Source organism: Aquiflexum gelatinilyticum, from assembly GCF_024813435.1.
Taxonomy (GTDB): domain Bacteria; phylum Bacteroidota; class Bacteroidia; order Cytophagales; family Cyclobacteriaceae; genus Cognataquiflexum; species Cognataquiflexum gelatinilyticum.
On sequence record NZ_JANAEZ010000010.1, the window covers coordinates 1 to 57,671 of the forward strand.

General features: G+C 40.8%; 47 protein-coding genes, 1 tRNA gene and 1 rRNA gene (1 of these 49 running past the window's edge). 27 read left to right on the forward strand and 22 right to left on the reverse strand.

Translation table 11 applies throughout. The annotated features are described in order from the left end of the window. The 4 genes from rrf to NK987_RS18240 all read left to right on the forward strand — a co-directional run. Positions 1-94: ribosomal RNA gene (gene rrf / locus NK987_RS18225) — 5S ribosomal RNA — on the forward strand; the annotation flags it as partial. Between the two features lie 196 nt (positions 95-290). Further along, the gene (locus tag NK987_RS18230) at positions 291-1,949 is read left to right on the forward strand and encodes an ABC transporter substrate-binding protein (protein ID WP_259265030.1); all 1,659 of its coding nucleotides are present in this window, start codon (positions 291-293) and stop codon (positions 1,947-1,949) included. 11 nt (positions 1,950-1,960) lie between these two features. Then, positions 1,961-3,250, forward strand: a complete 1,290-nt coding sequence (gene hemL / locus NK987_RS18235) for a glutamate-1-semialdehyde 2,1-aminomutase (protein ID WP_259265031.1) — start codon at positions 1,961-1,963, stop codon at positions 3,248-3,250. A 31-nt stretch (positions 3,251-3,281) separates the two neighbouring features. Further along, on the forward strand, positions 3,282-3,632 hold the full coding sequence (locus NK987_RS18240; RefSeq protein WP_259265032.1) for a Spx/MgsR family RNA polymerase-binding regulatory protein: 351 nt from the start codon (positions 3,282-3,284) through the stop codon (positions 3,630-3,632). Positions 3,633-3,647: 15 nt separating this feature from the next. Here the strand turns inward: NK987_RS18240 and NK987_RS18245 are convergent, their stop codons facing one another. The 4 genes from NK987_RS18245 to NK987_RS18260 all read right to left on the reverse strand — a co-directional run bounded on the left by NK987_RS18245 (position 3,648) and on the right by NK987_RS18260 (position 10,794). After that, positions 3,648-5,045, reverse strand: a complete 1,398-nt coding sequence (locus NK987_RS18245) for a c-type cytochrome domain-containing protein (protein WP_259265033.1) — start codon at positions 5,043-5,045, stop codon at positions 3,648-3,650. A gap of 9 nt (positions 5,046-5,054) precedes the next feature. Further along, positions 5,055-6,563 carry a DUF1501 domain-containing protein gene (locus NK987_RS18250; RefSeq protein ID WP_259265034.1) on the reverse strand — a complete coding sequence of 503 codons (1,509 nt, stop codon included), beginning with the start codon at positions 6,561-6,563 and terminating at the stop codon, positions 5,055-5,057. A gap of 1 nt (position 6,564) precedes the next feature. Continuing rightward, positions 6,565-9,303: a DUF1553 domain-containing protein gene (locus NK987_RS18255; protein ID WP_259265035.1), complete on the reverse strand. Its 2,739-nt coding sequence runs from the start codon at positions 9,301-9,303 to the stop codon at positions 6,565-6,567. Positions 9,304-9,846: 543 nt separating this feature from the next. Further along, positions 9,847-10,794, reverse strand: a complete 948-nt coding sequence (locus tag NK987_RS18260; RefSeq protein WP_258425041.1) for an NAD-dependent epimerase/dehydratase family protein — start codon at positions 10,792-10,794, stop codon at positions 9,847-9,849. A gap of 154 nt (positions 10,795-10,948) precedes the next feature. Here NK987_RS18260 and kbl point away from each other — a divergent pair, with 154 nt between their 5' ends. Beyond that, positions 10,949-12,145 (forward strand): glycine C-acetyltransferase, encoded by a 1,197-nt coding sequence (gene kbl, locus NK987_RS18265; RefSeq protein WP_258425042.1) that lies wholly within the window; start codon positions 10,949-10,951, stop codon positions 12,143-12,145. 100 nt (positions 12,146-12,245) lie between these two features. Here kbl and NK987_RS18270 read toward each other — a convergent pair whose 3' ends face one another. Both NK987_RS18270 and gndA read right to left on the reverse strand, forming a co-directional pair. Next, positions 12,246-13,619, reverse strand: coding sequence for an amidohydrolase family protein (locus NK987_RS18270; protein WP_258425043.1), 1,374 nt, complete (start codon positions 13,617-13,619; stop codon positions 12,246-12,248). 382 nt (positions 13,620-14,001) lie between these two features. Then, positions 14,002-15,936 carry an NADP-dependent phosphogluconate dehydrogenase gene (gndA, locus tag NK987_RS18275; RefSeq protein ID WP_259265036.1) on the reverse strand — a complete coding sequence of 645 codons (1,935 nt, stop codon included), beginning with the start codon at positions 15,934-15,936 and terminating at the stop codon, positions 14,002-14,004. 51 nt (positions 15,937-15,987) lie between these two features. Between gndA and NK987_RS18280 the strand changes: the two genes are divergently transcribed. The 6 genes from NK987_RS18280 (at position 15,988) to NK987_RS18305 (ending at position 24,407) form a co-directional block, all read left to right on the forward strand. Further along, entirely contained in the window at positions 15,988-17,445 is a 1,458-nt protein-coding gene (locus NK987_RS18280; protein ID WP_259265037.1) for a DUF294 nucleotidyltransferase-like domain-containing protein, read from the forward strand. Between the two features lie 266 nt (positions 17,446-17,711). Further along, complete coding sequence (locus NK987_RS18285) at positions 17,712-20,042, forward strand: glucosamine-6-phosphate isomerase (protein WP_259265038.1); 2,331 nt, start codon at positions 17,712-17,714, stop codon at positions 20,040-20,042. 84 nt (positions 20,043-20,126) lie between these two features. Then, positions 20,127-21,011, forward strand: coding sequence for an ROK family protein (locus tag NK987_RS18290; RefSeq protein ID WP_259265039.1), 885 nt, complete (start codon positions 20,127-20,129; stop codon positions 21,009-21,011). 99 nt (positions 21,012-21,110) lie between these two features. Beyond that, the gene (locus NK987_RS18295) at positions 21,111-22,478 is read left to right on the forward strand and encodes a cystathionine beta-synthase (protein WP_259265040.1); all 1,368 of its coding nucleotides are present in this window, start codon (positions 21,111-21,113) and stop codon (positions 22,476-22,478) included. A gap of 144 nt (positions 22,479-22,622) precedes the next feature. Continuing rightward, the gene (locus NK987_RS18300) at positions 22,623-23,252 is read left to right on the forward strand and encodes a DUF2189 domain-containing protein (RefSeq protein WP_259265041.1); all 630 of its coding nucleotides are present in this window, start codon (positions 22,623-22,625) and stop codon (positions 23,250-23,252) included. Between the two features lie 78 nt (positions 23,253-23,330). Further along, on the forward strand, positions 23,331-24,407 hold the full coding sequence (locus tag NK987_RS18305; RefSeq protein ID WP_259265042.1) for an alkane 1-monooxygenase: 1,077 nt from the start codon (positions 23,331-23,333) through the stop codon (positions 24,405-24,407). A 9-nt stretch (positions 24,408-24,416) separates the two neighbouring features. Here the strand turns inward: NK987_RS18305 and NK987_RS18310 are convergent, their stop codons facing one another. Genes NK987_RS18310 through NK987_RS18320 form a run of 3 tightly spaced genes read right to left on the reverse strand, consistent with a single transcriptional unit; the run spans position 24,417 to position 27,220 of the window. Further along, a complete protein-coding gene (locus NK987_RS18310; RefSeq protein ID WP_259265043.1) occupies positions 24,417-25,463 on the reverse strand; it encodes a vWA domain-containing protein in 1,047 nt (348 codons plus the stop codon). Then, positions 25,450-26,349, reverse strand: a complete 900-nt coding sequence (locus NK987_RS18315; RefSeq protein ID WP_259265044.1) for a hypothetical protein — start codon at positions 26,347-26,349, stop codon at positions 25,450-25,452. The genes NK987_RS18310 and NK987_RS18315 overlap by 14 nt, the downstream gene beginning before the upstream one ends. Then, complete coding sequence (locus NK987_RS18320; RefSeq protein WP_259265045.1) at positions 26,342-27,220, reverse strand: DUF58 domain-containing protein; 879 nt, start codon at positions 27,218-27,220, stop codon at positions 26,342-26,344. Before NK987_RS18320 ends, NK987_RS18315 begins: the two co-directional genes overlap by 8 nt. A gap of 145 nt (positions 27,221-27,365) precedes the next feature. On the opposite strand from NK987_RS18320, the gene NK987_RS18325 reads away from it, so the two are divergent. Together NK987_RS18325 and NK987_RS18330 are read left to right on the forward strand one after the other, a co-directional pair. Further along, entirely contained in the window at positions 27,366-27,695 is a 330-nt protein-coding gene (locus tag NK987_RS18325) for a DUF4296 domain-containing protein (protein ID WP_275982572.1), read from the forward strand. Continuing rightward, entirely contained in the window at positions 27,692-30,079 is a 2,388-nt protein-coding gene (locus NK987_RS18330) for an endonuclease MutS2 (protein ID WP_259265047.1), read from the forward strand. The genes NK987_RS18325 and NK987_RS18330 overlap by 4 nt, the downstream gene beginning before the upstream one ends. A 55-nt stretch (positions 30,080-30,134) precedes the next feature. On the opposite strand, the gene NK987_RS18335 is transcribed toward NK987_RS18330, so the two are convergent. From NK987_RS18335 to NK987_RS18360, 6 genes are read right to left on the reverse strand one after another with little or no spacing between them, the layout of a single operon-like run. Continuing rightward, positions 30,135-30,623, reverse strand: coding sequence for a hypothetical protein (locus tag NK987_RS18335; protein ID WP_258425056.1), 489 nt, complete (start codon positions 30,621-30,623; stop codon positions 30,135-30,137). Between the two features lie 49 nt (positions 30,624-30,672). Beyond that, positions 30,673-31,305, reverse strand: coding sequence for an ABC transporter ATP-binding protein (locus tag NK987_RS18340; RefSeq protein ID WP_258425057.1), 633 nt, complete (start codon positions 31,303-31,305; stop codon positions 30,673-30,675). Positions 31,306-31,311: 6 nt separating this feature from the next. After that, on the reverse strand, positions 31,312-32,091 hold the full coding sequence (lpxA, locus tag NK987_RS18345) for an acyl-ACP--UDP-N-acetylglucosamine O-acyltransferase (protein ID WP_258425058.1): 780 nt from the start codon (positions 32,089-32,091) through the stop codon (positions 31,312-31,314). After that, positions 32,088-33,482 carry a bifunctional UDP-3-O-[3-hydroxymyristoyl] N-acetylglucosamine deacetylase/3-hydroxyacyl-ACP dehydratase gene (locus tag NK987_RS18350; RefSeq protein WP_258425059.1) on the reverse strand — a complete coding sequence of 465 codons (1,395 nt, stop codon included), beginning with the start codon at positions 33,480-33,482 and terminating at the stop codon, positions 32,088-32,090. Before NK987_RS18350 ends, lpxA begins: the two co-directional genes overlap by 4 nt. 39 nt (positions 33,483-33,521) lie before the next feature. Next, complete coding sequence (gene lpxD / locus NK987_RS18355; RefSeq protein ID WP_259265048.1) at positions 33,522-34,544, reverse strand: UDP-3-O-(3-hydroxymyristoyl)glucosamine N-acyltransferase; 1,023 nt, start codon at positions 34,542-34,544, stop codon at positions 33,522-33,524. A gap of 16 nt (positions 34,545-34,560) precedes the next feature. Then, the gene (locus NK987_RS18360; RefSeq protein WP_259265049.1) at positions 34,561-35,799 is read right to left on the reverse strand and encodes an HD domain-containing protein; all 1,239 of its coding nucleotides are present in this window, start codon (positions 35,797-35,799) and stop codon (positions 34,561-34,563) included. A 51-nt stretch (positions 35,800-35,850) separates the two neighbouring features. On the opposite strand from NK987_RS18360, the gene porX reads away from it, so the two are divergent. Genes porX through NK987_RS18375 form a run of 3 tightly spaced genes read left to right on the forward strand, consistent with a single transcriptional unit; the run spans position 35,851 to position 39,055 of the window. Continuing rightward, positions 35,851-37,410, forward strand: coding sequence for a T9SS response regulator signal transducer PorX (gene porX / locus NK987_RS18365; protein ID WP_259265050.1), 1,560 nt, complete (start codon positions 35,851-35,853; stop codon positions 37,408-37,410). Positions 37,411-37,416: 6 nt separating this feature from the next. Further along, on the forward strand, positions 37,417-37,860 hold the full coding sequence (gene tsaE / locus NK987_RS18370) for a tRNA (adenosine(37)-N6)-threonylcarbamoyltransferase complex ATPase subunit type 1 TsaE (RefSeq protein WP_259265051.1): 444 nt from the start codon (positions 37,417-37,419) through the stop codon (positions 37,858-37,860). Next, positions 37,853-39,055, forward strand: a complete 1,203-nt coding sequence (locus NK987_RS18375) for an alanine dehydrogenase (RefSeq protein WP_259265052.1) — start codon at positions 37,853-37,855, stop codon at positions 39,053-39,055. Before tsaE ends, NK987_RS18375 begins: the two co-directional genes overlap by 8 nt. Positions 39,056-39,059: 4 nt before the next feature. Here NK987_RS18375 and NK987_RS18380 read toward each other — a convergent pair whose 3' ends face one another. Continuing rightward, on the reverse strand, positions 39,060-39,524 hold the full coding sequence (locus NK987_RS18380; protein ID WP_258425065.1) for a response regulator: 465 nt from the start codon (positions 39,522-39,524) through the stop codon (positions 39,060-39,062). 426 nt (positions 39,525-39,950) lie between these two features. On the opposite strand from NK987_RS18380, the gene NK987_RS18385 reads away from it, so the two are divergent. The 5 genes from NK987_RS18385 to NK987_RS18405 all read left to right on the forward strand — a co-directional run bounded on the left by NK987_RS18385 (position 39,951) and on the right by NK987_RS18405 (position 45,096). Next, a complete protein-coding gene (locus tag NK987_RS18385) occupies positions 39,951-40,139 on the forward strand; it encodes a hypothetical protein (protein WP_259265053.1) in 189 nt (62 codons plus the stop codon). Beyond that, the gene (locus NK987_RS18390) at positions 40,136-42,250 is read left to right on the forward strand and encodes a sensor histidine kinase (protein ID WP_259265054.1); all 2,115 of its coding nucleotides are present in this window, start codon (positions 40,136-40,138) and stop codon (positions 42,248-42,250) included. Before NK987_RS18385 ends, NK987_RS18390 begins: the two co-directional genes overlap by 4 nt. Continuing rightward, positions 42,243-43,340 carry a hybrid sensor histidine kinase/response regulator gene (locus NK987_RS18395; protein ID WP_259265055.1) on the forward strand — a complete coding sequence of 366 codons (1,098 nt, stop codon included), beginning with the start codon at positions 42,243-42,245 and terminating at the stop codon, positions 43,338-43,340. The genes NK987_RS18390 and NK987_RS18395 overlap by 8 nt, the downstream gene beginning before the upstream one ends. A gap of 127 nt (positions 43,341-43,467) precedes the next feature. After that, a complete protein-coding gene (locus NK987_RS18400; RefSeq protein WP_258425068.1) occupies positions 43,468-44,007 on the forward strand; it encodes an inorganic diphosphatase in 540 nt (179 codons plus the stop codon). 45 nt (positions 44,008-44,052) lie between these two features. Further along, positions 44,053-45,096: a porin gene (locus NK987_RS18405; protein WP_259265056.1), complete on the forward strand. Its 1,044-nt coding sequence runs from the start codon at positions 44,053-44,055 to the stop codon at positions 45,094-45,096. Here the strand turns inward: NK987_RS18405 and NK987_RS18410 are convergent. After that, positions 45,086-45,553 (reverse strand): hypothetical protein, encoded by a 468-nt coding sequence (locus NK987_RS18410; protein ID WP_258425070.1) that lies wholly within the window; start codon positions 45,551-45,553, stop codon positions 45,086-45,088. The two genes, NK987_RS18405 and NK987_RS18410, sit on opposite strands and share 11 nt — an antisense overlap. Then, positions 45,550-46,143, reverse strand: coding sequence for an acyl carrier protein phosphodiesterase (locus tag NK987_RS18415; protein WP_259265057.1), 594 nt, complete (start codon positions 46,141-46,143; stop codon positions 45,550-45,552). Before NK987_RS18415 ends, NK987_RS18410 begins: the two co-directional genes overlap by 4 nt. Before the next feature lie 72 nt (positions 46,144-46,215). Here NK987_RS18415 and NK987_RS18420 point away from each other — a divergent pair, with 72 nt between their 5' ends. Beyond that, complete coding sequence (locus NK987_RS18420) at positions 46,216-48,138, forward strand: AAA domain-containing protein (RefSeq protein WP_258425072.1); 1,923 nt, start codon at positions 46,216-46,218, stop codon at positions 48,136-48,138. A 1-nt stretch (position 48,139) separates the two neighbouring features. On the opposite strand, the gene NK987_RS18425 is transcribed toward NK987_RS18420, so the two are convergent. Continuing rightward, positions 48,140-48,685, reverse strand: a complete 546-nt coding sequence (locus NK987_RS18425) for a DUF4924 family protein (protein WP_259265058.1) — start codon at positions 48,683-48,685, stop codon at positions 48,140-48,142. 347 nt (positions 48,686-49,032) lie between these two features. On the opposite strand from NK987_RS18425, the gene lepA reads away from it, so the two are divergent. The 5 genes from lepA (at position 49,033) to NK987_RS18450 (ending at position 53,801) form a co-directional block, all read left to right on the forward strand. Beyond that, positions 49,033-50,826 (forward strand): translation elongation factor 4, encoded by a 1,794-nt coding sequence (gene lepA / locus NK987_RS18430; RefSeq protein WP_259265059.1) that lies wholly within the window; start codon positions 49,033-49,035, stop codon positions 50,824-50,826. A 103-nt stretch (positions 50,827-50,929) separates the two neighbouring features. Beyond that, a complete protein-coding gene (locus tag NK987_RS18435; RefSeq protein ID WP_259265060.1) occupies positions 50,930-51,814 on the forward strand; it encodes a bifunctional 5,10-methylenetetrahydrofolate dehydrogenase/5,10-methenyltetrahydrofolate cyclohydrolase in 885 nt (294 codons plus the stop codon). A gap of 112 nt (positions 51,815-51,926) precedes the next feature. Next, positions 51,927-52,010, forward strand: a tRNA-Leu gene (locus NK987_RS18440). Between the two features lie 111 nt (positions 52,011-52,121). Then, positions 52,122-53,078, forward strand: a complete 957-nt coding sequence (locus NK987_RS18445; RefSeq protein ID WP_259265061.1) for a DUF1295 domain-containing protein — start codon at positions 52,122-52,124, stop codon at positions 53,076-53,078. Between the two features lie 177 nt (positions 53,079-53,255). Beyond that, on the forward strand, positions 53,256-53,801 hold the full coding sequence (locus NK987_RS18450) for a DsrE family protein (protein WP_259265062.1): 546 nt from the start codon (positions 53,256-53,258) through the stop codon (positions 53,799-53,801). Here NK987_RS18450 and NK987_RS18455 read toward each other — a convergent pair. The 3 genes from NK987_RS18455 to NK987_RS18465 form a co-directional block, all read right to left on the reverse strand. Continuing rightward, on the reverse strand, positions 53,798-54,397 hold the full coding sequence (locus tag NK987_RS18455; RefSeq protein ID WP_259265063.1) for a ribonuclease HII: 600 nt from the start codon (positions 54,395-54,397) through the stop codon (positions 53,798-53,800). The two genes, NK987_RS18450 and NK987_RS18455, sit on opposite strands and share 4 nt — an antisense overlap. Beyond that, positions 54,372-57,044 (reverse strand): MGH1-like glycoside hydrolase domain-containing protein, encoded by a 2,673-nt coding sequence (locus NK987_RS18460; RefSeq protein ID WP_259265064.1) that lies wholly within the window; start codon positions 57,042-57,044, stop codon positions 54,372-54,374. Before NK987_RS18460 ends, NK987_RS18455 begins: the two co-directional genes overlap by 26 nt. 211 nt (positions 57,045-57,255) lie before the next feature. Beyond that, a protein-coding gene (locus NK987_RS18465; RefSeq protein WP_259265065.1) for a glycosyltransferase family protein crosses the window boundary here: on the reverse strand, positions 57,256-57,671 show its final stretch. The gene runs 739 nt beyond the window's last position; the window shows 416 of its 1,155 coding nt (coding positions 740-1,155); the start codon falls outside the window, past its right edge; it ends in the stop codon at positions 57,256-57,258.

The following is a 57,671-nucleotide window of genomic DNA, read 5'->3' on the forward strand; positions in this document are numbered from 1 at the left end:
GGGTCCCACCTCTTCCCATCCCGAACAGAGAAGTTAAGCCCTGCAGCGCCGATGGTACTGGGGTTACACCCGGGAGAGTAGGCCGCCGCCACATTATCACAAGCCTTTGGAGTAATCCAAAGGCTTTTTGCGTTTAATGAATAATGCTGAATTTTTGATTCAAATGAAATTAGGATATGCCATAATCAATTAGATTGTTAGCCATATTTTACTTTTCTTTTGCTGGGAAATGGGTTAACTTTAGAGCCTATTTGAGAATAATATTTATCTCCGAATCAAGATTGTCCCTTATGAGAACATACTTCTTTTTATTGGTTTTAATATTTACTTTTTCATTACAAGGATTCGCTCAGGATAATTTAGCTGCCTACAAAAAAGCAAAAACTTTAATCGGTTATGGAAATTATGCCGATGCAATGGAACTTATGAGGCCTTATATGGAGCAATCCAAATATGGTAATCTTGCACTATATGCACAGTATCATTTTGGATTTGCAGCTTTTCAAAATAAACAATTGGAATTGGCGAAATCTGTAATCGAGCCATTGGCAGTTAATAAATCCTGGGAAAAACAATATGATGCTAGGTATTTACTCGCATTGATCTATTTTGGAGAAAACAAAAATCTTGAGGCTTTGGAGGAAATTTCACTTATCAAAAACCCTGAAATCTTTGCTCTTGGCGAACGTGCAAGTTTGAATCAACTCAAGAATTCATCCGTGAGCTTTTTGATTGCCAATTTGAGTAAATTCCAAAGCAATAAGGGTTACTTAATCGCCTTGAGAAATCAGCTTGAAAAGCAATCCATCATGTCTACCGATGAAAAAGCTGTTTTACAGCAATTGAGTAGTTTGGATAAATCAATAAATACACCAAAATCGAGTACCAAAAATCTCCAAATTCTTGATATTGCAATACTTTTACCTTTCAATTATTCAGGCGGAACCGATGTAAAAACTATTTCACAAGGGAATTTTATTTTGGAACTATACCAAGGCATCGATTTTGGAATCAAGGAATTGATTTCATATGGGTATAAAATAAATGTTAAAACTTTTGATACCCAAAGAGATAATTCCCGACTTCAAAAAATCCTTTTGGATGATTTTTTATTGAAAGCAGATGTCATTATAGGGCCGATCTATCCGGAAGAAACGGAAGTAGTTTTGCAGTTTTCGGAGAAAAATAATATTCCGTTTATCAATCCCCTTTCAAATCTTGATGATAGGATCCAAGGTTATGACTTTGCTTATTTGTTTCGGCCTGCAATATCCTCATTAAGCAACGGTTTATTGACTTATTTAAGAAACAACGTCGAAGGAAAAAGATTAGCATTGGCATATTCCAGCACATCAAGAGATGAGCAACTTGCAAATAAACTCGGGGAAGACAGTAAAAGTCAGGGCTATCCCATTGTGTTAAAAACATTGATTTCTCCCAAAAACATCAATCAATTTTTTGATTCCATTCAACTTGGAACAGATTCACTTTCAAAAGTAGACGCAGTAATAATTCTTTCTGATGATCCGAATATTGCCCAAGCAACTTTCGGGTTTATGGAATCCAAAAACCTGAAAACTCCGGTTATTGTGATGGACAGTTGGTTGTATTTCAATTTTGCCAGTTATGAAATGTTAGAAAATCAAAATTTTGTCTTTTTAGGGAACAATTCCATCGACTTTAACAATCCGAATTTGGAAGTTTTTAGAAATGGGTTCAATGAAGAATATGGAAAATATCCCTCCCTGAATATGCATTTGGGCTATGAACTTGCTTATTGGATAGCTGAGACCATCAATCCTACAGATGGATTTGATTTCAGAACTAATCTAAACAAAGACGGTTTCAATCAAGGTAAAATAACATATGGATTCGATTTTAGAGATTCCAATAACAACCGTTACGTTCCTGTGTTAAGATTGTATAACGGAAAATTAGAAGTTAATTAAAGAAAAAATTCATGCAGATTACCCATAGTAAGGCCTTGTTTGAAAAGGCGAAAAGATATATACCGGGAGGAGTCAATTCTCCCGTTCGTGCGTTCAGGGCGGTAGGTGGAGATCCGATTTTTATCAAAAGAGCTGATGGTGCATTTATCTATGACGAAGATGATAATGCCTACATCGAGCTCATCAATAGCTGGGGTCCGATGATTCTTGGTCATAACCATCCTATGATCAAAGAAGCCATAGTCCGGGCCCTAGAATTTGGTACATCTTATGGGGCGCCTACAGCAAAAGAGGTTGAAATTGCAGAGTTGATTGCCAGCATGGTTCCTTCTGTCGAAAAAGTCAGGATGGTGAATTCCGGTACGGAAGCAACTATGTCTGCCATCAGGGTTGCAAGGGGGTTTACAGGTAGGGATAAGTTTATCAAAATGGAAGGGCACTACCATGGTCATGGTGATTCTTTTTTGATTTCTGCAGGATCAGGGGCGATTACCATGGGCAATCCCGATTCACCTGGAGTCACAAAAGGAACAGCAAAAGACACTCTCCTAGCTCCGTACAATGACCTCGAAGCCATCGAAAAGCTTGTTGCGGCCAATAAAGGGGAAATTGCTGCTTTGATTTTGGAGCCTGTTCCAGGCAATATGGGACTGGTTTTGCCAAAAGAAGGATACTTGCAGGGATTGAGAAATATCTGTACACGAGAAGGAATTGTTCTAATTTTTGATGAAGTCATGACCGGATTCAGGCTTGCAAAAGGCGGTGCCCAAGAACTGTTTGGAGTAATTCCTGATATGACTACCCTCGGAAAGATCATCGGGGGCGGTCTTCCTGTCGGGGCTTATGGTGGGAAGAAGGAAATTATGGAGTTTGTCTCTCCGGCGGGTCCTGTCTATCAGGCTGGGACACTTTCCGGTAATCCAATTGCCATGGCTGCGGGTCTGACGATGCTCAAACACCTTAACCAAAATCCTGAGGTTTATACCACGATAAACAATATCGGGGATAAATTGGTAAATGGATTCCGATCTTCTTTGGATAAGCTTGGATTGAATTATACGATCAACCATTTAGGCAGTATGTACAGTCTGTTTTTTACCGATCAGGAAGTCTTCGATTTTGAATCTGCCAAAAAATCTGACACTGTCCGCTTTGGAAAATACTTTCAAGGGATGCTCAAAAGAGGTATCTACCTCGCTCCATCCCAATATGAAAGTTTATTCCTTTCCACTGCGTTGAGCGATGAATTGATCGAAAAGGTCATCAAAGCCAATGAGGAATCCCTCAAGGAAAGCCTCTAAGGATAAATTTTCTATTGCAAAATCTACCAAAATGACCTTAAAAATATACGGGATCAAAAACTGCGACACCATGAAAAAGACCTTCAATTTTTTGGAGGAAAAAGGAATTGGTTACGAGTTCATTGATTACAAAAAACAGGCACCTGACCAAGCTTTGCTAGGAAAGTTTGCCAATAAAGTAGGCATTGAATCCCTGGTCAACAAAAAAGGGACTACCTATAAAAAGCTATCTGAAGAAGAAAAAGCCACTTTGGAAAAGAAGGACTCCGCTTTTGAAATGCTAAAAGTAAAAAGCAGCATGATCAAAAGACCGATAGTTGAGTTTCCCAACGGAGATTTGATTTTGGGTTTTGAACCGGAAGCGATCTTGAAAAAAATCTAGAATTTGTCTTTCCTGCTAATATTTCACTTGATCTGTTGGCAGGGAAGGCAATTCAAAATTTCCCAACTCCACCTTAAATCTCAATTCCTTGTATTTTTCAACGTTGATTTCTTTGGCCAAAGGGGTTTCATAAGCAAAAACTTTTTGAAGGCTAGGATGGGAATCCAGCTTTCCTAAATTGTCCCCATTGACTATTGATTTGGTCAAATGCAACTGAATCAAGTGGGTATTTCCCTTCAGCATTTCAAAACTTTGACCTTCAATTTTTGTCTCATTAAGTTTGAGAATTGTGAGGTTTTCCATTTTTCCTACAAGAGGAATAACATCATCGGTAACATTCGAAAGACTTAAATCAAGGATGGTGATATAGGCAAGAATAGGTTCCAAAGATTCCAAATCCTGATTATCGGCCTCAGGGAAATTGATGGTACTGACTTTGAGTAATGGAGATGTTATGCTCAGCTTTTCGATAAAAAAACCTTGGCTTTTCAATTCCTTCAAAACATCCTCTTCCAATGGCTCGAGTTGGACTTCAGGATAAATTGAGATTTCATTTTTCACAAAAAAAGAAGAAACCAAATCTACTGAAATTCCCGATTGGCCGAGTGTCTCTTCAAAAGATGCACCGTTATGTAGCCAAGCTTTTATCAATTCCACCTCGGCTTCTACGGGCTGCCTTTTCTCCTTTGGGGGCATATGGTCTTCATGATCTAATGGGAGAAGCATTCGCTTAATCAGTTCGCTTTCCATGGGAGTTTTATGGAAGATCACTTCTCCATTTTTCCCGCCTTCCAACAAACTTTCTTTGGAAGTCAGGATCAAATCCCCCTTGCTGTTCTTCTCATTATGGCAACTGCGACAGTTTTGATTCAAAATTAGTTGGACTACATCTTCATAGAACAAAGCTTCCTCCCATGCTTCCCCATCAAGGGAAAGTGGCTCAAACTGCTCCTCTATTTTCCATCCGAAAGTTTCCTGAATCCCTTCCGGCAAAACCTCCGTCAGGTAAGTTTCTCCGTGTGTCAGATTGCCTCCGAGATGCCCGGTAATTGTCAGACAAAGAAAAAGTATGGCTGAACCAACATGGATTTTCGGATCCGATAGGGTTTGATGTTTTTTGACAAGAAGAAAAAGGGATAAGCAAGTCAGTGCGGTGAGAATGCCCAAAATCAAATGGTTTTGAACCGTGTCAAAAGCATAACCTTCCTGATTGTAGAGAATAATTCCGGTGATACACGCAAAAAATGACATCAAGGTGCTTAAAAGCAAGGCAAACTGCACAGTGGGCAAAAGCAGGTTTTTGTCCTTTCTGGGATAATACATCAAGACCAGGGCAAACAAAATAAACCCAATCGGCAAATGGACTATCAAGGGGTGAAATCTTCCGATCAGTGGGAGAATGAATAGCGGCATTGGTTTCGTTTAGGCTAAAATGTCTCTGATGATTTCACCTTCCACATCTGTCAGTCGAAAAGGCCTTCCCTGAAAATCGTATGTGAATTTTTCGTGGTCAAATCCCAAAACCTGCAATATCGTGGCGTGGACATCATGAACGGAAACTTTTCCTTCTACACCCGAAAACCCAAAATCATCCGTTTGGCCATAACTTGATCCGTTTTTGATCCCTGCACCGGCCATCCACATGGTAAAAGCATCTACGTGGTGGTCTCTTCCTTTGAAACCCATTGTCTTTCCCTCTCTGTTTTCCTGCATGGGCGTCCTCCCGAATTCACCTCCCCACACCACCAAAGTATCTTCCAACAATCCCCTTTGCTTGAGGTCGAGCAAAAGGGCGGCAATCGGTCTATCTATTTCATTGCATTTGTTTCTTAATCCCAAATCAATTGCCGTGTCATGGTCTGTGCCGTGGCTGTCCCATCCCCAATCATACAACTGAACAAAGCGAACCCCTTTCTCTACCAATTTTCTGGCGAGAAGGCAGTTATTGGCAAAGGACTCTTCTCCAGGTTTTGTACCATATAGTTGATGGATATATTCAGGTTCGTCGTTGATGTTCATCACATTGGGAACCTCAATCTGCATCCTGTAGGCCATCTCGTATTGGTTGATCCGTGCCAAAGTTTCGGGGTCACCAAATGCTTCAAATTCGGCTTTGTTCACTTCGTTGATGGAGGAGATCAATGTCTTTTTGAGGTCACGGTTGATTCCTTTTGGGTCTTCAAGGTAGAGTACCGGATCACCTTTTGAACGACATTGGACTCCTTGGTAAACTGAGGGTAAAAACCCGCTGCCCCAAACGCTTTTCCCTGCATCAGGGGTTTTTCCTCCGGAAGTCAAGACGACAAAACCCGGTAAATTCTGATTTTCTGTTCCGAGGCCATAGGTAACCCAACTCCCTAAACTCGGTCTTCCCAATCTCGGACTTCCTGTTTGCATAAAGAGTTGGGCAGGACCATGGTTAAATTGGTCGGTATGAACAGCCTTGAGGAAGGCGACTTCATCTACCACTTTTGAAAAATGTGGTAAGTAATCAGAAACCCAAGCGCCGGATTCGCCATGTTGGGCAAAGTTGGATTGGGGACCAAGGAGATTGGGCACACCACGGATAAATGCGAATTTCCTTCCTTCCAAAAGAGATTCAGGACAAGGTTGGTTGTTGTATTTGACAAGTTCAGGTTTGAAATCAAAAAGCTCCAACTGCGATGGTGAACCCGCCATATGCAGGTAAATTACCGATTTTGCCTTTGCAAAATAAGGAGGAGGCAAGGGAGAAAGGGGATTCAAATCCCTGTCTGAAAGTTGAAGTCCCTGAACTTTGGGCACGCCCGGATTTGTCTCGCAGCCAAATAGCAAGGGTGCCAAGGCCAAACCGCCCATTTTGCTGACGCAGTCCAACAGGAAGTGACGCCTTGTTTGTTTTTCAAGTTGCGTGCGGTGAAGCTCGGTCAATAGGTTTTCCAGCCTTTTCATTTCAGGATTTGGTTAGAAATTCGTCCAAGTTCAACATGGCATTGGCTACCAAAGTATAAGCTGCCAATTCCGGATTCCCTTCGACATTTTTGTCTTGTAAAAATTCTTTCAGTTCCTCAGGTTTGGATCTGTAATTGGTCAATGCTTCTTGATACAGGTTCAACAGGCTTTTCTTCTTGGATTCAGAAATTGTCACCAACATCATTTTTTCATAGGTTTCTGCAATGACAGTCCCGGGATCTTTGCTGGTTTCTTGGGACATTTTTTCCCCAAGTTTCAAAGCGGCCTCGATATACACCGGATCATTCAAAGTCGCCAATGCCTGAAGCGGAGTATTGGTCACATTCCGCTTGCTGATGCATACTTCCCTGCTGCCGGCGTCAAAACTGATAAAGGAAGGATAAGGACTGGTTCTTTTCAAAAAGGTATAAACGGACCTTCTGTATTGGTCTTCACCCTCACTTGTTTTCCAAGATTCTCCGTTATATACGGTTTGCCATATTCCGTCAGGTTGATGTGGCATGACGCCTATGCCATACATTTTATCACTGATCAAACCGGAAACCGCCAAGGCTTGGTCACGGACTTGCTCGGCGCTCAGCCTGAATCTCGGACCTCTTGCATACCACCTGTTTTCAGGATCTTTTTCATGCAGTTGGGGACTGATCTTGGAGCTTTGTCTGTAGGTATGGGAGCTGAGAATTTCCTTGATCAGGGATTTGATGCTCCAATTATATTCGTGCATCAGCTTCCAAGCCAAATGATCCAATAACTCAGGGTGGGAAGGCAGATCCGATTGGGTTCCCATATCCTCCAAGGTATTGACCAATCCACGTCCGAATATTTGTGCCCATACCTTGTTGACCAAGGTCCTTGCTGTCAGCGGATTTTCTTTGTCTACCATCCAATAAGCTAGTCCCAACCTGTTTTTAGGCCATTCAGGATTCCAGTTGTTCAATGCTTCTGGTGTTTTTGGGGAGACTTCTTCCCCGAGCAACATCCAATTCCCCCTTTCAAAAACATTGGTTTTTCGCTTCATGAAATCAGGATTTTCGATCATGATAGGTAGCGTCACAGGTTTGGTAGCTAACAAGTCCTTCCACTGCTGTTCGATGCTGAGGTATTCCGGTTGGTCCTTTCCGGGAAGTGATTTTATAAACGCAAACCACACTATCGCCGAAGTAGACTGTTGTGGTTTTGCTTTTGGGTTGGAAGCAGTTATAAATAAGTCCGTCTTACCTTTTATTTCTGCAAATGGAATAGCCCTAGTAATCCGGCCTTCCGTTTTATCAATGGTAAATTCGCTCAGGATTTCACCTTCAGGCCCGCCTTTTCGGATTTCCATTTTGGTGCCGTCTATATCTGCCCAATAATTAAGCAGGAGCTGATCGGAGTTTTGAGTATCTACATTGCGGAGGTAGGTCGTCCCGTTGTGCCACATGCCAAGCCATTTGGTATCGATCAGTTCGGCATTGATAAAATCCTCGCAAAGATGGGCGTGGTACTTGGGTTCAAGGTAGGTTAGGAAATTGGCCTTGGCCAAAGCTTCCTCGCTGTTGCTGTTTTTGGCGACCCATGTTTTGATTTTTTGAACTTGGGCTTTTTCTTCCTCGGAGTAAAGTCTCAGTTTTGGTTCCTCGTCGTGGGTGTCCTCATCCCGCGAATTATTGAAAAATGCTTTGATCTGAAAATATTCCTCATGCTTGAAAGGGTCATAAGGATGGCTGTGACATTGCACACAGGCCATGGTGGTACTTTGCCAAACCTCAAAAGTGGTATTGACCCGATCCAATACTGCCGCAACCCGAAACTCTTCATCCTCCGTACCGCCCTCGTCATTGTTCATGGTGTTGCGGTGAAAAGCCGTAGCGATCAACTGATCTTCAGTTGGATTGGGCAAAAGATCCCCGGCGAGTTGTTCCACCGTAAACCGGTCAAATGGCATGTCGTCATTGAGTGACTTGATGACCCAATCCCGATAGGGCCACATGGTGCGGGAGACATCCCGTTCATAGCCCTTAGTATCTGCATACCGGGCCATGTCGAGCCACCAAGTCGCCCATTTTTCGCCATAGGTAGGCAAGGAGAGGAGTTGATCCACTGCTTGGTCGAAGGTCATTTTGCCAGCATTCCAATCCTTAACCAATTTTTCTGATGGGGGCAGTCCCGTGATATCCAAAGCCAACCTTCTCAAAAGCCGCAAGGATTCTTCCTCCGCAGATGGAGATAGTCCATTTTCAATCTGTTTTTGGAATACAAAATGGTCAATGGTTGAAATTGGGGATTTTCCAAGAATTGAGGCAAATGAGCGAAGTGAAGGGGAAGGTATTTCAGGCTTTTCTACAGGGACATAAGCCCAATGTTTTCCCCAAGAGGCGCCTTGATGGATCCAATTTTTGAGGGTTTCGATTTCTTCCGGTGACAATGCGGGTCTGTGATACGGCATCCGCATTTCGGGATCAGATTCATAAAGTCTCCTGATGATTTCACTTTGGCCGGGTTGGCCGGGAATGATGGCAGGTTGCCCTGATTCGGTAACCGCAAATGCTTCCTCCTCAAAAAGTACGCTAAAGCCGCCGTTTTTTTTGACGCCTCCATGACAGGAAATACAATGCTTGTTTAGGATGGGTTTGACATCGGTACTGAAATCCACTCTTTTTGGTTCTTTGAAAAACAAGATGGTTCCCACCAAAAGGAAGAGCAAAACAGAAAGGAGAGCGGGTAAATTCTTTATTGGCATTTTGGATAAGCTACTGCAACCAAATTAATGATTTTTAGTCACCTTATCAAAATGTCTTTTGTTGGAAGGGGAAATGCAATTATTAGTATCGGTCAAAATGTATTAATACAAACCGACTTCTGCTTTCATTCGATATTGGTTGATACTTTTTGATATTGGGATATTGTTTCGCTTCGATCCCAGAGACTGTTTGGTTTGAGATTTTTGTGGAAAATGATCCTGAAGGGATCAAATATTAATAACCCCGGGTAAGGAACGCAACCCGGGGTAAAAAGAGGGAAAGCGTCACCGGTTTTTGGCCGAAAGAAAATAAAGAGAGTATAAGCCTTCCGCCAAAAACAGGGAAGTTCAACAAATAATTTCCTATGCTAATATCTCAGATTTCAAACATTCAACCCCTTCAGGGTTGACCTGATCTTGGTCATTTTCTTATCCCCGGGTTTTACCCGGGGTTATTAAAGGTTTGACCCCTTTGGGGTCTTTTCTCATATTAATCATATTTCTTCACGCCCTGACAATTCTTTAATTTGAACCTTCAAAAAATCAAAACGAATAAGACGGAAGATGCTTGAGGATATCGGCGGTCATTTTTTCCAGACTGTAGTCATGTTGCCAACCCCAGTCTTTCCTTGCGCAGCTATCGTCAATACTATCTGGCCAGGAGTCTGCTATTTCCTGTCTAAAATCGGGTTTGTAACTTATACTAAACTCAGGATAATGAACTTTGATGCTTTCAAAAATTTCTTTTGGAGAAAAACTCATCGCCGACAGGTTATAACTCGACCGGATTTTCACCTGCTCTTTTGGCGCATGCATCAGGTCTAAAGTGGCCTTGATCGCATCGGGCATATACATCATCGGCAGGTAGGAATCTTCTTGGAGGAAAGAAACGAAATGCTCGCCTGCTATCGCTTTGTGGTAGATGTCCACCGCATAATCGGTCGTCCCACCGCCGGGAAGTGACTTATAGCCAATAAGTCCCGGATAGCGCAGGCTTCGTACATCTACGCCGTATTTCTGAAAGTAATACTCACACCACCTTTCTCCGGCTTGCTTCGAAATACCATAGACCGTATTGGGTTCCTTGACACAATATTGCGGTGTGTTGACTTTTGGGGTATTTGGACCAAAAACAGCAATGGAAGATGGCCAATAGATTTTATCCAGTTTTTCTTCTTTAGCCAGTTCCAATACAAAAAGCAAACTTTCCATATTGAGGTTCCATGCAAAAAGGGGATTCTTCTCCCCTGTGGCGGAAAGGACTGCCGCCAAATGGTAAATCTGCTTCACGTTTTGGTCCTTGACCAAATCTTTCAAAGCATCTTTGTCCATCACATCCAAGACAGCAGTCCTGCAGTTTTCGAACTTTTCCAAAGCTTTGGGATTGATGTCTGTGGCGATGACATTGTCTCCACCGTAGATGTTGGCTATGGCCTGCGTCAGTTCCGAACCCAATTGTCCGGCTGCGCCAATGATCAAAATTCTTTCCATTTTTAAAATATTCCTTATCGGTGCTCCGGAAAAGCCCTTGGGATTTTTAATTATATTTGGGACTTAAAGCGACAAAAATAGTGATTTCGATGAATGTATTTCACTTTAATTGTACGAGTGTTTTTTTCTTTTAAAACCCCCAATACAAAATATTATGTATGATACTTTGAAACCCAAATTAGAGAAAGAGTTACAGGAAATCGAAGCGGCAGGCCTGTTTAAAAAAGAACGCATCATTACTTCTCCCCAAGCTGCGGAGATTACCATTGCCGGAGGCAAAAAGGTGTTGAACTTCTGTGCCAACAATTATTTGGGGCTTTCTTCGCATCCCAAGGTCATCGAAGCAGCTAAAAACGCCATCGATTCCCATGGTTTTGGCATGTCTTCCGTGAGGTTTATTTGCGGCACACAGGATATCCACAAGGAATTGGAAGCCAAAATCTCCAAGTTTTTGGGAACAGAAGACACGATTTTGTATGCTGCGGCTTTTGATGCCAATGGGGGAGTTTTCGAACCGCTCTTTGGTCCGGAAGATGCGATTATTTCTGATGCCCTCAACCACGCTTCCATCATCGACGGCGTCAGGCTTTGCAAAGCGATGCGCTTCCGATACAACCACAACGACATGGAAGACCTCGAAGCCCAACTTAAAGATGCAGACGCCAAAGGGGCCCAAAATAAAGTCATCGTCACAGACGGCGTTTTTTCCATGGACGGCACCATCGCCCAATTGGACAAAATCGTCGCTTTGGCAGAGAAATACCAAGCTGTAGTCATGTCTGACGAATGTCATTCTACCGGCTTTATGGGCAAAACAGGCCGTGGCGTCCATGAATACCGCAATGTGATGGGGAAAATTGACATCATCACCGGGACATTGGGCAAAGCCCTTGGCGGTGCTTCGGGAGGTTTCACTTCAGGAAGGAAGGAAATCATCGAACTGTTGCGTCAACGATCGAGACCTTATCTGTTTTCCAATACCTTGGCCCCATCCATCACAGGTGCTTCGATTGCGGTTTTTGACCTGCTGTCGGAGACTACCGAACTGAGGGACAAGCTAGAAGTTAACACCAAATACTTCAGGGAAAAGATGACAGCGGCAGGTTTTGATATCAAGCCCGGCGAACATGCCATCGTCCCGATCATGCTGTATGATGCGGTACTGTCCCAAAAGATGGCCGAGAAGCTTTTGGAGAAAGGGATCTATGTCATCGGGTTTTATTTTCCTGTGGTGCCAAAAGGTCAGGCAAGGATCCGGGTACAGATTTCTGCCGGCCACGAAAGGGCACATTTGGATCAAGCCATTGCAGCTTTTATAGAAGTGGGGAAAGAATTGGGTGTGGTGAAGTAAAAATCATAACCTGATTCAAAATCAAAAATCCCCTTGGGGGTAAGGTTCCAAGGGGATTTTTGATTTTTTTTTATTGTAGGCAGTTGACTATGGACTTTTTTCACTTTCTCAAATTCTTTGTCTCAATCCTATTCAATTCCTGTTGGAGGACATTTTTTGGAATCCACTCGCCACGGACCATGACACCTTGGACGTTTCGGAGATTGGACAGATTTTCCAAGGGATTTCCTTCTACCAATACAAAATCCGCTGAAGCACCCTTCGCAACCACGCCAAATTCCCCTTCCCTCTCAAAATACTTTGCCACGTTTACAGATCCGGTTTTTAGGATTTCATAAGGATTCATGCCGGCATCATGCATGGCAGAGATTTCATTGTGGATAGAAAATCCGGGAACGTTAAATACCTGCGGAGAATCTGAAGCCATGACCATCGGCACGCCGCCACGGTGCAAGGCCATCAGCATCGTCTTTCTGAATTCAAGATAGGGCTTGACATTTTCTTCCTTGAGCATGCCTTGGTTTTCGAGGAGTTTCTTTTGGTTGACCCACTGCTGTACCTGCAGGCCGGGCATGTATTTCATGTCTGATTCCAGACGAAACTCATCAGCCGGAATGTACCCAAAGAAGCGTTCAAACAAGGTCAGGGTGGGAGCGATCCAAGCTTTTTTCTCCACAGTTAATTTTACCAGATCGGGGATCTTTGACATGTCCGCATATTTCAGGGCGAGCATGCTGAAGGAACCGGCTACCTGTGGATCAAGTTTTGACTTGTCAGCGACCAAAGCTTCAATATAGCCATCCATGTGTTCTACAGATCGGTAACCATTCTTCAAAGAGTTGACCAAGCCGACATCCAAGGAGATGTGTCCTCCAAATTTGATGTCCACTTCTTTTGCTGTATTGGCAATGGCGATAAACTTCGGCATATCCAATCCCGGGTGTAATTTGAGGTGGTCAAAACCTGCCGCTTTTTGGTCACGGACCATTTTGGCACCGCTTTCAGGGTCTGCGACGGAAGTACCGTTGAGCGACGGTCCCGCTGCAAAAATCCTCGGTCCGGTAATTTCACCTGAAGCTATTTTCTTTTTGAGTTCAAGGTGGGAATCATGGCCGATCATTCCTCGGACATTGAGGATTCCATTGGCTAAGTACAGCCACATGACGTCCTGCATATAGGAAAAATCGCCATTTTCAGTTACCGGGATATGTGAATGCATTTCTGCCAAACCCGGAAAAGCATAAGCACCTTTGCCGTCGATCTTTTCCATTTTCTCAAACTTGCCCAAGTCCTTTTTGGGAAATATACCGACAATCTTATCTCCCTTGATATGGATAAAATGGTCTTTGAGCACCTTGTCATTTCGCATACCGATGACATGGACATTGGAGACGATAAATTCCTGTGCTTTTGACTGGAGGAATACCAATAAGGTCAAAAAAAGGGTTAGGAGATATTTTCGGATTGATTTCATGATTTTATCAGATCTTAGAAATGGATATTTATTGATACTGGATATTTATTGAAATTGATCCTTGGATTGGAATCTTTGGTACGTTTTTATCCAATTTTTCAGATTGAAATTATGGATATTTATTGATACTGGATATTCATGGATATTTGACAGGAATCTGATCTTTAATTTTCGAGATTAATGTTTTGGAATAAATCCCTTTTCTCTTTTGAATTTGAATCATTAACCAAATTACCCATTAGCAAAACAAAATTTTTTTTCTGCCTTTAGAATCAAATTCGCCTTTGAATTTTGAGACAATATCAATCAGTATCTAATATCAATAAATATCTAATTCTTTGAATTCATGCATATTTAACCAAATAACCAAATAACCCATTCCCTAATACCCAATCTCCATACTTCCCCCCTTAGGGATACTTCCTTTCCAATCCGAATGGTGGAATGGTCCATTGGGATCGTCTCTTCGCTGATAGGTATGGGCACCGAAATAATCCCTTTGTGCCTGAATCAGATTGGCTGATGAATCTGCGGTAATCCTTCCATAGAAGTAATTGATGGCGGCTGACATGACCGGCAAGGCATAATTGTGCTGAATACCCAAGCCAACGATGTAAGAAAGGTCATACCGGAGTTCTTTGATCTTGGTTTTCATCTGTTTGGCTTTCAGCAGCGAACTGTTTTCCTTGTACAAAGCAACCATGTTTTCCATCAACGTCGAACGGATAATGCATCCATTGGTCCAAATCCGTGATATCTCACTCATATTGAGGTTCCAGTTTTCTGTCAGGGACACCTGATTCATCAATTCAAATCCTACTTCGTGGTTGATGATGCGGGTGAGGGCGTAAGCGTTTTTGATTTTCTCAATCAGAATGACTTTGTCTTCTCCAAAAGCTCCGAATCGATGACCGAAAAAAGTAGCCAATTCTTCCCGTTCGTCTTTGTTGCCGGACAGCATCCTAGCGGTGACAGCTTCCGAAAGTGGGCTATAGGCGACATTGTATTTCAATGCCGTGGTCAAGGACCATGAACCTGTTCCCTTTTGTCCGGCTTTGTCCAACACCTGATCGAGCAGGAAGTTTTTCCCTTCCTTGGCAAGCAGGATGTCGGCGGTGATTTCGAGCAGGTAACTTTTCAGACCTTCATTGGTCCAGGATTTCAGCGTTCTTGAAATTTCGGGATAGGAGAGTTTCAGGCCAAACTTCATCAGGTGGACAGTTTCTGCCAAAGTCTGCATTTCACCGTATTCGATGCTGTTATGGACCATTTTGATAAAATGTCCCGCACCCGAATTTCCAATAAAGCTGACACATGGGGCGCCGTTATTGTCTTTGGAGGCGATTTTTTTGAGGTAAGGGGATACCAAGTCATAAGCTTCCTGATTGCCGCTTGGCATCAAAGACGGTCCTTTTCTCGCTCCTTCTTCCCCTCCGGAAACTCCCATCGGAATAAAATGGAAGCCTTTTGAATTTAGCTCTTCGTACCTTCTTTTCGAATCTTCAAAAAATGAATTTCCCCCGTCAATGATGATGTCTCCCGGCTCAAGCATCGGAAGCAATTGGCCTATCTGCATGTCTATCGCATTTCCGGCAGGGATCATCAGGAGGATTTTCTTAGGTTTTTCGAGGGAAGAGATAAATTCCTCTAACCCATCAAAACCTTTCAGAAGTGGAAGATCCGAATTTTCACCTGCAAATGTGGAAGCGATTTTTTCCTCTTTTCCTTCCACATGCCTATTGTACACTGCTGTCGGGATTCCGTTGTCAGCAAGGTTGAGTGCAAGGCTTTTGCCCATTACTCCCATGCCGATGACGCCAAAGTGAAGTGAAGGCATCTTGATTTCTTCTATTTTAAGAATTTCCCCAACCATTTCTTCAGGAGTTTTTGAGATATCAATCCGATGTCCATATTCGGGTTCCTCCCAAGTCTCCAATTGGGAATCCAATAGGCCGGGATTCATATAGTGGCCTTTCCGCAAAGAAAGCCTTTCGGTCAAAATATCTTTGCTGCCAATGAGGTGCAGCCATACTATCGAAGGAACTACTTGGAGGATTTGTCTGTAGTGTTCACGTAGTGCCGAACAGGCGAGGATTCCGCCGCCGGCTGATTCCCATGCTTTGATATTATCAGCAAGGTGCTCGAGCCAAGGCTGTCGGTCGTGGTCGGTCAGGGGAATTCCCTGTGTCATCTTTTCCACATTGGCTTTGGGATGAAAGTCATCTGCATCAAAAAAAGGCAGCCGAAGTTTCTTGGCCAAAAGGGAACCCAAAGTTGTTTTTCCGCTTCCCGAAACACCTGTTACAATAATTATCATAGCCGAAATTAAGAAATTTAATTATTTTCACCATGAAGAGTTTGGGAAGGAATGATAACCACAGCTGAAAATAATATTGACCACATCTACACCAAAAAAGTCGGGGACCTCCATTTCCGTAATTTATTGGTTTGTCCGGTCCATACCCCTGTTTTTGAAGTTGCCAGATTGATGGCTAAGGACAAGATTTCCTGCTTTTTTATTGGAGATTCTCCCAATGAAATTATTGGATTTGTCACTGATATCACGCTCCGGGACAGGATTATCGCCGATAAGCTTTCTTTTGATACCCCTGTAGGAGAAATCATGGACAGGAATATCGTTTACATTCAGGATTCAGCTTTCCTGTATGAAGCACTTTTGATGATGTTCCGAACCAAGACACGCTACCTTTTGGTCAAAAACAAAGAAACTTTTGTCGGTTGGATCAGCCGAAATAAAATCCTTTCAGAGCAGGCGCAGGGCCCTTTTGTTTTTATCCAATCTGTGAAGCAGTCTATGGATACGGAAGAACTGAAGGAAAAGTGGGAGCAAGTTCCTCAAATTATCCATCAGCTGATCGATAAAGGGCTCAAATCACAGATCGTCAATCAGATCATCACCACCGTGGCGGACACGATCGCCCTGAGGATCATTGAAAATACCATCAGGGAAATAGGAGAACCCCCGGCCAAGTTTGTGTTTTTTGTGCTTGGCAGCGAGGGAAGGGCAGAGCAAACCCTCAAAACGGATCAGGACAACGCCATCATCTATGAGGACAAGGCCAATGAACACCGCGAAATGGTCAGGGAATACTTTTTGGATTTTGCCGAAAGGGTTTCTTTTGCGTTGGATCAGGTCGGGTTTGTATTCTGCAAGGGAGGGTTTATGGCCAAAAACCCAAAATGGACGCATTCTCTTTCCCATTGGAAGCGGAATTATGAAAGTTGGATTCAGGAATCCACACCAGAAACTGTCATGAAGTATTCGACTTTTTTTGACTGCAGGCCGATATTTGGGGATTTTGGACTTTTGGAAGAGTTGAAAGACTTTATGAACCAGCAACTTGAAAATCCTTCCGAGAAGTTTTTTATCAATATGGGGACAAATGCACTTCAGTTTGAGCCGCCACTGACATTTTTTAAAAATATAAAAACCTATAAAATAGATGGAGAGAAACATTTCAACATCAAAAAAACAATGACGCCGATAGTGGACTTGGTCAGGATTTTTGCTTTGAAGTATAGGATTTTTGAACCCAATACAGGAGATCGGATCAGGATTTTGGAGGAGAGGAAAGTGTTTACGGAAAGGGAAGCAAAAGAAATTTCCCATGCATATTATTATCTGATGGGTCTCAGGCTTGAGAAGCAATCCCTCCAATTGATGAAGAATAAGGAAAACCCAACAAACCATGTCAGTATCGATGAGCTGACCAAAGTGCAGATGGTGACTTTGGTAGAAATATTCAAGGTGATCAAAGAATTTCAATTGAAAATCAAGATTGAATTTACTAAAAATATATTTTAGCTAAATTTGAATATCTTTTTTAAAAATTTTATAAAAGTCTATGATTTTAAGTAAAAGTTTTTTTATTTTTGCATAGAAATGCAGCTAGCGGAATTTTATTATTTAAAGTTCAATGCAGAAGGTAATCAAAGTCAAAAAGCTTATTTCTTCTTTAAGTTGGGTTTATAGCCAAATTTAAATCGGTTTGTTGTCCTAGGGCAGCAAAGATTAAGTGTCTCTCGAATTGTCAATTATTTCTAAAAAGTCTGAATCAAAAAAACAGTCCTATGCTTAGCAATTATCCACTTTCAGAAGTAGAAAAAGCTTTCCAAAGAGAATCGGGTGTTGAAAAAATCACTACCCTGATTCCCTATCTCATGGTTGATAATTTTCCAAAACTCGGTCTCATCACTGCTTGTCGGTTTTTGGAATGGGTTTCTGAAAATCCTCAAGGAGTCATCAGTTTGCCAACAGGCAAAACGCCTGAATACTTCATCAAATGGACACAATACCTATTGGAGAACTGGGACACCAAAAAAGGAAAAGAGACAAGAGAAAAATATGGACTTGGGGCTGTCAAAAAACCATATCTCAAGGATTTGACTTTTGTGCAGATCGATGAGTTTTATCCGATTTCTTCTAAGCAAAAGAATAGTTTTTTTGATTATGTCAACAAATTTTACCTCGAAGGATTCGGTCTAAGCAAGGAAAAAGCCATTCTAATCAATTCTGACGAAATTCCTTTGGCGGGAGGGAAGCATTTCAAGGAAGTTTTCCCGGATCTAAAGGTAGACCTTTCGCTAAGGTTCCGTGACCCGATCAACAACTTAGAAAAGATCCAACAAGAGTCGATTTACAAAATTGACCATTGGTGTGGTCAATATGAACAGAAAATCAGAGATGCCGGCGGAATAGGTTTCTTTTTGGGCGGAATAGGTCCTGACGGACACATAGCATTCAATACCCGTGGATCGCATCTTTTTTCAACAACAAGATTGACTGAAACCAACTTTGAAACACAAGCTGTGGCGGCAGGGGATTTGGGAGGAATTGAAGTCTCCGCCAATAGGCTTGTAATCACAATAGGCCTTGACACTATTGTTTACAATCCAAACGCGGTAGGAATTATCATCGCAGCGGGAGAAGCCAAAGCCCAAATCGTAAAAGATTCCTTAGAGACACCATTGGACAATGTCTATCCTGCAACAGTTTTACAAAAACTGAAAAACGGCAGGTTCTATCTGACCAAAGGAGCTGCTGTAAGGTTGACAGACTCTGTAGACGCTTATTACCGTCAGGGTGATTGGACTTGGGAAAAAACCGAAAGGTCTATCATTGACCTTTGCAAAAGGATCAAAAAATACGGTCACCGTCTCAAGATGGAAGACCTAAAAGCTGATAAATATACCGCCATGATCCCGGGCTTGTCCGAAGAGACAGTCAATCAGGTCATGCAGAGCACAATTGCCAAACTGAAAAGAGGAACTACCCAAGAAAAGGATGAAGTTCTTTTGCATACAGGACCTCACCACGATGATATTTCATTGGGAATTTTGCCGCACATCACCAATCAATTGCATGAAAACAGCAATGAGGCACATTTCTCGGTTTTGACTTCCGGCTTTACAGCCGTGACCAATACGTTTGTGATAGACACTTTGCTCCAAACCAAAAAATTATTGGATGAAGGCAAAATCCAAATGGTCAAATTTGAAGACTTTTTTGAGGTTGGCTATAAATTGAAGACCGACAAGGACGTCTATCATTTTCTTACCAATGTCGCTTCCGAAGATTTAGATGAAAGAATCAGAGGACTTTGCCACAGGGTTGTCCGTGCAGTGGTGGATGTCTTTGAAGTCAAGTCAGCAACCAAGTTGAGAGAAACCATCAATGACATCATAAGTATCCTTCGAAATTCTTATGATGGAGAAAAGAACCCTTCCAAGATCCAAAAAATCAAAGGAATGATCCGTGAATTTGAGGAGGAATTGGTTTGGGCACATTTCGGAGTGCAGGTAAAAAACGTCCATCATTTGAGGTTAGGCTTCTATACGGGTGATATTTTCACCGAGCAGCCTGACAAAAAAAGAGATGTGGTACCCATTGTAGAATTGTTCAAAAAAGTCAATCCAACAAAAATAAGTTTGACGCTTGATCCGGAAGGATCCGGACCGGATACCCACTACAAAGTGCTGCAAGCAACAGCTGAGGCTGTCAGACAATGGGGAGAGGAAAAGGATCTCAGTAAGTTGCGGATTATTGGCTACAGAAACGTTTGGTTTAAATTTGAGCCTCATGAAGCCAATGTCATTGTGCCTGTATCATTGGGTGACATGTCAGTGATGGAGGATTCATTTTCCAACTGTTACCTTAGCCAAGTGAATGCTTCATTTCCAAGTTATTCGCACAATGGTAAATTTTCTACTGTTGCCAAACGTACTTGGGTTGGACAGCTCGACGATATTCAGTTACTTTTGGGTAAAAATTATTTTTACCTTCATGAAAGTGCCAAAGTCCGGTCTAGTCATGGCCTGATCTTTTTCAAAGACATGAATGTGGAAGAGTTTTTGGCACACGCCCGGGAGCTTGAAAAGTCAATAGAAGGGATGTTGAATTAACCTGCCCGAAACAAAAATTTTTGGGAAAAGGAGAATGGGAATTCATTCTTCTTTTTCTGTTTAAAGCTTAAAAACCTTAGACCTATGCTGAAAACCGAAAAACCTATTCTTGGACTTGACATTGGAGGCACCAATATCAAAGCAGGAGTTCTTGTTGGTTCTGAATTGATAGATATCCGCACCATTGCTACACCCTCCCAAGAGAGTCAGGAATTTATCCTGGAAACCATAGCAGGATTGATTTCTTCGTACAGCCATCATGATTTCTACGCTATCGGAATAGGAATTCCCGGTTTGATAGATACAGATTTGGGATTGGTGCTCAACTTAGAAAACATACCTTCATTCCGAAAAGTCCATTTGAGGGAATTTTTGGAAGAAAGATTTTCGAAGCCTGTGTATATAAACAATGATGCCAATTGTTTTGCCCTCGGTGAGTATAAGTTTGGTGCGGCGAGTGTATACAAGCATGTCGTCGGCATTACCTTAGGAACTGGACTTGGGGCTGGGATCATCGCAAACGGTCATTTGTACTGTGGGTTTAACTGTGCTGCAGGCGAATGGTGTTCTGCTCCTTACCTCGATCAGGATTTTGAGTTTTATTGCAGCAGTAAATTTTTCAATGCCAAGTATGGTTCTAAAGCCAAGACTTTGTCAAAAAAAGCTAAAGAAGGTGACCCTGAGGCAATCAAAGCCTATGCTGAGTTTGGACACCACCTAGGTGAGTTGATCAAAAATATCCTTTATACCTTGGCTCCCCAAGCAATTGTTTTGGGAGGATCGATCAGAAAAGCATATCCTTATTTTCAAGAAAGCATGTTGGCCAATATCGCTACATTCAAATATCCCTCAGTGAGTCAGAACCTGAAAATTTTGATTTCGGATTTGGATGAAACTGCGATTCATGGTGCAGTCGCCTTGGTGGACGAATATGCTGTCCAAATCGAGACTGTAGCCAAAGCCTCCTGATTTACAAATAACCTTTTCGAAATATTATTTGGATACTCCCCTCAGAAATCGCTGAGGTTTAAAAATATTCGTAAATTCGGGCTTTATAACCCAAAGTTTATGATTTATAATTCCATTATTGAAACCATCGGAAATACCCCGATGGTAAGGTTAAACAGGCTGAACAAAGGCATCAAGGGAGAGATTCTCGTCAAAGTAGAATATTTTAATCCGGGAAATTCGATGAAAGACCGGATGGCCATCAAGATGGTCGAAGATGCGGAAGAAGCAGGATTTTTGAAACCTGGAGGAACAATCATAGAAGGAACAAGCGGAAATACAGGTATGGGCTTGGCACTGGCTGCTATTGCAAAAGGATACAGGTGTATTTTTACCATGGCCGACAAACAATCCAAAGAGAAGATCGATATTCTCAAAGCAGTTGGTGCTGAAGTGATTGTCTGCCCTACCAATGTGACACCTGATGATCCAAGGTCTTATTATTCTGTAGCCAAAAAACTGAATCAGGATATTCCCAACTCTTTTTATCCAAACCAATACGATAACCTATCCAATTCATTGGCTCATTATGAGACCACAGGCCCTGAAATCTGGCGTGATACCGAAGGGAAAATTACCCATTATGCTGCCGGTGTAGGTACAGGAGGATCTATGTGCGGAACTGCCAAGTATCTCAAAGAACAAAATCCGGATATCGTGACCGTAGGAATTGATACCTATGGTTCTGTATTTAAAAAATATAAGGAAACAGGAATCTTCGACGAAAATGAAATTTACCCTTACCTGACTGAAGGGATTGGTGAGGATATTTTGCCAAAAAATGTTGATTTTTCACTGATTGACCACTTTATCAAAGTGACGGATAAAGATGCGGCTGTCATGACAAGAAGACTGTCACGGGAAGAAGGACTTTTTGTCGGATGGTCTTGCGGGTCTGCCGTTCATGGCGCTTTGGAATATGCCAAAGAAAACCTGAAAGAGGGTGACCGCATGGTCATCATCCTTCCGGATCATGGAACAAGGTACCTCGGCAAAATCTACAATGACGATTGGATGAGAAACCACGGCTTTTTGGAAAATAAATCTTTTGGTACAGCCCGAGATATCATCGGTTCCAGAAATGGCAGTTACAAATTGGTAGTTTCCCACAAAAATGACAAAGTCAAAGATGCCATCCACCTGATGAATGGGAAAAGCGTTTCCCAGATCCCGGTTTTAGAAGATGGACATGTTATAGGTTCATTGACAGATAGCAAGCTCCTTTCCAAAATAATAGAAAATCCGGAGCTGAAAGACGCAACAGTTGCCGATGTGATGGAAACATCCATGAAATTTGTGGCTTTGGACAGCACCTTGGATGTGTTGAGTTCGATGTTGGACAAAGAAAAAGCCGTCTTGGTCCGAGATGATAACCATCAGATCCATATTGTCACCAAACATGATATCTTGGAAGCGATGACAAAGTAATGGTTAAAGGTTAATTGGTTATTGGGTTATATGTGTCGGTTTTTTGATGATAAATGGATTTAAATAATTGAATTATCCTTTTATACCGATCTTCGAATTTTTCTCAAATCTCACGTCTCATATTTCACATCTCTTGTCTTATAAATGAGTAAGGAAAAATTAGAACAACTTCGGATCAAAGGTTACGACTTTGATTTCAAGTATTTATTTTCAAGAGCTTGGCAAATGTTTTTGAAGCAGCCGGTCCTGAGTGTGGCTTATACCATGCTGATCATTTCTCTTCAACTTTTGGCAAGTATTTACTTGGAAAAATTTGCTTTTATATTTGCCTTGTTTTTGGCACCTCCCTTGTATTCAGGTTTTTACCTTGTAGCAAATAGGGTCAGTTTAGGAATGCCGGTGATCTATCCTGATTTCTTTAAAGGTTTCAGTTTTTATATGCCGGTTTTCTCGATATGGCTGATAGGGCAAATTTTGGTAGCTTTGGGGCTTTTTGCATTTTTGGTTCCCGGCATTTATCTCGCAGTGGGATATAGTTTTGCAGTTCTAATGGCTTTGTTTGGAGGTTTTGATTTTTGGACAGCTTTGGAAGAAAGCCGAAAACTGGTCACCGTCAGATGGTGGAAGTTTTTTATGTTTACCCTTATCCTGATCATCATCAACCTTCTCGGAATAATAACGCTCGGCCTTGGACTGTTGGTAACTGTTCCTATTACATTTTATGCCACTTACATACTCTTTGAGGACCTGACCAAAGAGGTTTTTTCTGAATAGCTAGAATCAATTCCATAAATTACCTTTGAATGGAACAAGGCTGTTTTAATTTCACTGCCCATTTCTTAACTTCCATGTATGAATCACTTTAAGAAAATCGGTTTTTTTTCTGCCTTCATCCTTCCTGTTTTGTTGATAGGAGGATTCTATTTGGGTGGTTTAAACCTGCTTTTGATCCATGCATTTGTTTTTGTTTTAGTACCTTATTTGGATTTTCTCATTAGGACCGACAGGACCAATATTCCCGAAAATGAAATCTCCAATATTTCCAAAGAGCGTTTTTACCGTTTTGTGACTTTCATTTGGGTGTATGTGCAGATTGGTGTTTTGGTTTGGGGCTTTTATGTTGTGGCAGCTTTTACTCTTTCTTTTTGGGAATGGCTTGCATTTACTACAGGAATGGCATTGGTTACAGGAGGGGTTGGGATTACTGTTGCTCATGAGTTGGGTCATAAAAGTGAGGATTTAGAGCAGGATTACTCCAAATTTTTATTGATGACAGTCTGCTACATGCACTTTATCATTGAGCACAATCGGGGGCATCATGTACGGGTGGCGACACCCGATGACCCCGCAACAAGTAGATTAGGTGAAACATTTTATTCATTTTGGTGGAGGTCTGTCACAAAGGGCTACTTCAGCGCGGTACATTTAGAAAAGGAGAGACTTCAAAAAAGAGGAATTCCTTTTTGGTCCATAGATAATCAAATGATCTGGTTTGCAATTTATCCACTTTTATTTGTCGGGATTTTCACCTTTATATTCTCATTCTTTCTGGGCAGATTTATGTGGGAAGTTCCTGTTTTCTTTTTTGCCCAAAGTTTCTTCGCTTTCAGTCTGTTGGAATTGGTAAATTACATTGAGCATTATGGGATGGTTCGAAAGAAAATAGATGGAAGGTATGAGAAAGTGACACATTTGCACTCTTGGAATGCAAGTCATATGGTCAGCAATTTCCTTTTGTTCCAGCTTCAGCGGCATTCCGACCACCATGCATATGCCCATAAGCGCTATCAGGTTTTGAATCATTATGACGAAAGTCCCCAATTGCCACAGGGATATTCGGCGATGATTATTTTGGCTTTGTTTCCACCTTTATGGTTCAAGGTGATGGACAGGAGATTAGAAGATTGGAAGGAGAAGGTGGGTGTTTGAGTTTTTTTCTTAATCCAGCAAAAAGTTATTGAAGAAAGTACTTTTCAACCCAAGCCAGGCTAAGAACAATAGGATTCCCCAAAAAAGATATACCCTATAATAATCAGTGGTTTCCTTATATCTGGATTCCAGGATTTCAGCTTTTTCCATGGTATTGATCTGGTCAAAAATCTGCTCAAGTGCATTGTCGTCAGAAGCCCTGAAAAACTCCCCGTTGCCGATTCCTGCAATTTCTCTGAGGGTGGTTTCATCAAGGTAACTCTCGACCATCTGCGGTCTGCCAAAGAAGTCCACGCCATAAGGAACCATGCCGTCTTTTCCAACAGCAATGGTGTAGATCTTGATGTTCATAGCAGCAGCCAATTGCGCAGCAAATAGCGGATCGACATTACCCGCATTGCTCTCGCCGTCACTAAGGAGGATCATGACTTTACTTTTGGACTCGGATTCCCGCATCCTGTTGGTGCCAGCAGCCAGAGCTGATCCGATAGCAGTACCTTTAGCGTCCATCATATTGAAGGAGATGTCCTTGACCAAGTCAGTCAGCAGCGCATAATCTGTGGTCAATGGCGCCAAAGAATAAGCTTCTCCTGAGAAAATCACCATTCCGATCCTGTCTCCAAAACGCCCGTTGATAAAGTCAATCGCGGTTTCTTTAGCGGCCTCAAGTCTGTTGGGTTTGAAATCCTGCAGGTCCATTGATTCCGAGATGTCCATCACGATCATGATGTCAATGCCTTCTGTGGACTGCTCGACCCTTTCGTTGCTTTTCTGAGGACGTGCCAATGCAATGACAATCATCCAAACTGCAAGGATAAACATCAGCCCGGGAATCAACCGAAGGTAAGTCCAAGGATTGTTTTGCGAAACTGTACCCGGTAAGGAAAGCTCCAGAACAGGGTTCTTGAGAAATTTCACAAACTTTCTCAAAACCAAAATCAATGGAGCGATCCAAATGAGGTGCAGCGCCCAAAGATTTTCCCATTCAAAAGTCTTGAAGGTTTCAGGCAAAAACCAGAACCAAGAAAAAAAGTCAGCGATATTATTTGGATTCATCTTGTTCTGTTATCTTTTTCTTGAAAGAATCTGTGCAGATTTCTTTGAGATTGTTGCAGGTTTCGGTGATGTCTTTTCCTTCTTTGCCGGCATAGATTACCATTTCGATGGCTCTAAAATCCTTGATGATTTCCTTGTTGTCAAGAAATTCAGAAATCTCAGTCGTAGTCCACTCTCTAAATGGCCGGTCATTGAGGTGTTCCATATAGGTCTTCCACAGACCAAGAAGTTCATCCGCTTGGGCCATGTCTGGCGTAGCTGTAAAGGCTGTTTCGGCTGCATTCCACCTTTTGACAAAACGTTTGTATTTCTGTTTTTCCCTCCAATTGTCCCACTGTTTTTTGATTTTCTTTCCAAAAATCACCAAAACAATGATTGCCAATACTACGATTACGCCCAATATGATCAGCAAAACAAACATATTGAATTCAGTGGGGATCGGCTGATAGACATTGTTGTCCTTAAATCCGAGTTCCTCCGGCAGCGGATTTATGGTCAGTTTTAATGCCAGACCCGCTTCCAAAGGTTTATGCACCAAACTGTCAAACCGGAATACCTCGTACACCGGCAAAGAAAGTGTGGCTACAGGGTCAAGTGAAAAGTTGCTAACATAATACACCACCGAATCTACAGTGACATCCTCTTGGGTTGAGGAGATAAAAGATTTTTTCTCCAAAAGGACAAATGGAGAAAAGTTATGCGTCGAATCCGGGAAGACAATGTTTACTCCGGGTTTTGATTTAGCCTTGAGAACATAACCTACTCTTTCGCCAAGCATGGCCGAATCCTTCATAAAATACCCTTTCACCTCAAGGTCCTGGGAATGGGCCTGCTGAGGTATCAGAAAGTAGCTGATTATGCAAAGGAAGAATAATACTTTACCCACGTTTCATTGTCCGGTTACGGTTTTTGAATAATTCTATCAAAGGAATGACGATGTCTTCCTTGGTGCTGATGCCAAGATAGTTGATCTGGTTTTTCTTGCAAATGGTTTTTAGATGATCCCTTTCTGAAGTAAATGTATCTGCAATTTTTTTGGAAAAGCTTCCAAAAGCAGTATTCACCCATGTTGTCCTTCCTTCTTCTTTATCATATACCGGAATAATGCCAAGTGCGGGAAGGGCGGATTCCCGGGGATCTGTCACTTGGACAGCTACTAGGTCATGTTTTTGTGCCAAGGCTTTGAAAGGTCTCTCATAACCCTCGTCAATGAAATCTGAAATCACAATCACAATGCTTCTCTTCTTGATGAGGTTCAACGCAAAGTTGAACATTTCGGTCAGGTTGGTTTTTTGGGAAATGTTTTTGTGACCAAAAATTCCCTGAATGATTTTCACACCTTGTTTTGGACCTTTTCCCGGAAGGATGATTTTTTCTTTTTGGTCAGAATAAGAAATCAACCCGACTTGGCTTCCTTCAAATATGGCAGCCAAAGTCAAAACGCCGGCAATCTCTTTTCCGATATCTATTTTCTTTTTTCCTTCCTGTCCGATATCCTGCGATGCGCTGATATCGATCAGAAAATAAACCGATTGGTCTTTGTCTTCTCTGAAAGTTTTGACGAATGTACCATGGCCTTTGGCAGAAACTTTCCACTCTATTGTCCTGACATCATCGCCATATTGATAAGGCCTGAGGTCATCAAATTCCAAACCTGCACCTTTGAAAATAGATTGATAGTCACCCTGAAGCTGGTTGTTGACCACTTTCCGGATCATAATCTCGTATCTTCTGAGTTTTTTGAGCAGTTCGTTCATGGCTACTATTTCAAAGGCCTAAATTAAGGGTGATAATTGAATTAAAAAACGATATGTGATCATCGGGTGTAAGGTAAACCAATCAATTTTCTTGTTCATTGTCGGAATTGATTAATTTTGGTCTGTGAAAAATAAAATTGTAATTATGTTGATGCTTTTTGCGGGTTTTGCCTGCAACAAGCAAAAAATTCCCGAAGGCATTCTTTCTGAAGACAAAATGGTGGAATTGCTCATTGATATCCATTTGGCAGAAGGTTTGGTTTCGTCTTTCCCTATTCATTATGATTCCTCAAGGGTATTATACCCCTATTTTGAAAATGAGGTTTTTTTGAAACATGATTTGACAGATTCTGTTTTCAAAAAAAGCTTGGAATACTACATGTTGGACATCAAAACCATGGACAGGATTTATGCAAGGACTATTGATTCCCTCCATGTGGTAGAAAAAGCAAGAAACCCCAATCCCAATCCATGATTTACCCTAAAAATCTCGAAGAGAAAATCAATTTCACCAAAATCCGGGAATTGTTAAAAGAAGCATGCACAGGTCCGCTTGGGATGGATTTTGTTGACAAAATGGGTTTTTCAAAAGATCCAACTCTTGTCGGAAAGCTTCTCGACCAAACAGCCGAATTCAAAGCCATAATTGAGTCAGGAGAATTATTCCCCTCTTCAAATTTTACCAATATTTATCCACACCTGGAGAAAGCAAAAATCGAGGGAAATTTTTTATACGAGGAAGAGTTTCACGAAATGAGGCTCTCCCTTTTTACCCTTAGCCGGTGTATTGAATTTTTTAAGGACCATGAAGAGTCTTACCCTAATTTATTCAATTTGCTAGGTTTGGTCGCTTTGGACAATACGGTTCTTAAGGCCATTGAGCGGATAATCGACGAAAAGGGAAAAATCCGAAACAATGCTTCTCAGGAACTTTCCCTGATCCGGTCACAGATTTTGTATGAAGAGAACCGCCTGAGAAAAGTTTTGGATAGGATTTTTAGGGATGCAAAAGCCAAAGGACTGACTCCTGAGGATGCATCGGTGACGATTCGTGGCGGTAGGATGGTTATTCCGGTCTTGGCTGAAAACAAGAGGAAAATCAAAGGGTTCATCCATGATGAATCCGCAACAGGTCAGACAGTTTATCTCGAACCCGCTGAGGTTTTGGATATCAACAATGAGTTGAAGGACTTGGAATATATGGAAAAAAGGGAAATCCAAAAGATCCTTACCAAACTCACAGATGTGGTCAGACCCAATATTCCTGAATTGAAGAGAGCTTATCATTTCCTTGGGATGGTGGACTTTATCCGAGCCAAAGCCAAATTTGCCATCAAGACCAACTCTTCCCGTCCAATCTTAAAAAAGGAAAGGCAGCTTGATTGGAGCAATGCGAGACATCCGTTATTGGAGTTTGCACTAAAGCAGCAGCATAAAAAAATCATTCCTTTAAATATCTCTCTTGATCATAATAGAAGGCTATTGGTTATTTCAGGACCCAATGCAGGCGGTAAATCCGTCACTTTGAAAACGGTAGCCATGGTACAATACATGCTGCAATGTGGGCTTTTGGTTCCCTTGGATGGACATTCTACATGTTCCCTCTTCGATAATTTTTTCATCGATATCGGTGATGAGCAGAATATTGAGAATGACCTGAGTACATATAGCTCGCACCTGATGAGTATGAAGTTTTTCACTGAATTTGCGGATAAAAGGACCATACTTTTTATCGATGAATTTGGGACGGGAACAGAACCACAGTTTGGGGGTGCTATAGCTGAAGGGATCTTACTTGCCCTAAATAGGACAGGTGCCTACGGAGTGTTAACAACTCATTATGGCAACCTGAAGCAAATTGCCTCCAAAAATCAAGGACTCATCAACGGAGCAATGCGCTATGACGTGGACAAATTGGAGCCTTTGTACCAACTTGATCTGGGCAAGCCGGGAAGTTCATTTGCTTTGGAGATCGCTTCCAAAATCGGTATTTCGAAAGACATCATTGAATACGCCAAAGGTCATATCGGCGAGGATCGGGTGAAGTATGACAAAATGCTCACCAAGCTGGAAAACCAATTGGCAAACTACGAGCAACTTGTCAATGAAAATAAAAAGAAGGAAAGGATTCTGGACCTGAGGGTAAAAGAATACACTGACCTAAAGGAAAATATTGATCAGAATAAAAAGAAGTTTTTACAAGATGCAAAAGTAGAAGCAAAGTTGCTTTTGGATGAGGTAAACAAAAAGATTGAAAACACAATCGCGGACATCAAAAAAAGCAAGGGAGACAAAGAAACTACCAAGCAGCTTCGAGCAGAAATCGAAGACCTGAAAGTCAAAGTAAAACCAGAGAAAAAAGCTGTGGTAATTCCCGAAATAAAAGACTTGGAAGGCGAAATTCAGGTGGGGGATTTTGTGAGATTGATAGATAATGGTGCCATCGCGCAGGTTATGTCCCTGAAGAAAAAAGAAGCTGAAATCAGTATAGGTGACCTGAAATCCAATGTCAAAACCAACAGACTTCAGAAGATTTCTCTTTCGGATGCTAAAAAGGAAAAGAAAAGCTTTGCAAAAAGGACCGGCTTTGACTCCAATAGTAAAATGCTCGAGTATTCTCCCAATTTGGATATAAGAGGTATGCGTGGAGAGGAAATTTTACCTTTGGTACAGTCTTTTGTGGATGATGGTTACATGCTTGGACTCAAAGACCTTAGGATAGTACATGGCAAAGGAAACGGTATATTGAAAGAAATTACCAGGAATTTACTCCGCAATATGAACCCTGTTGCAAAAATGGAGGATGAACATGCGGATAGGGGTGGGGCAGGCGTTACCTTGGTAACCCTTAAAGCATAAAAAGGGCATCCCAAAAATAATTGGGATGCCCTTTTGATTTTGAGAGGATGATTTTTTATGGTTTCTTTTTCAGCGTAAATACATAGCTTCCTAGAACTGCAGTAGTTCCCAACTGACGTGCACCCGGCGCTACAATGCTAAATCTCAAGACCAAGTTATCTCCTGTTCTTGTCCAGGAAATCTCATTATTGGCCGCAGGCTTGGATCCTGTAAAGAGGAGCTTATCAAGGCCACCTGTAACAAAAGACCAATTTCCATTAGCATCAAAAAGGTCACCACTGTTGATTGTTGAATATGTTTTGCTAGATGAATTCGCAGCAAGAGTAAGTTCGAAGGTCTGATAAGTGCTTGTCACTGAATTGCCATCCCTTGTTACCGTTCCACCACCTGCAACTGTCCAAATCTGTGAAGATCCGTTAGTGAGTTCTTCGATCGCTAATTCTTCAGGAGTTTTGCTTGGAGTTGGATCATCTTTTTCCTTACAAGAAAACGTCCCAAAGGCCAATAATGCCATCAATAGAAAGCTGAATATTTGTTTTTGCATAATTAGTAGGCGATTAAATTTTTGTAAAATTAATAAATCAGTACAACAATCAAAGATTTTGTTTAACCTTAAAATCTTCAATTTTGATTTCATTGGGGCAAAAAGAATACTCTTTGGGGTCATTGGAACAGATAAAAAGTGTCTTGTCCTTCGAAAATTGCTTTACCAACTGCAAATACCAAGATATACCCTGCTCATCAAGATTGGAAGTTGGTTCATCTAAAAAAATCAATTTATTTTTTGAAAAAAAACATAATCCAAGCTTCAGTCTTTGTTTCATTCCTGAAGAAAACTGGGAAATGGGTTTGTTTTGGTGAGGTTTTAAGTAAAGGATATCCATCATCTCCTCCAAATTCAGATTTTCTGAAGGAATTTTGAATTTGAAATGGAATTTAAGAAGCTCCAACAAGGTAAACTCCTCCGGTAATTCCATGTAAGGAGCGCTGATAACAAGCGACTTAAAAATATCTTCCCCCTTAATTTCTTTTCCCGAATCAAAATATTGGATTGAACCCGATGTCAAGGGGTTGATTCCGGTCAGGCATTTTAATAATGTGGACTTTCCTGATCCATTGCTTCCTGTAATGGCCCAATGGGATAATGAAGGTATAGAGAGGTTGATATTTTTAAAGATCCATTCGTATTGATATCTTTTTGATACCTGACTCAGCTTCAGCTCCATGTTGATTTAGCTGATATAACCTTTCATCACACCTCTCTCTGAAGACCTGATAAAATTCACAATTTCATCCCGTTCTTTGGTAGCTGGAAGGTTGATTTCAATTTCTTCGAGGGCTCTGCTATTATTCAATGAATTGAGGAATAGATACCTGTACACTTCTTGGATATGGCTGATGGTTTCGCTTGAATATCCCCTTCTTCTTAAGCCGAGGGAATTAACTCCTGCATAGCTGAGCGGTTCGCGTGCTGCTTTTGTAAATGGAGGAACGTCTTTTCTTACCAAAGATCCTCCTGAAATCATAGAATGCATCCCTACCTTTACAAACTGGTGGATCGCGCTGCTTCCGCCTACAATAGCCCAGTCGTCTATTGATACGTGACCTGCTACCTGAACTGCATTGGCGATGATGACATTATTGCCGACCATGCAATCATGGGCTATGTGTACATAGGCCATTAAAAGACAGTTGCTTCCGACTTTTGTTGTTCTTTTATCAATAGTCCCTCTGCTGATGGTGACACATTCTCTGATAGTGGTGTTTTCTCCAATTTCGACAGTGGAATCTTCCCCTTGGAATTTCAAGTCCTGAGGAATCGCTGCGATGACAGCCCCTGGAAATATTTTACAGTTTTTGCCGATTTTTGCACCGGAATAAATGGTAACATTCGATCCGATCCATGTTCCTTCTCCTATTTCCACATTTTCGTGAATCATCGAAAACGGATCAACATGCACATCCTTTCCAAGGACAGCTTTTTCGTGTATGAATGATAGAGGACTGATCATGATTCTTTTCGGACTATACTTGCTGTCATAATTGCTTCGCAAACAAGGGTATTACCCACAAAAGCTTCTCCTTTCATCTTTGCAATCCCTCTCCTGATAGGAGCAAGTAGTTCACATTTGAATACTAATGTATCTCCTGGAAGTACCATTTTACGGAATTTGCAACTTTCTATACCTAAAAAATAGGTCCAATACTTTTCCGGATCATCTACAGTGCTCAACACCAGAATCCCTCCCGTCTGCGCCATTGCTTCTACTTGAAGAACTCCCGGCATAACAGGGTTGTTTGGAAAATGTCCCATGAAGAAAGGCTCGTTGATAGTTACATTCTTCACACCTGCTACCACAGTTTCATCTAGGTAGATGATTTTATCCAATAGCTGAAATGGATACCTGTGTGGTAAAATGTTGCTGATCTGATTGATGTCCATCACCGGTGGGAGCTTTGGGTCATAATGAGGGATATGAACCGAACCGGCTCTTTCCATCGCTCTTTTTATTTTTTTTGCGAAGGCGACATTCGCCGCATGACCTGGTCTAGCTGCCAATATCTGTGCCTTCAAAGGTCTACCTACCAAGGCCAAGTCCCCGACTACATCAAGAAGCTTGTGTCTGGCAGGCTCGTTTTTGTAACGTAACTCTACATTGTTAAGTATGCCCTCTTTCCTTACTTCGACTTTTTTCTTATTGAACATTTTGGCAAGATGCTCCAGCTCTTTTTCTTCAATTACCCTATCTACCACGACAATGGCATTGTTCAGATCGCCTCCCTTTATCAGATTTTGATTATAGAGCATTTCCAATTCATGCAAAAAACAAAAGGTCCTGCAGGAAGCAATTTCGTTTTTGAATTGGCTGATACTGGTGATGGAGGCATGCTGACTTCCCAATACAGGTGAATTATAATCAACCATCACTGTGACCCTGTAATCATCCAACGGCAAAGCTGCCATTTCAACCTCTCTCGACGGTTCTCTGTAAGTGATACTTTCCGGCACCTCGAAAAATCTACGAAGGGCATTTTGTTCCTCCAAACCAACATCCTCCAAAACTTCAATAAACTGAATGGAAGATCCATCCATAATTGGAGGTTCCGGCCCATCCAATTGAATCAGAATATTGTCGATTTCCAAACCCACCAAGGAGGCAAGTACATGCTCGACAGTAAAAACCCTTGCTCCATTTTGTTCTAGGGTGGTGCCTCTCGAAATATCCACTACATTGTCGACATCAGCATCTACCACCGGCATTCCAGGAAGGTCTATTCTTTGAAATTTGAATCCATGATTCGGCGGAGCCGGTAAAAATGTCATGTTCGAAATTACGCCTGTGTGGAGCCCTACTCCTGAGACGGTAACTTGTTTTTTTATGGTATGCTGTTTGACTCTCATCCGATCCTGTTATGCTACTTCAATTTTAGAACCGTAAATTTATGTTTTTTTTTCGAGTTCTTTGATTCTGTCATGGAGTTCGGGTAGTTTTTTGAAAAGACCGTAAGATTTTAGAAAATCTTTGATTTCATAGCCCATATATCCGAAAATAGTCAGACCTGGTTTATGTATGCTTTTTGAAATCCCTGTATTGGCACCAATTGTCGTATTATCGGCAATTTTTAAATGTCCTACTATTCCTGCCTTTCCCGCTATCACACAATTTTTACCGATTTCTGTAGATCCTGAGATCCCTGTCTGTGCAGCGATTACAGTGTTTTCACCAATGATTACATTATGGGCAATTTGTACAAGATTATCGATTTTGGCTCCTTTTTTTATCAAGGTAGAACCCATTGTTGCACAATCTATCGTGGTATTGGTGCCGATGCTAACATTGTCCTCGATGACAACATTTCCCAATTGGGGGATTTTTTTATAGCTGCCATCAGGAAGCGGGGCAAATCCAAAACCGTCTCCTCCTATTACCGCACCGGGATGGATTTCACAATTATTTCCTATTTGGGTATTGTCATAAATTTTGACTCCGGCATGGATAATGGTATTGTTTCCTATTTTCACATTGTTGCCAATATATACATTGGGATATACTTTTACCGAATCGCCCAATGAACAGTTTTTTCCAACATATGAAAATGCCCCTCTATAAAAATCTTTCCCGATTGTACTCGTCTGGTCAAAAAACGAAGGTTCTTCCGTACCGGACTTTCCTGATGTCACCATCATGGCATATGCCTCAAGCAAAAGTGTAAAGCCCTCATATGCATTTTTTACCCTGATTAAATTAGTGCTGATTGGTCTTTGTGGTTCAAAACTTTCGGATACGATAACCGCAGTGGCCTTTGTGTCATATATAAAAGATTCATATTTTTCATTGGACAAAAAACTGATTCCGCCCGGCAAGCCTTCTTGGATTTTATCCAGCCGGCTTACTTTTAGGGATTTGTCACCTTCTACTTTTCCGCTAATTAATTCTGCTATTTGACCAAGAGAAAATTCCATAAATTGGGTTTAGAGCTTACAAAGTTAAATTTTTGGCGTGACAGATATAGTGTTTTTTCACAATTTTACTCATTGCCTTGATATTTGGCAGATCGGCCGCAAGGGCTACATCAATGATATTTCCTTTTTTTGTCAAAATAAAAATCTGCTCGGTATTGAGGTAAGCATGATTGCTCAAAACGCCATGATTAAAGAAATAGGGGAGGTCTTTTTCCGGAATTTGAAGTTTTTTCAGAAGTTTTGATTTTTCGTCTTCAATTTCACCTTGAGAAAATTCCTCATTTCGAAGATTAATTTTGAATAGATTTCTGTCCAAAAACATCCTGGATAGATTTTTCAGAATATAATCCTGACTGTTTTTCCAAAGTTTGATGGCTCCCCAAATGTCAAAATCATCTAAGGTCAGAAAATTTTCCAAGGAGGCCTCATTATTTTTAAAATCACTTAGGGAAAAATTTCCCTTCAGAAAATAACAGAGTTCATCAGTGGCAATGAGGTTTTGGCCATTTTGCATGAGGTATTTGGCTCGGTTGATGAGACTGATCATCATTTTTTCGGCACTCACTGTGGTCTTATGAAGATAGACCTGCCAATACATCAACCTTCGAGCACTCAAGAAATTTTCGATACTGTAAATTCCCTTTTCTTCAATAACCAAACGGTCATCTTTGATGTCCATCATTTTGATAATCCGGTCTGCGCCGATTGCACCTTCCGATACCCCGGTAAAAAAACAATCCCTCTGGAGGTAATCCAACCGGTCTATGTCAAGCTGACTTGAAACCAACTGATTAAAAAATTTCCTTTCATACTCTCCCTTAAATATTTTGATGGCAAGGTCCAAACTGTTGTTCAATTCATTATTGAGCCTTTGGATGACGAGAAGAGAAAGGGCTTCGTGGGGGATGTTTTGGAGAATACTGAATTCCAATGCATGGGAAAACGGGCCGTGGCCAATGTCGTGTAATAAAATAGCAATCAGTCCGGCTTCGTATTCTTCTTCACTTATTTCGATACCTTTATGTCTGAGGTTGTCCAGTGTAATGCTCATCAGGTGCATGGCCCCTATAGCGTGGTGAAACCTGGTATGGAGCGCACCTGGATAGACATAATCTGTCAAACCTAGTTGCTTGATACGACGTAACCTCTGAAAGTAGGGGTGGTCAATAATGCTAAAAATCAATTCACTGGGTATGGTAATAAATCCATAAACAGGATCATTCAGAATTTTATGGCGTTTCAATGTCGCTGACATTTGATAGGTCTCAAAAGTAATTATAAATTTAAAAGAAGTAAACCATATTTTATGCAAAGGTTCAAAATCCTGTGGGCAGATGACGAGATAGATCTATTGAAGCCACATATTTTATTTTTACAGCAAAGAGGCTATGAAATATCCACAGTCAACAGTGGTGTAGATGCCATTGAAATGGTAGAAAAATTCAATTATGATGTAATTTTTTTGGATGAGATGATGCCCGGCATGACAGGCCTTGAGACTTTGCAGCATATAAAAATGGTGAAACCCCAGATTCCTGTAGTGATGATCACAAAAAGCGAGGAAGAGCACATAATGGATGATGCCATTGGGGGTAAGATTGCTGATTACCTGATCAAACCTATCAATCCAAATCAAATACTGCTCTCTGTAAAAAAGATCCTACAGAATAAGCAGTTGATCACAGAAAAAACTAACCTTTCCTACAGACAGGATTTCATGAATATCAGCACAGCCTGTGGGGAGGCATCCACCTATCAGGAGTGGACAGATATATACAAAAGACTCACCTATTGGGAAATGGAGATAGATGGGACGGAAAACAAGTCCATGCAGGATGTTCTTGATACCCAAAAAACGGAAGCCAATGCTGCTTTTGCAAAATTCATCAAGAACAATTACATCGACTGGATCAATGATCCCAAATCTGAAAAGCCAATACTTTCCCACAGACTGATGGCTGAAAAGGTGTTTCCGCAAATCAAACAGGGCAAGCCTCTCTTTTTTGTGGTGATTGATAATCTCAGACTGGATCAATGGGAAGTAATCAAACCATTGGTTTCAGAATATTTCAATACTTTAGAGGAAAGTACCTATTTCAGTATTTTACCGACCACTACGGCTTTTGCACGAAATGCCCTTTTTAGCGGGATGATGCCTTCCGATATGGCAAGATTCCATCCCGAACTTTGGGAAGGAGAAGATACCGATGAAGGAAAAAACAACCATGAGGAAGATTTTTTGTCCGAAAATCTTCACCGAAATAAACTGAATATTAAATTTAGTTATAACAAAATCCTTCAAGTGTATCAGGGAAAGGCAGTTTTGGATCATTTTCATCAACTTTTGAATAATGATCTCAATGTCTTGGTATACAACTTTGTAGACATGATGTCTCATGCCCGTACAGACATCAAAATGGTAAGAGAACTTGCTCCGGATGAATCCGCCTACAGATCTTTGACAAAAAGCTGGTTTGAGCATTCTACCCTTTTTGACCTTTTTAAAAAAATCCATGCCGCCAAAGCAGATGTGATAATTACCACAGATCACGGAACCAAAAGAGTGAACAGGCCTTATAAAATTATCGGAGACAAAAATGTAACAACAAACCTCAGGTACAAACAAGGTAAAAACCTAAATTTTGAAAGTGGCAAAGTATTTGAAATTTCCCGCCCAGAAGAAGCCAAACTCCCGAGGTTTAATGTTTCGACCAGCTATGTTTTTACAGTCGAAGATTATTTCTTTGCATATCCTAATAATTACAATTATTACGTAAATTACTACAAAGATACGTTCCAACACGGTGGGGTATCACTTGAAGAAATGATAGTTCCTTTTGTCCGTCTCGAACCGAAGAATATTTAATTAAATTTGGAAAAGTTTTATTGTCCGGAAATTGGTGATTTACATGAGACGGCCCTTAAAATAGTCTCTTTTGCAGGATCTGAAAAGATCTGGGTTTTTAAGGGTGATCTGGGAGCAGGTAAAACAACTTTGATTACTGAACTTGCAAGAGTATTGGGAGTGGAAGACAAGGTCAGCAGTCCTACCTTTTCTTTGGTAAATGAATACCAAAACACCAAAGGCGAGATATTTTACCACTTTGACTTTTACAGAGTGGAAAATCCTGAAGAGGTTTTTGAAATTGGGATTGAAGAATATTTTTATAGCGGTAATCGCTGCTGGATAGAGTGGGCCGAAAAGATTGCAGCGTATATTCCGCATAATTTTATCCATATCTACATGGAGGTGGATGAGGTAGGGGGTAGAATGATTACCTTACAAAGGGTTATTAACGGTGAAACAAATGGTTGAAATAGGGGAAAAGGTTGGGTTATTTCCAAAAGAAAAGGTTGCGAAAGTCAAGAATTCACAGAATTCATTGTTGATAGGATTGCCTGTTGAAACTGCTGCCCAAGAAAAAAGGGTGGTATTAACTCCTGATGCGGTTGCTCTACTAGTCAATAATGGACAACAGGTTCTGGTGGAGACAAATGCGGGGAAAGAATCCAAATTTTCGGATAAAGAATATTCAGATGCCGGGGCCAAAGTGGTCTATTCTGCCAAAGAGGCTTTCGATGCCGAGGTGATTATCAAAGTAGAACCTCCGACAGAGGAAGAAATCAATTATTTGAGATCTGGTTCATGTTTGATTTCAGCGCTTCAGTTGGGTAAGCAAAGCGCTGATTACATCCATGCATTGAACAAAAAAAGAATCACCGCCGTGTCCTATGAAAATCTCGAGGATAAAGTTGGAGGAATGCCTGTGGTCAGAGCCATGAGCGAAATTGCGGGCAGCACGGTCATGCTCATTGCAGCCGAGTACCTCAGCAGCGTAAATAACGGAAAGGGCTTGATCATGGGTGGAGTCACAGGTGTACCGCCCACACAGGTAGTTATTGTCGGGGCAGGTACCGTCGCTGAATATGCTGCAAGGACAGCTTTGGGATTGGGAGCTAGCATCAAAGTTTTTGATAACCATATTTATAAACTGCGAAGAATTAAGCATCTTCTGGGTCAGCAGGTATTTACGTCAACAATTGATAACTATACTTTAGGAAATGCAATCAAAGAGGCGGATGTTGTAATCGGTGCATTGAGAGCAGAAAAAGGAAAAAATAAGGTTGTGGTCAGTGAGGAAATGGTTGCTGCCATGATGGAGGGAAGTGTAATCATTGATGTTTCTATAGATCAGGGTGGATGTATAGAAACCTCAGAAATGACTTCTCACGATACACCGACTTTTGTCAAACATGGTGTAATCCATTATTGCGTTCCCAATATCGCTTCAAGGGTTTCAAGAACAGCATCTTGTGCATTGAGCAATATTTTTACACCTATTTTATTACATATGGCTGATTTGGGAGGAGCTGAAGAGATGATCTTCAATTATAAATGGTTTATGAAAGGAGTATATACCTACAGGGGAAGCCTGACAAATGCCTATTTGGCAAGAAAATTTTCCATGACCCACAAAGAACTCTTGCTACTGCTGGCTGCCCGTTATTGAACCCTTATCTTTGTTGAAGCATCAGCTCCAGACTTTTGTTGGTCTCAACGAGATCGTCCATTAATTTTCTGTTTTCTTTCCTTAAGGAGAACAACTCAAAGGCATTTTTTATAACTGTCCTCATGTACTCTTCTTCCCATGGTTTGGTAAGATAATGATATACTTGGCTCTTATTGATGGCATCTATCACTGCCTGGATATCAGTGTATCCGGTAAGCAGAATTCTGATTGGATCGGGATGTTCAGGGATAATGGAGGCTAAAAAATCCACCCCTGTTTCATCAGGCATTCTTTGGTCAGTAATTATGATATCTACCTCATTTGATTGCAATAGCTCTCTTCCTTCCTCAGCAGAAAGGGCAAGATGGATTTTGTAATCTTTCCTAAAAGTAGCTTTAAATGCCTGAAGGTTGTTTTCTTCATCATCTACATAAAGGATTCTTATTTTTTCTTCGGGTGATTCAGCCATGGGGACTTACTATTAGTGAAACTTTAGGTACAAGTTTAAGTATATATTTATCTTAATGGTAATTTTACCGAAAAAAAATTTTCCAATATTGGATTTATCGAAATGTCGGTATAAAATTCCTTTTTTATAATTTTTTTTACATTTCTCTTATGATTATTGTACTAATAACATAACTTTACTGGTAGTACCCACCCTTACTGCCTCTACATGAGATTGGCTTCATTGCTTGATTTACTCGGTCAGAATATATATGTAAATGGAAAGTCGAGATTCCCTATGCCTTTGAATGCGTTTAATAGGTTTTTGGGCTCTAAACTGAATTTTGGGTTGAATTCAACAGAAAACCATTATCAAAAACTGGACCAAGGGGAAACTTCTCTATTTTCTGTTTTGTCTAAAACATCACCAATTCTTTTTTGGACAAAAATGAAGCTGAATTTAATCCCTCCTTTCTTTTACGATTTCAATGTTTCCTTAACAAACTTTGAACTGTCAGAAAGACAGGGAGATTATTATTACAGCTATTTAAAAGTCTACAGTTTAGAAAATTCTTTGATGTACAATTCGCAATATGGGAGAAATGTTAAGAACTTCAATCAACTCTTGGTTCTATGATAGGAAGTCTCCTTACAGTTTTTCTTTTTTTGATTTCTCCAACAATACAAATGGACAATGCACCGGGGTTGGTTGATGTTTCAAAATATGAATTCCTGATTCAGGAAGCAGGTGATTCAGAAATCAAGGATATCATTTCCAACCTAAATTTTAAACCGGTAATTTCCCAAAACCCTAATTTCGGACTTGGCCCCCAGTCTGTTTGGCTTCGGTTTAAAGTTGTATCGGCAAAAGATCTTGAGGAACAGAAATACCTTTTGATCAATAACCCCAATTTAGACGAGGTTTATTTCTATCAGATCAGAGATGGAAAGGTCATAAGCTCTCAGGTTAGCGGCAGGACTCATGATTTTGGCCAAAGATTGATTCCGTCAAGAAAATTGATTTTTGAAATAAATTCAGAATCTGGTCAAAATTCTGACATTTACCTAAACATCAGAAGTAGCGACAAAAAGATTATTTCTGCAAGTATAGCAGATCTTAGGACTATTAATAAAAGTCTAAATTTTGAAAATATCCTGTTCGGTTTGTTTTCGGGGATCTTGTTTGGACTGTTTTTCTATAATCTGTTTCTTTACTTTTCACTCAATGATTATACCTACCTGATTTATGTAGCTTATATATTTTTGGTTTGGCTTGGCCAATCTTCCATTCTTGGATATGCTCAAGAATTGTTATGGCCTGAATGGGTTTGGATGAACCTGAGGTCTAATGTTGTTTTTTCTGTTTTGGGTAGTATTGTTGCGATTTGGTTTGTACAAGCTTTTTTAAAAACAAGATTGAATCTCCCCAAATTGAATAAAGGGCTACAAGTGATCTATGTAGTTTATTTGATTATTTTGAGTGGTACATTTTTTGGTTTTTTGACACTTTCCTATGCTGTTTTTCTGGTTACTCAGGCCATAGTTATTCCGTATGTATTCATCATGTCATTATATATTCTTAAAAGTGGGTTCAAGCCTGCAAGGTATTTTTTGATTGCCTGGTCTGTTTTTATGGTAGGCATTCTTCTCTTTGTATTGACCGAAATGGGACTAATTCCATTTTCTCCATCGTATTTCTACCTGATGCCATTTGGTGCAGGGCTCGGAGTTATTCTTTTGTCATTTGCCCTAGCTGATAGAATCAATGACCAAAAAAGAGAATATGAGAAAGAACAATATGAAAAGCTAAAGCTTCTGGAAGAACATGAAAGCAGAATAATTGAACAAAATGAATTTTTGGAGGAAAAAGTAAAGCAAAGGACAGAGGAACTTGAACTTACCCTTCATAACCTTCAGAATACTCAAACCCAATTGGTCAATCAGGAAAAAATGGCTTCCTTGGGACAATTGACAGCTGGAATTGCCCATGAGATCAATAACCCAATCAACTTTGTAAGTTCAAATATCTCCCCTTTAAAGAGGGATATCAACGATCTTCTTGATATTGTCAATGCCTACAGAGAGAAAGGTAAACTCGAGTTTTCGGATGCCTCAAAGAAAGACCTGGAGAGGGTGGAAGAAGACATTGAGTTTGATTATATTCTCAAAGAAATCGAACAACTTCTGAGAGGAATGGAAGAAGGGGCAAAAAGAACAGTGGAAATCGTCAAAGGTTTGCGTTTGTTTTCAAGAGTGGATGAACAAGATGTCAAAAGGGTGGATATCCATGATGGCATCAACAGCACCCTGATATTACTCAACAGCTCCATGTCAGGAAAAATACAGGTTTATAAGGAATTTGGCAGTATTCCTATTATTGAATGTCTGCCCGGAAAACTCAATCAGGTATTTATGAATATCATAACCAATGCCATTCATGCACTGTTGGAAAATCTGGATAAAATACCTGAGCCAAAGATTACAATAAGAACTATCCACGTTGGTGAAAAAATTAGAATTGAAATAGAGGACAATGGGTTTGGAATGCCTGCGCATGTCAAGCAACGGATTTTTGAACCTTTTTTTACAACCAAAGCAGTTGGAAAAGGGACTGGTTTGGGCCTTTCTATCGTCTATACCATCATCGAGAACCACAAAGGCACGCTTGAGGTATCGACAGAACAAGGCAAAGGAACCAATTTTATCATTACCCTTCCAATTTATCAAAATATCCAGCAGCATGACTGACAAGATAAAAGTACTTTATATCGATGATGAAGATAATAACCTGAATTCCTTCAAGGCTAGCCTGAGGAAGGATTTTATGGTAATAACTGCCATCGATGCATTTGAAGGTCTTAAAATAGCGGAAACAGAAGAACTTCATGTGGTGATAGCAGACCAAAGGATGCCTGGGTTGGATGGGGTAGAATTCTTCGAAAAACTGATGGAAATCAATCCTGAGCCTGTCAGAATTTTACTGACGGGATATTCCGATATAGCTGATGTAATCGATGCCATCAACAGAGGTCAGGTTTACAGGTTTATTGACAAACCTTGGAACATTGAACAGATTAAAAATGCCATACAGACTGCCGGTGACATATATTTTGCAAGGAAAGAACTCAAAGATAAAAATGAAAGACTCCAGAAAATCCATTCGGAGATGAACCAGTTTGTATATTCCCTTTCACATGAACTTAGAGGTCCGCTTATGAGTATTTCAGGCGTTTCCAAATTGGCCAAAATGGAAACCAAGGATCCCGCAGTCAAAGAATATTTTGATTTGATAGATACCGCTACAGATAAATTGGATGAGTTTATTTATAAAATGCTGGATTTTTACCGGTCTACTAAAATAGAAAACAAGGTTACTGAGATAGATTTTAAAGAAGTGGTCTCCCAACAAATTGAAATATATAAACAAAAATGGCCATTGGAAGAGATTGATGTCATAATTGACATCAAACAATCATCTTCCTTTTTCTCAGATGACCCCAAAATTCGTGTGATCCTCAATAACCTCTTTCATAACGCAGTAGTTTTTCAAAAAGAGGACAATCCAAAAAAAATGATAAGAGTTGCAATAGATGCATCGGAATATGCCGCAACAATTGTTTTGGAGGACAACGGTGTAGGAATTGAGGACAATCTCATCGATGAGGTATTCAACCTTTTTCAAAGAGCCACCCAAAAGAATGTCGGTTCAGGTCTCGGACTCTATATGGTCAAAGAATCAACCATACAAATGGGGGGTAAAATCCATTTGGAGTCTGAAGTAAACAAAGGCACCAAAGTCACCGTAATATTACCAAATCTGGTACCTGGGAAAAACTGATTGGTTTTATTGACAAAGTAAATTGCTTTCTTATATTGTTGGATTGCCTTAATTTTTATTTGATTACACGCGATTTTCGCTTTAATTTGTTTTCAATTTCATTTTCCAAACCAAATAGTTTTTAGATATGATCAACCCTTGGCACGATGTCAATATTGGTAAAGAAGCTCCCGAATATGTTATGGGAGTCATCGAAATTCCCAAAGGAAGTAAAGGCAAGTACGAACTCGATAAGAAGACGGGCATGCTACTATTAGACAGGGTTTTGTTTTCTGCGGTCCATTATCCTGCTAATTATGGCTTTATCCCTCAGACTTTCTGCGATGATAAAGATCCACTTGATATTTTGATTATATCCCAGATTGATATCCCCTCAATGACATTGGTCAAAGCCAAAGTAATCGGCGTAATGAGGATGGTTGACGGTGGTGAAGCAGATGATAAGATCATTGCGGTGGCGTCTGAAGACCAATCTGTCAACTATATCAATGATATCGATGAACTTCCTCCCCATTTGATGAAAGAAGTCCATAGGTTTTTTGAGGATTACAAAAAACTCGAAAATAAGGAAGTCAAAGTGGAAGATTTTTTGGGAAAAGAAGAAGCTTTCAAAATCATACAGGAAAGTGTAGACCTTTACGACAGGAACTTCAGAACAAAAAGATAATTCAAAGCCCGGAGTTAACCTTCCGGGCTTTTTTTGTTTCCGCCTATGAAAAGATTGTTTATCATCTTTTTCTTTTTTTTCAGAACGCTTGCCGCACAGGACGATGTTGACCGAAATCTGATTTTGTCGGGATATATAGAAGCATATTACAGCTACGATTTTAACCAACCCGAAAACAACCTCAGACCTGACTTTTTGTATAATTTCAATAGGCATAATGAATTCAGTATCAATCTTGCCTTGCTCAAAGCATCTTTCCAAAATGATAGAATAAGAGCAAGTCTTGCTTTAATGGCGGGTACTTACGCCCAATATAATCTTGCTGATGAACCGGCTTGGGCCAAATTTATTAACGAAGCATCTTTGGGGATTAAGCTGCATGAAAAGCTGTGGGTTGATATCGGTGTCATGCCTTCTTACATAGGATTTGAATCATGGTATGGAATAGATTGTATGAATTTGTCCAGAAGTATCATGGCTGAAAATTCTCCGTACTTTTTTACAGGAGGGAAATTTACCTATACTCCGCATCCTAAATGGGAAATTCAGCTTTGGTTGACCAATGGCTGGCAGAATATAGTGAGGAATGAAAATAACAAATCTTTGGGTATAGGTACAGGAATCAAATTCATTCCCTCTGCCAATTTTACCTTCAATTACTCGAATTACTTTGGCAATGAAAACACCCAACCTATTCGTTTAAAGAGGTTTTTTAATAACTTTTATTTGTTGCATGAAAAAGGAAAATGGGCTACGATATTTGGTGCGGACTTTGGAATTCAGGAGAATTTTTCAGGAAAAACGGATTCATGGTTTGGATTTATAGGATCTATAAGTAGGGAATTAGGCGAGAAATTTACGCTTGCCGGTAGGGCAGAATATTACTCGGACCCCAATGCCACCATCCTCACCGATGGACTAAAAATCTCAGGGTTGTCTGCAAATGTTGATTTTTCGATAAGGGAAGGTGCTTTATTGAGAATTGAAGCTAGGAGATTTATTAGTCCAGAAGATTATTTTCCACTTCCAGACGGAAATTTCAGAAGACAAAATTCAGCCCTGACTACTTCTCTGGCTCTCAGGTTTTAGGATTTTTTCCTGCAATTACCCTTTTCTTGGGGAGCTTTTTACTGAGGTGTTTTGTAAATTCCTCATAATTGAGGTGCTCATGATTGCTGATTGTGAAGGAGGTTTTGTCTTCAAAAACAATGGTCAGCTGCTTGAATTCACGTTTGTTTGTAATAACTGTTTCTTCTTCCCATACCAAAACCTCAGCAAGCGAATATGTAGTCGTTTTTCCCCGAAGAGGGAGTCTGGTAATTATGCTGTCCTTGCTTATTGTGATGAATTTATAGGCTGCCATCATTTTAACCAAAAGCAAGACAATCACCAAAGTGAGGATTACAGTTGCGATCAGGTAGATGACAAGACCAAATGTTCTTTTGGTAGCAAAATGGTTGAGGATGTAAACCAATCCAAAAATTTGTACGAGGACGATGAGACCAAGGGCAATAAATGTGCTGGGTTTTGGCCTTGAATGAATCATGTGTTTCGTAATTCTGCGAGTGTTTTTTTTGAGAAAGCTACCATATCCTCAAAGAAGTCACCAAAATGGACTTTTAAATATTCATGATGTTCATCGAGAAAAACATGGGCAGTTTCCATTTTTGAGTTGAATGTTGCCCTTTTTGCCATCCCTGTCATGGCTCTTCTGATGCCGTCCAATTCACCATATCCGGCCAGCCAATTGTAGTATTTCATGTAGCCAAATGTCTGTAGAAATTTTTCGGGCAAGGCATCTCCATATTCGTCAATGGTATTATAGACATCTTCTGCAAATTGATCCAATGGGATGTGGTGATAATTTTTCCAGTACCTTGCCAGAAAATAATCAAAATACATATCTGTGATTACCATAGAATATCTTCCATATTCTGGTCTCAATATTGCCTGGGCTTCCTTTACCACCGGATGGGAGTCGGTAAATTTATCGATATTCCAATGAAGTTTTATTCCTGCAACAATATCCTTGTCATAGGTGTTTTCAATATCGCCTCTTACAAAATCTCCTATAAAATTTCCTACAAGGACCTTGGGATCTCCGAATGACAAATAGGCATGTGCTAGAAAATTCACGGTATAATTATTTAAAGTGGTTGGTTTGTGAGATAGATTATCAGTTATTTTCAGTTTTAAATGTAATAATAGATGGGAAATATTCAGGAGGAATTAAGAAATTCTTTGAAACTTTTAAAGCAAGAATGGGAAGAAGATCTCCAACAATACAAGAAAAAGTTTTTATATACCTCAATTTCAGATAAAAAGGAAGAAGGGGTATGTTGGTATCCTGTTCAGCTTAAAAAATCAAAAATCGGTTTTGGAGAGCGCTTAATTCTCGAGTTTGAAAGGTTTGATCCCGGAGCACCACATGTTTTCCAGTCGGGCAAGTCTGTTTCCATTTTTTCCAACCAACCCCAATTTCAATCCCAACGGGTAAACGGAGTGATCAACCAGGTAAAGAAAGATGCCATGATAGTGACCTTGCAAGCTGAGGATATTCCGGATTGGATGCATCAAGGCAAGTTGGGCATTGATTTGCTTTTTGATGAGGCAAGTTACCGGGAAATGGAATCTGCCATGAAAGCTGTGATCAAATCTGAAAAAGGAAGGCTTGGAGAATTAAAGGAAATTTTACTAGGTGAAAGGGCTCCGGTTTTGACTGTTTCTGATTCAAAAATGGTGAATCACCTTAATTCAAGCCAAAATGAAGCGCTTTCATTGGTAAGTGGATCAAAAGATGTCGCCATCATTCATGGCCCTCCCGGAACAGGAAAGACTACGACACTCGTGTTTGCAATTGTGCAGGCTTTGGAGGAGTGTAGACAGGTTTTGGTGTGCGCTCCGAGCAATTCGGCGGTGGATTATCTAGTAGAAAAATTACTTGAGTATAGAATAAAAACCCTCCGGATTGGGCATCCGGCAAGGGTCGAAGACCATATTCTATCACAAACACTGGATGCCAAAATTGCGATGCACGACAGCTACAAGGATTTGAAAAGGCTCAAAAAATCAGCTGATGATTACAGGAAACTTGGTCAAAAACGCAAACGTACATTTGGTTCGGAGGAGAGGTTGGAGCGACGAAGACTTTTGGATGAGGCAGCAAGGTGTAGGGACGAAGCGCAAAGTCTCGAAGATTATATTACTTATGATATTTTTCAGGACACACAGGTTTTTGCCTGTACACTAGTAGGTGCCGCCAATTCTGCTTTGAAAGGGATGAGCTTTCCGATAGTTTTTATTGATGAAGCAGCTCAGGGATTGGAAGCGGCAACATGGATCCCTATCCAAAAAGCTTCAAAAGTAGTCATGGCAGGTGATCATTGCCAACTTCCTCCCACCATCAAATCCTATGAAGCCGCCAAAAACGGTTTGAGTGAAACTCTCTTTGAAAAAGTAATCAAAAGAAAGCCCCAAGCTTCCAAAATGCTTAGTCTACAATACAGGATGCCACAGTTAATCATGGGTTTTTCAAGCAAATACTTTTATCATAACGGGTTAAGAGCAGCTGACATTACTTTGCATCATTATCTGGCACCGGAAGAACCTGTGTTAGAATATATTGATACCGCGGGCAGTGGATTTACAGAACAACAGGAAGAAGAATCTCTCAGCACTTTCAATCTGGAGGAAGCGCGGTTTGCATTGCGCTACCTTGAAAATCTCATCAAAAGAATCGGGATTGCAGAGATCAAAACCAAACAATGGAATATAGGACTGATAGCTCCATATCGTGCACAGGTCAGAAGATTCAATGAACTGATATTTGAAAGCTACGAATTCCCAAACCTAAGGTCTTTCTCTGAACTGCTGACCATTGACTCCATAGATGGATTTCAGGGTCAGGAGCGTGACATTATTGTCATCAGCCTTGTCAGGTCAAACGCCAAAGGTGAAATTGGCTTTTTGGCAGATACCCGAAGGATGAATGTTGCGCTGACCAGAGCAAAAAGAAAATTGATCGTTGTGGGGGACAGTTCTACCCTTAGCATACACCCTTTTTACAATGCTTTTTTTGATTATATCGATGCCAACAGCTGTTATAAAAGTGTATATGAATTTTTAGAATAATTCAATTTTGCCTGGTCTTGCTTTCCTCTTGTTTGAAGTAGATCCAGTTAAGGTAACTTAAAATATCCCCAAAACTGTCATTGGCTTCTAATATCTCGGCAGGAACTTCCCTGCTTCTGAGTCTTGCCAGTAATTGTCCATAAATGGCGTTGATCGCAATCTGGATTTCATGTTTGGGCGCATTCTCTCCAGCTTCAAGGAGAAGACGGATCAAATGTGGCTTTGCATTTTGGTACAGGTCAAAATAATCCTTATCTGTTTTGAGCAGAGTCCAATGTAGGGAAGCAAGCTGGTCAACCAATTCCTGAGTAACGGGAAGGTGGCCGGTCTCTTCGACTTTTGCCTTTTTCATTTCAAAGGCCAAATGAGCAAACCAAATTGCCGCCTCTGTTTTTTCTGCTTCCGAAATTGGATAGTGAGAGATTACATATTGCCTGATATCCTCCATATTGAAATTATAAACCCTCAACAAATCCTCCATTTGGTACATATAAATGATGTATTCAGGAATGTTTTTGGCTTTTTTCTTATCTGCGACCGCTTTCATATCAGTTGGATTTTTCTTCCTGCAAAGAAAATAAGAATGGTTGGTTTTTTGTAAAAAATGCAGCACTCAGATCATTCTAAATAAAATCGAATTATTCCATCCTTACAAAATATTCAGTTTTTTATTTTTTGAGTGTGCTAAATGGATATCCACCTAAAGAAATTCGATTAAAATTTGGTAACATGTCTACCCAAGCCATTATTTAAAAATTAATTTCAAACATTGAATTGGTTCAAGAGTTTTTAAAAAAAGATTTGGACTGTTTCCTTGAGATAAATTGATTTTCTTTTGGATAGTTTGAGTGTATACCAATTTTACCCACAATTTTATCTATTTTTGCGCCCAGAATGGATATGCAAAGAATTAGGAATTTCTGTATTATTGCCCATATTGACCATGGGAAGAGTACATTGGCAGACCGTCTCCTACAGTTCACCAATACAGTGAGCGACAGAGAGATGCAGGATCAGTTGTTGGACAATATGGACCTCGAGCGTGAGCGTGGGATTACCATCAAGTCTCATGCGATCCAGATGAAGTATAATTACAAAGGGGAAGTATACACACTTAACCTTATCGATACCCCCGGACACGTTGATTTTTCATATGAAGTTTCCCGTTCAATTGCTGCCTGTGAAGGTGCTTTATTGATCGTGGATGCCTCTCAGGGAATCGAAGCACAGACAATTTCCAACCTTTATTTGGCAATCGGACATGACTTGGAAATCATACCGGTTTTGAACAAAATAGACCTTCCAGGCGCAGATCCGGAAGTGGTGGCAGATGAGGTGATTGAACTTATTGGCTGCGATAGGGAAGACATCGTCCTTGCTTCAGGAAAAGAAGGAATTGGAATTGAAGATATTCTTAATGCTGTTGTGGAAAAAATCCCAGCTCCCAAAGGAAATATAGATTCGCCATTGCAGGCTATGATTTTTGATTCAGTTTACAATCCTTTCAGAGGAGTGGAGGTAATCTTCCGGATTTTTAACGGTACGATCAACAAAGGCGATAAAATCAAATTTGTCAATACAGGTAAAGAGTATTTTGCCGATGAAATAGGGATTTTGGGAATCAATCAGATTCCGCAACAAACCATGTATGCCGGAAATGTAGGATACCTGATCTCAGGGATTAAAGTAGCTAAGGAAGTAAAAGTCGGTGATACCATCACGCACGTAAAAAATCCTTGTGCTGAATCCATCAAAGGTTTTGAAAACGTAAAGCCAATGGTCTTTGCCGGGATTTATCCTGTCGAAACAACGGAATTTGAGGAATTGAGGGCTTCCATGGAGAAGCTCCAACTCAATGATGCTTCTCTTGTTTGGGAGCCTGAGACTTCTGCGGCTTTGGGATTTGGTTTCCGGTGCGGTTTCTTGGGAATGCTTCATATGGAGATCATTCAAGAGCGCTTGGAACGTGAGTTTGACATGACGGTAATCACAACCGTGCCGTCCGTTCAGTTCAAAGCCCTGATGAACAACAACGAATACAAGCTGATCAATGCGCCTTCTGACATGCCGGATCCGACGTTATTTAAGCACATCGAGGAACCTTATGTCAAAGCCATTATCATCACCGCAGCTGAGTTTGTCGGACCGGTGATCCAACTTTGTATGGACAAAAGGGGCTTGATCAAGAATCAGGTTTATCTGACTTCTGATAGGGTGGAATTGTCATTTGACATGCCTTTGGCTGAGATTGTGTTTGATTTCTTTGACAGGTTGAAAACAATCTCCCGAGGATACGCATCTTTGGATTATGAAATGATCGGATTCAAACAATCCCATATGGTAAGGTTGGATGTTATGCTTAACGGTGAGATCGTCGATGCCTTGTCAGCTATCGTCCATCGGGACAAAGCATACGAGTGGGGGAGAAGACTCTGCGAGAAACTGAGAGAATTGGTACCGAGACAGATGTTTGAGATTGCGATCCAAGCAGCTATCGGAGCCAAAATCATCGCAAGAGAAACTGTGAAAGCAATGAGAAAAAACGTATTGGCCAAGTGTTATGGAGGTGATATTTCGCGTAAGCGTAAGCTTCTCGAAAAACAGAAAAAAGGTAAGAAACGCATGAGGCAAGTCGGTAATGTCGAAATTCCGCAGGAAGCGTTTATGGCTGTTTTGAAGTTAGATTAATGATTCCCGCAAAGGCGCAAAGACACAAAGAATTTATTTTGTAGTTTTTGCGCTTTTTGCATCCTATAAAAATTCAACAAGAACCTATTAAGTCGACTTTATTATGAGTGTCGTGATTGATGGTAAAAAAACCTCTGAGGAAATCAAAGGTGAGATCGCCCAAAGGGTGGCAGAAATAAAGCATTCAGGAGGTAAAATCCCTCATTTGGCAGCTATCCTAGTGGGAAGTGACGGGGCCAGCCAAACCTATGTGGGAGCAAAAGTCAAATCCTGCGAGCAGGTTGGATTTGAATCAACTTTGGTAAGATTGGATGAAAATGTCACCGAAATTGAATTGCTCAAAGTAGTGGAAGACATCAACCAAAATCCTGAAATTGACGGTTTGATAGTTCAACTTCCTTTGCCCAAGCATATTTCTGTTGAAAAAGTAACTGATAAAATCAAACCTGAAAAGGACGTAGATGGTTTTACTCCTTCCAATGTAGGTAGAATGGCTTTGGGTTGGCCGGCTTATGTAGCAGCAACTCCTTATGGAATAGTGGAGCTTTTGAAAAGATACAAGATTGAAACTGCCGGCAAACACTGTGTTGTCATCGGCAGAAGCCATATTGTAGGTTCACCGATGAGTATCCTGATGGCAAGAAATGACTATCCGGGAAACTGCACTGTGACCCTTACCCATAGTCGTACCAAAAACCTCTCTGAAATTGCAAAAACGGCAGATATCCTGATTGTAGCATTGGGAAAACCTGAATTTGTCACAGCCGAGATGGTCAAAGAAGGTGCCGTGGTGATTGATGTGGGAATCCATCGAGTAGATGATTCCTCCAAGAAATCCGGTTTTAAGTTGATCGGAGATGTCAAATACGATGAAGTTGCTCAAAAAGCGTCTGCCATTACCCCCGTACCTGGCGGGGTTGGTCCGATGACCATTGCTTCCCTGCTTTACAATACCTTATTGGCAGCAGAAAAGAAAATCTATCATTAATTTCAATTTGAAGGGAATTTGTGGTTGAAATTTTAGCTAAAAACCCTTTAAAAGTTAAATTAAACCTTGCAGGGAATAGCAAACCTTTCTACTTTTGCAGACCTCAAAAAACGCGCACGTGGTGAAATTGGTAGACACGCCACTTTGAGGGGGTGGTGCCCTTACGGGTGTGGAAGTTCGAATCTTCTCGTGCGCACATGGCCTCGGATCTTTTCCGGGGCTTTTTTAATTTATATCAGTTGAGTTACAAGAGAGGTTAGTTTTTATTTTTTGAATTTATTCTTATTTTGAAAGGAAAATCCTTTCTATGAAAATTCTCCAAACGGCGATTCTTCTGATTTTCACCCTACTTGTCGTACCTGTTTTCACCTATTTGTTCGGAATTCCATTGGGAGATCGTGAATGGGAGGCACTTTGGGTCTTGATCAAAATTTGTGGAGTGTCTGTTGCCTATTGTTTTTTGGTAGGTGAACTTACCAATAACAATAGTCAAGTGGATAAGTATTGGAGTATTTTGCCTATCATTTACGCTTGGGTAATGGCCTATTTCGGAGATTTTTCACCGAGGATGGTTTTGCTCGCAGTACTTGTAAGTGCTTGGGGTGCAAGACTTACTTATAATTTTGCCAGAAAAGGTGCTTATAGATGGAAGTTTTGGGAAGGGGAAGAAGACTACCGGTGGGAGATATTGCGAAAAAAACCTGAATTCCAACCAAGGTGGAAATGGACTTTATTCAATCTCTTTTTCATTTCTGGCTACCAAAATGTTTTGATTTTGTTGTTTACACTGCCCATGCTCGTGGCGATGCAGTTTGATGAAGGAGGGTTGAATATATGGGATATGCTTGTAGCAGGTGTAGCCCTGTTTTTCTTGGCTCTAGAAACTGCCGCCGATGAACAGCAATGGAAGTATCAAACTGAAAAATGGAGGCTAATAAAGGAAGGGAAGTTGTTGAGGGGAGATTTTGCAAAAGGATTTTTGGATAGAGGGCTTTGGGCCATTTCGAGGCATCCTAATTACCTTGGGGAACAGGGTTTTTGGGTTTCGTTTTACTTTTTTTCCGTAGCGTCATCCGGGCAATGGCTCAATTGGTCCGTTGTGGGGTGCTTACTGTTGTTGATTTTGTTTCAGGGGAGCTCCAATTTCAGCGAAGAAATCAGTGCTTCCAAATATCCCGCCTATAAATCTTATCAGGCGCGTGTCCCACGTTTTGTACCTAGGCCCCAAGGAAAAACTGAAAAAAGTCCGGCGCCAAGTTCATGAGTAAAACAGTAATTTTGGAAGATTTAGAGAAATATGGCATTACCATTGGAAAGATAATCATTTTAACTATTTAGGAATCGAATCATTAAATGTGTGATGAGCTAAGTCATCCGAAAAATAGAAGTTTGAGACGGATTGTTTTTTGTGTATTTTTTCAGAATTAACCATTTCAAAATTATGTTCCGAGCTGCAAAATCGTTCCTAGCCACACTTTCCCTGGTTGCATTGTCAATTTCCGCATATTGCCAAACACCACAATTTCCGATTGTAAAAGGTTTTGGTGGAATATATGAAATCCCTGAAGCGACAGAAAGACCCGATCCCAAGGCGGAATATAAAATCATTATTGACCTTGTTTCAGCTGCTGATGATCCAAAGCAAATCAACAGGATGGTGGACAATATCGCCCGTATGGTCAACCTTCACGGAATTGCCGGTGTCTCAAAGGAAAACATCAAAGTCAAGGTGGCCGTCCATGGAGGAGCGATCTTCAGTATCTTAAACGATGAGGAATACCAGAAAAGAAATGGTGTAAAAAATCCAAATTTGCCGGTTTTTCAAGCATTAAAAGATGCCGGAGTAGAATTTTATGTCTGTGGACAATCCTTGATTGCAAGGAATATAAAGACTACGGATGTGTGGGAAGGGACCGAAATTGCCTTGTCCATGCTAACAACCCTGACAACGTACGTACCCCAAGGTTACATGTTGATGCGTTTTTAAAAGTCAAAATCCAACTGATCGGGTAAATGCTTGAAGGACTTCCTGTGAAGAGGAGTCAATCCTAATTTCATGATTCCTTGGCGGTGCAAAACTGTAGGATAACCGGCGTTTTTATCCCATCCATATCCGGGATATTCTTCAGCATAGCGTTCCATCATTTCATCTCTGTATACTTTTGCCAAAATGGAAGCAGCAGCAATACTCGCGTATTTGCCATCACCTTTTATGACGCAGGTGAAAGGTATATCAAGATGGGATTTGAATCTGTTGCCATCAATCAGTAAATGTTGGGGTTGAATTTTCAACTGCTCTACTGCCCGGCTCATCGCCAAAAAAGAAGCATGAAGGATATTGATCCGGTCAATTTCCTCTACGCTAGCTTCGGCAATAGCCCATGCTATTGCTTCAGATTTAATGGCTGCCACTAATGATTGACGGTTGGATTTAGTCAGTTTTTTCGAATCATTGACAAACTCATTGACAAACTCACTTGGCAAAATCACAGCCGCAGCTACTACGGGGCCACATAAACAACCCCTTCCGACCTCATCACATCCTGCTTCTAACCTATCAGATTCTAAAAAAGGAATCAGCATCTTCTGATTTTTTTGTTGCCGGTTTGTAATATTTGTAGATCATCTCTGCTACCAATCCTGTCCATCCAGTCTGATGGGAAGCACCCATTCCCCGGCCATTGTCCCCGTGGAAATATTCGTAGAAAAGGATATGGTCTTTGAAATGGGGATCTTCCTGCATCTTTTTGTAATGCCCATAGACGGGCCGATTTCCATCTTTATCTTTCAAGAAAATCTTGATGCATCGCAAGGAGAGCTCCTTGGCAATTAGATCCATTGTAACATAGTGGCCTGATCCTGTGGGGTATTCAATAGAAAACTCTCCTCCGTAATAATAATCAAACTTCCTGAGTGATTCGATGATGAGGTGGTTGATGGGAAACCAGATAGGTCCCCGCCAATTGGAATTTCCTCCAAACATCAAGGAATCAGATTCGCCAGGTGTATATCTTACTGTCAATTGATCGCTGTTGATTTTTACAGAGTAAGGTTTTTTCTCGTGGAATTTGGACAAGGACCTGATGCCATAATCACTCAGGAATTCTCCCGGATCGAGCATTTTGTTAAGGATACTTTTCATCCTGTGTCCTCTCAACAAAGAAAAGAGCCTTCTTTTTTCAAATCCCGGTTGAATCCAACTAGATACCAAGGCTGCAAGTTTTGGTTTTTCTTTCAGGAAAAATTCAAGCCTGGCCTTGAATTCAGGCAAACTGTCAAACATATCCAACCTGATGGATTCCACTGCAAACAGAGGGATTATACCCACGATCGATTTAAGCTTCATCACTTTGGGTTCCTTTCCGGGTAGATGGAAAATATCAAAATAGAAGTTCTCTTCGTCATTCCAAAGGCTGATTTTTTCACCTGAAATATTGTTCATGGCTCCCGCGATATATAGGAAATGTTCCAGAAATTTCATCGCAGTGAATTGGTAGGTCTTGTTGAACTCGCAGAGGTCAAGCGAAATCCGCATCATATTCAATGAAAACATTGCCATCCAAGAGGTAGCATCAGCTTGTTCTAATTTGCCTTTGTAATGGTGGGCATGAGATCTATCGATCACAGAGATATTATCGAGCCCTAGAAATCCGCCTTCGAAAATGTTCTTTCCGTCACTGTCTTTCTGATTGACCCACCAGGTAAAGTTGATCATGAGCTTATGAAACGCCCGCTCTAAAAACTCCTGATCGCCTTTGCCATCCCTCATTTTCTTGTCTATCTGATAGACCCTTTGGACTGCATAGGCATGCACAGGTGGATTGACATCGCTGAAATTCCACTCATATGCAGGAATCTGACCATTGGGATGCATGTAAGATTCATTCAAAAACAATAACAATTGATCCTTTGCAAAATCCGGATCAATCCTTGAAATCGGTATACAATGGAAGGCTGAATCCCAGACGGCATACCAAGGGTATTCCCATTTGTCAGGCATGGAGATGATGTCCTGATTGTAAAGATGCCTCCAGTCACTGTTTCTGCCTTTCTTTCTTTCTTTGGGTGGAACGTATCTGCCTGAGTCGCCTTCCAGCCAACGTTCCACATTGTAATAATAGAATTGCTTGCTCCACATCATGCCGGCATATGCCTGCCTCTGTATGGACCGCATGTCTTCATCCTTTACCCGATGTTGGATTTCGGCATAAAACTCATCAGCTTCTTTTTTTCTTTCTTTCAGGATTTCATCACAAATTTCCGTTGCTCCAGTTGATTTTTGGTGCACCATCCTGAATTTGATCACCGCCGAACCTCCGGCAGGGATTGTCATCTTGTATATGGCTGCGGCCTTGGTTCCGTAATTTGAAGGATTCAAATATTGGGAGTACTTGTGGACTACATAGTCGTTTATTGCGTCTTTCAGGTATTTTTTATCGTTTGGAATATGGTAAAGCCGCTCTCGGTTGGTTTCATTGTCACAGAATTTGATTTCGGGATTCCCCTCGAAACTGATGAAATAATTTCCGTTGTTTGGAGAAAATGCTTTGATTCCGTTTTCCTCTGTTTTAGAAAGTTTTGGCATAAAGGGTTCGTGGCCGGTATGCCAGGTCTTTCTGAACCAAAATGTAGGCATCACCCATATTTCCGAATCTTCTTTAGCCCGGTTGTGTACCGTCGCAAAACCTGAAATGTCTTCTACATCTCTTTTTGCATATTCGATGAAAATATCGAAGTAGGCATCGTCATCAAAGATTCCTGTATCTATGATTTCATATTCGGGATCTGCCTTGGATCTTGCCTTGTTTTCTTCTTTTATTTTGGAATAAGGGAATTCGTTTTGGGGGTATTTGTACAGCATTTTCATATAGCTGTGGGTTGGCGTAGAATCAAGGTAATAGTAAAGTTCTTTTACATCCTCGCCATGATTTCCCTGTGGCCCTGTCAGTCCAAAAAGTCTTTCTTTGAGGATTCGATCTTTGCCATTCCAAAAAGCCCAGGCAATACAAAGATTTTGTTTGTTGTCCGAAATACCACCGATTCCTTCTTCCCCCCATCTATAAGCCTTGCTACGGGCTTCATCGTGGGTGACATTGTCCCAGGCTGCGCCATTGGGACTGTAGTCTTCCCTCACTGTTCCCCATTGTCTTTCTGTAAGGTAAGGTCCCCATTTTTTCCAATGTTTTTTTCCGTCACGGTCTTCCTCAAGCCTTAATTTCTCTGTATTCATTGATGCGTTTTCCTAATTGCCAGAACCGAATTTACCATTTTTTGGGTTTCTTGGTTCAGGAAAAGCAGTTCCGGAATACTATTTTTAAAAGTTTTTTTTACCGCAATCGTTTTAAATCAAGCTTTTTGCTTGGACCAAATTGAATATTCTACTTTGGAAGATCAAAAAAAAATCCCTTGTCAAAAAGCAAACTATGCAGAATGGCCGATTTTCAGGAAATAGAAGGTCCAATCGGATTCGTCCTATCTCCAAATTCCAGGTATGGAAAATCCTCCTTGTTTTCTTTTTGGAAGCTTTGTAAAGCATATCCAAATCTGGTTTGAAAGCTATCTACCCAATCCCGGTTTTTTTCTTGTTGAGAGGCTGAATTCACCAATGCAGTTTCTAATTTTCCGACATCAAATTTTTCAGCGATCGTTCCCACACCTGAGATTTGTGCATCTAAGGCATTACAAGCCTGTTCGTATTGTCCGGCAACAGGTACCATCAGCACATGTTTTCCCAAGTACATGGCTTCACATACCGACTCAAATCCGGCTGTGGAAAGGAGTCCTTTGCAGGCTGCCATTTTCTGCAAAAAAAGTACGTCATCCACATGATGAAACGTGAGGTTAGGCAGCGGCCATT

Excerpts from the sequence above, each read along its gene's own strand:
- NK987_RS18410 (WP_258425070.1), bottom strand. The coding sequence starts at position 45,553 with ATGATTCATTCAAGGCCAAAACCCAGCACATTTATTGCCCTTGGTCTC.
- NK987_RS18350 (WP_258425059.1), bottom strand. The coding sequence starts at position 33,482 with ATGAGAGTCAAACAGCATACCATAAAAAAACAAGTTACCGTCTCAGGA.
- NK987_RS18385 (WP_259265053.1), top strand. The coding sequence starts at position 39,951 with ATGAAGCTGAATTTAATCCCTCCTTTCTTTTACGATTTCAATGTTTCC.
- NK987_RS18335 (WP_258425056.1), bottom strand. The coding sequence starts at position 30,623 with ATGCAAAAACAAATATTCAGCTTTCTATTGATGGCATTATTGGCCTTT.
- lepA (WP_259265059.1), top strand. The coding sequence starts at position 49,033 with ATGGATATGCAAAGAATTAGGAATTTCTGTATTATTGCCCATATTGAC.
- NK987_RS18320 (WP_259265045.1), bottom strand. The coding sequence starts at position 27,220 with ATGAACGAACTGCTCAAAAAACTCAGAAGATACGAGATTATGATCCGG.
- NK987_RS18455 (WP_259265063.1), bottom strand. The coding sequence starts at position 54,397 with ATGCTGATTCCTTTTTTAGAATCTGATAGGTTAGAAGCAGGATGTGAT.
- NK987_RS18400 (WP_258425068.1), top strand. The coding sequence starts at position 43,468 with ATGATCAACCCTTGGCACGATGTCAATATTGGTAAAGAAGCTCCCGAA.
- NK987_RS18250 (WP_259265034.1), bottom strand. The coding sequence starts at position 6,563 with ATGAAAAGGCTGGAAAACCTATTGACCGAGCTTCACCGCACGCAACTT.
- NK987_RS18395 (WP_259265055.1), top strand. The coding sequence starts at position 42,243 with ATGACTGACAAGATAAAAGTACTTTATATCGATGATGAAGATAATAAC.
- NK987_RS18460 (WP_259265064.1), bottom strand. The coding sequence starts at position 57,044 with ATGAATACAGAGAAATTAAGGCTTGAGGAAGACCGTGACGGAAAAAAA.
- NK987_RS18270 (WP_258425043.1), bottom strand. The coding sequence starts at position 13,619 with ATGAAATCAATCCGAAAATATCTCCTAACCCTTTTTTTGACCTTATTG.
- NK987_RS18285 (WP_259265038.1), top strand. The coding sequence starts at position 17,712 with ATGCTTAGCAATTATCCACTTTCAGAAGTAGAAAAAGCTTTCCAAAGA.
- NK987_RS18255 (WP_259265035.1), bottom strand. The coding sequence starts at position 9,303 with ATGCCAATAAAGAATTTACCCGCTCTCCTTTCTGTTTTGCTCTTCCTT.
- NK987_RS18375 (WP_259265052.1), top strand. The coding sequence starts at position 37,853 with ATGGTTGAAATAGGGGAAAAGGTTGGGTTATTTCCAAAAGAAAAGGTT.
- NK987_RS18325 (WP_275982572.1), top strand. The coding sequence starts at position 27,366 with ATGTTGATGCTTTTTGCGGGTTTTGCCTGCAACAAGCAAAAAATTCCC.
- NK987_RS18290 (WP_259265039.1), top strand. The coding sequence starts at position 20,127 with ATGCTGAAAACCGAAAAACCTATTCTTGGACTTGACATTGGAGGCACC.
- NK987_RS18340 (WP_258425057.1), bottom strand. The coding sequence starts at position 31,305 with ATGGAGCTGAAGCTGAGTCAGGTATCAAAAAGATATCAATACGAATGG.
- NK987_RS18435 (WP_259265060.1), top strand. The coding sequence starts at position 50,930 with ATGAGTGTCGTGATTGATGGTAAAAAAACCTCTGAGGAAATCAAAGGT.
- NK987_RS18425 (WP_259265058.1), bottom strand. The coding sequence starts at position 48,685 with ATGAAAGCGGTCGCAGATAAGAAAAAAGCCAAAAACATTCCTGAATAC.
- NK987_RS18330 (WP_259265047.1), top strand. The coding sequence starts at position 27,692 with ATGATTTACCCTAAAAATCTCGAAGAGAAAATCAATTTCACCAAAATC.
- NK987_RS18295 (WP_259265040.1), top strand. The coding sequence starts at position 21,111 with ATGATTTATAATTCCATTATTGAAACCATCGGAAATACCCCGATGGTA.
- gndA (WP_259265036.1), bottom strand. The coding sequence starts at position 15,936 with ATGATAATTATTGTAACAGGTGTTTCGGGAAGCGGAAAAACAACTTTG.
- NK987_RS18450 (WP_259265062.1), top strand. The coding sequence starts at position 53,256 with ATGTTCCGAGCTGCAAAATCGTTCCTAGCCACACTTTCCCTGGTTGCA.
- hemL (WP_259265031.1), top strand. The coding sequence starts at position 1,961 with ATGCAGATTACCCATAGTAAGGCCTTGTTTGAAAAGGCGAAAAGATAT.
- NK987_RS18280 (WP_259265037.1), top strand. The coding sequence starts at position 15,988 with ATGATAACCACAGCTGAAAATAATATTGACCACATCTACACCAAAAAA.
- NK987_RS18380 (WP_258425065.1), bottom strand. The coding sequence starts at position 39,524 with ATGGCTGAATCACCCGAAGAAAAAATAAGAATCCTTTATGTAGATGAT.
- NK987_RS18420 (WP_258425072.1), top strand. The coding sequence starts at position 46,216 with ATGGGAAATATTCAGGAGGAATTAAGAAATTCTTTGAAACTTTTAAAG.
- NK987_RS18390 (WP_259265054.1), top strand. The coding sequence starts at position 40,136 with ATGATAGGAAGTCTCCTTACAGTTTTTCTTTTTTTGATTTCTCCAACA.
- porX (WP_259265050.1), top strand. The coding sequence starts at position 35,851 with ATGCAAAGGTTCAAAATCCTGTGGGCAGATGACGAGATAGATCTATTG.
- NK987_RS18260 (WP_258425041.1), bottom strand. The coding sequence starts at position 10,794 with ATGGAAAGAATTTTGATCATTGGCGCAGCCGGACAATTGGGTTCGGAA.
- NK987_RS18240 (WP_259265032.1), top strand. The coding sequence starts at position 3,282 with ATGACCTTAAAAATATACGGGATCAAAAACTGCGACACCATGAAAAAG.
- NK987_RS18245 (WP_259265033.1), bottom strand. The coding sequence starts at position 5,045 with ATGCCGCTATTCATTCTCCCACTGATCGGAAGATTTCACCCCTTGATA.
- lpxD (WP_259265048.1), bottom strand. The coding sequence starts at position 34,544 with ATGGAATTTTCTCTTGGTCAAATAGCAGAATTAATTAGCGGAAAAGTA.
- NK987_RS18305 (WP_259265042.1), top strand. The coding sequence starts at position 23,331 with ATGAATCACTTTAAGAAAATCGGTTTTTTTTCTGCCTTCATCCTTCCT.
- NK987_RS18405 (WP_259265056.1), top strand. The coding sequence starts at position 44,053 with ATGAAAAGATTGTTTATCATCTTTTTCTTTTTTTTCAGAACGCTTGCC.
- kbl (WP_258425042.1), top strand. The coding sequence starts at position 10,949 with ATGTATGATACTTTGAAACCCAAATTAGAGAAAGAGTTACAGGAAATC.
- NK987_RS18360 (WP_259265049.1), bottom strand. The coding sequence starts at position 35,799 with ATGTCAGCGACATTGAAACGCCATAAAATTCTGAATGATCCTGTTTAT.
- NK987_RS18230 (WP_259265030.1), top strand. The coding sequence starts at position 291 with ATGAGAACATACTTCTTTTTATTGGTTTTAATATTTACTTTTTCATTA.
- NK987_RS18310 (WP_259265043.1), bottom strand. The coding sequence starts at position 25,463 with ATGAATCCAAATAATATCGCTGACTTTTTTTCTTGGTTCTGGTTTTTG.
- lpxA (WP_258425058.1), bottom strand. The coding sequence starts at position 32,091 with ATGATCAGTCCTCTATCATTCATACACGAAAAAGCTGTCCTTGGAAAG.
- NK987_RS18445 (WP_259265061.1), top strand. The coding sequence starts at position 52,122 with ATGAAAATTCTCCAAACGGCGATTCTTCTGATTTTCACCCTACTTGTC.
- NK987_RS18300 (WP_259265041.1), top strand. The coding sequence starts at position 22,623 with ATGAGTAAGGAAAAATTAGAACAACTTCGGATCAAAGGTTACGACTTT.